The sequence below is a fragment of the Shewanella waksmanii ATCC BAA-643 genome, assembly GCF_000518805.1.
Lineage (GTDB): Bacteria > Pseudomonadota > Gammaproteobacteria > Enterobacterales > Shewanellaceae > Shewanella > Shewanella waksmanii.
In genome coordinates this window covers 57,304-111,709 of record NZ_JAEH01000014.1, presented here as the reverse complement: position 1 = coordinate 111,709, position 54,406 = coordinate 57,304, and the positions used below count along the sequence as shown (strand labels likewise).

General features: G+C 46.3%; 54 protein-coding genes, 1 rRNA gene and 1 riboswitch (1 of these 56 cut by a window edge). Of the genes, 20 read left to right on the top strand and 35 right to left on the bottom strand.

The features are described from left to right. Positions 1-75: ribosomal RNA gene (locus L865_RS0108880) — 16S ribosomal RNA — on the bottom strand; the annotation flags it as partial. A gap of 746 nt (positions 76-821) precedes the next feature. Between L865_RS0108880 and L865_RS0108875 the strand changes: the two genes are divergently transcribed. Then, positions 822-1,280, top strand: coding sequence for an RNA recognition motif domain-containing protein (locus L865_RS0108875; protein ID WP_028772903.1), 459 nt, complete (start codon positions 822-824; stop codon positions 1,278-1,280). A 28-nt stretch (positions 1,281-1,308) separates the two neighbouring features. On the opposite strand, the gene murI is transcribed toward L865_RS0108875, so the two are convergent. Continuing rightward, positions 1,309-2,085, bottom strand: a complete 777-nt coding sequence (gene murI, locus L865_RS0108870; protein ID WP_028772902.1) for a glutamate racemase — start codon at positions 2,083-2,085, stop codon at positions 1,309-1,311. Positions 2,086-2,249: 164 nt separating this feature from the next. Between murI and trmA the strand changes: the two genes are divergently transcribed. Continuing rightward, positions 2,250-3,347: a tRNA (uridine(54)-C5)-methyltransferase TrmA gene (gene trmA, locus L865_RS0108865; RefSeq protein WP_028772901.1), complete on the top strand. Its 1,098-nt coding sequence runs from the start codon at positions 2,250-2,252 to the stop codon at positions 3,345-3,347. 42 nt (positions 3,348-3,389) lie between these two features. Here the strand turns inward: trmA and fabR are convergent, their stop codons facing one another. Then, positions 3,390-4,004: an HTH-type transcriptional repressor FabR gene (gene fabR / locus L865_RS0108860; RefSeq protein ID WP_028772900.1), complete on the bottom strand. Its 615-nt coding sequence runs from the start codon at positions 4,002-4,004 to the stop codon at positions 3,390-3,392. Positions 4,005-4,145: 141 nt separating this feature from the next. Here fabR and L865_RS0108855 point away from each other — a divergent pair, with 141 nt between their 5' ends. The 3 genes from L865_RS0108855 (at position 4,146) to mnmH (ending at position 7,504) form a co-directional block, all read left to right on the top strand. Beyond that, complete coding sequence (locus L865_RS0108855; RefSeq protein ID WP_028772899.1) at positions 4,146-5,267, top strand: fatty acid desaturase; 1,122 nt, start codon at positions 4,146-4,148, stop codon at positions 5,265-5,267. 93 nt (positions 5,268-5,360) lie between these two features. Further along, the gene (gene selD / locus L865_RS0108850) at positions 5,361-6,401 is read left to right on the top strand and encodes a selenide, water dikinase SelD (protein ID WP_028772898.1); all 1,041 of its coding nucleotides are present in this window, start codon (positions 5,361-5,363) and stop codon (positions 6,399-6,401) included. Further along, the gene (gene mnmH, locus L865_RS0108845) at positions 6,401-7,504 is read left to right on the top strand and encodes a tRNA 2-selenouridine(34) synthase MnmH (RefSeq protein WP_037470848.1); all 1,104 of its coding nucleotides are present in this window, start codon (positions 6,401-6,403) and stop codon (positions 7,502-7,504) included. The genes selD and mnmH overlap by 1 nt, the downstream gene beginning before the upstream one ends. A gap of 15 nt (positions 7,505-7,519) precedes the next feature. Here mnmH and L865_RS23465 read toward each other — a convergent pair whose 3' ends face one another. The 3 genes from L865_RS23465 to nudE form a co-directional block, all read right to left on the bottom strand. After that, positions 7,520-9,136 carry an MFS transporter gene (locus L865_RS23465; protein WP_051484531.1) on the bottom strand — a complete coding sequence of 539 codons (1,617 nt, stop codon included), beginning with the start codon at positions 9,134-9,136 and terminating at the stop codon, positions 7,520-7,522. 78 nt (positions 9,137-9,214) lie between these two features. After that, positions 9,215-10,024 carry a 3'(2'),5'-bisphosphate nucleotidase CysQ gene (gene cysQ / locus L865_RS0108835; RefSeq protein WP_028772896.1) on the bottom strand — a complete coding sequence of 270 codons (810 nt, stop codon included), beginning with the start codon at positions 10,022-10,024 and terminating at the stop codon, positions 9,215-9,217. A 55-nt stretch (positions 10,025-10,079) separates the two neighbouring features. After that, positions 10,080-10,625, bottom strand: a complete 546-nt coding sequence (gene nudE / locus L865_RS0108830) for an ADP compounds hydrolase NudE (RefSeq protein WP_028772895.1) — start codon at positions 10,623-10,625, stop codon at positions 10,080-10,082. Positions 10,626-10,815: 190 nt separating this feature from the next. Between nudE and yrfG the strand changes: the two genes are divergently transcribed. Continuing rightward, entirely contained in the window at positions 10,816-11,484 is a 669-nt protein-coding gene (gene yrfG, locus L865_RS0108825) for a GMP/IMP nucleotidase (RefSeq protein WP_028772894.1), read from the top strand. 23 nt (positions 11,485-11,507) lie between these two features. On the opposite strand, the gene L865_RS25480 is transcribed toward yrfG, so the two are convergent. The 13 genes from L865_RS25480 to gspC all read right to left on the bottom strand — a co-directional run bounded on the left by L865_RS25480 (position 11,508) and on the right by gspC (position 23,535). Further along, positions 11,508-11,645 (bottom strand): hypothetical protein, encoded by a 138-nt coding sequence (locus L865_RS25480; RefSeq protein WP_157577499.1) that lies wholly within the window; start codon positions 11,643-11,645, stop codon positions 11,508-11,510. Positions 11,646-11,797: 152 nt separating this feature from the next. Beyond that, on the bottom strand, positions 11,798-12,559 hold the full coding sequence (locus L865_RS0108820) for a type II secretion system protein N (protein WP_028772893.1): 762 nt from the start codon (positions 12,557-12,559) through the stop codon (positions 11,798-11,800). 21 nt (positions 12,560-12,580) lie between these two features. Then, positions 12,581-13,057, bottom strand: coding sequence for a type II secretion system protein M (locus tag L865_RS0108815; RefSeq protein WP_028772892.1), 477 nt, complete (start codon positions 13,055-13,057; stop codon positions 12,581-12,583). A 1-nt stretch (position 13,058) separates the two neighbouring features. After that, positions 13,059-14,249 carry a type II secretion system protein GspL gene (gene gspL / locus L865_RS0108810; protein WP_028772891.1) on the bottom strand — a complete coding sequence of 397 codons (1,191 nt, stop codon included), beginning with the start codon at positions 14,247-14,249 and terminating at the stop codon, positions 13,059-13,061. 105 nt (positions 14,250-14,354) lie between these two features. Next, a complete protein-coding gene (gene gspK, locus L865_RS0108805) occupies positions 14,355-15,359 on the bottom strand; it encodes a type II secretion system minor pseudopilin GspK (protein ID WP_028772890.1) in 1,005 nt (334 codons plus the stop codon). A 2-nt stretch (positions 15,360-15,361) separates the two neighbouring features. Beyond that, positions 15,362-16,108, bottom strand: coding sequence for a type II secretion system minor pseudopilin GspJ (gene gspJ / locus L865_RS0108800; RefSeq protein ID WP_028772889.1), 747 nt, complete (start codon positions 16,106-16,108; stop codon positions 15,362-15,364). Then, positions 16,098-16,475: a type II secretion system minor pseudopilin GspI gene (gspI, locus tag L865_RS0108795; protein ID WP_028772888.1), complete on the bottom strand. Its 378-nt coding sequence runs from the start codon at positions 16,473-16,475 to the stop codon at positions 16,098-16,100. Before gspI ends, gspJ begins: the two co-directional genes overlap by 11 nt. A gap of 53 nt (positions 16,476-16,528) precedes the next feature. After that, complete coding sequence (gene gspH / locus L865_RS0108790; RefSeq protein ID WP_028772887.1) at positions 16,529-17,107, bottom strand: type II secretion system minor pseudopilin GspH; 579 nt, start codon at positions 17,105-17,107, stop codon at positions 16,529-16,531. Between the two features lie 14 nt (positions 17,108-17,121). Further along, a complete protein-coding gene (gene gspG / locus L865_RS0108785) occupies positions 17,122-17,556 on the bottom strand; it encodes a type II secretion system major pseudopilin GspG (RefSeq protein ID WP_028772886.1) in 435 nt (144 codons plus the stop codon). Positions 17,557-17,635: 79 nt separating this feature from the next. Further along, on the bottom strand, positions 17,636-18,856 hold the full coding sequence (gene gspF, locus L865_RS0108780; RefSeq protein WP_028772885.1) for a type II secretion system inner membrane protein GspF: 1,221 nt from the start codon (positions 18,854-18,856) through the stop codon (positions 17,636-17,638). Positions 18,857-18,858: 2 nt separating this feature from the next. Further along, positions 18,859-20,430: a type II secretion system ATPase GspE gene (gene gspE / locus L865_RS0108775; protein ID WP_028772884.1), complete on the bottom strand. Its 1,572-nt coding sequence runs from the start codon at positions 20,428-20,430 to the stop codon at positions 18,859-18,861. Continuing rightward, positions 20,423-22,591 carry a type II secretion system secretin GspD gene (gene gspD, locus L865_RS0108770; protein WP_028772883.1) on the bottom strand — a complete coding sequence of 723 codons (2,169 nt, stop codon included), beginning with the start codon at positions 22,589-22,591 and terminating at the stop codon, positions 20,423-20,425. Before gspD ends, gspE begins: the two co-directional genes overlap by 8 nt. A gap of 26 nt (positions 22,592-22,617) precedes the next feature. After that, positions 22,618-23,535: a type II secretion system protein GspC gene (gene gspC / locus L865_RS0108765; protein WP_028772882.1), complete on the bottom strand. Its 918-nt coding sequence runs from the start codon at positions 23,533-23,535 to the stop codon at positions 22,618-22,620. A gap of 255 nt (positions 23,536-23,790) precedes the next feature. Between gspC and hslR the strand changes: the two genes are divergently transcribed. The 7 genes from hslR to L865_RS0108730 all read left to right on the top strand — a co-directional run bounded on the left by hslR (position 23,791) and on the right by L865_RS0108730 (position 30,566). After that, on the top strand, positions 23,791-24,189 hold the full coding sequence (gene hslR / locus L865_RS0108760) for a ribosome-associated heat shock protein Hsp15 (RefSeq protein ID WP_028772881.1): 399 nt from the start codon (positions 23,791-23,793) through the stop codon (positions 24,187-24,189). Positions 24,190-24,201: 12 nt separating this feature from the next. Further along, entirely contained in the window at positions 24,202-25,065 is an 864-nt protein-coding gene (hslO, locus tag L865_RS0108755) for an Hsp33 family molecular chaperone HslO (RefSeq protein ID WP_028772880.1), read from the top strand. A gap of 208 nt (positions 25,066-25,273) precedes the next feature. Continuing rightward, on the top strand, positions 25,274-26,830 hold the full coding sequence (locus tag L865_RS0108750) for a phosphoenolpyruvate carboxykinase (protein WP_084632503.1): 1,557 nt from the start codon (positions 25,274-25,276) through the stop codon (positions 26,828-26,830). A gap of 193 nt (positions 26,831-27,023) precedes the next feature. After that, positions 27,024-27,449: a hypothetical protein gene (locus L865_RS0108745; protein ID WP_028772878.1), complete on the top strand. Its 426-nt coding sequence runs from the start codon at positions 27,024-27,026 to the stop codon at positions 27,447-27,449. Further along, a complete protein-coding gene (locus L865_RS0108740) occupies positions 27,446-27,655 on the top strand; it encodes a helix-turn-helix transcriptional regulator (protein ID WP_028772877.1) in 210 nt (69 codons plus the stop codon). Before L865_RS0108745 ends, L865_RS0108740 begins: the two co-directional genes overlap by 4 nt. Before the next feature lie 215 nt (positions 27,656-27,870). After that, positions 27,871-28,611 carry a helix-turn-helix domain-containing protein gene (locus L865_RS0108735; RefSeq protein ID WP_028772876.1) on the top strand — a complete coding sequence of 247 codons (741 nt, stop codon included), beginning with the start codon at positions 27,871-27,873 and terminating at the stop codon, positions 28,609-28,611. Between the two features lie 113 nt (positions 28,612-28,724). Then, on the top strand, positions 28,725-30,566 hold the full coding sequence (locus tag L865_RS0108730; RefSeq protein WP_028772875.1) for a M14 family metallopeptidase: 1,842 nt from the start codon (positions 28,725-28,727) through the stop codon (positions 30,564-30,566). A gap of 45 nt (positions 30,567-30,611) precedes the next feature. Here L865_RS0108730 and L865_RS0108725 read toward each other — a convergent pair whose 3' ends face one another. Then, positions 30,612-31,397, bottom strand: a complete 786-nt coding sequence (locus L865_RS0108725) for a class I SAM-dependent methyltransferase (RefSeq protein WP_028772874.1) — start codon at positions 31,395-31,397, stop codon at positions 30,612-30,614. A gap of 217 nt (positions 31,398-31,614) precedes the next feature. Here L865_RS0108725 and L865_RS0108720 point away from each other — a divergent pair, with 217 nt between their 5' ends. Then, positions 31,615-32,367: a DUF4097 family beta strand repeat-containing protein gene (locus tag L865_RS0108720; protein ID WP_037470845.1), complete on the top strand. Its 753-nt coding sequence runs from the start codon at positions 31,615-31,617 to the stop codon at positions 32,365-32,367. 133 nt (positions 32,368-32,500) lie between these two features. Here L865_RS0108720 and L865_RS23460 read toward each other — a convergent pair whose 3' ends face one another. From L865_RS23460 to L865_RS0108695, 5 genes are all read right to left on the bottom strand, one after another. Further along, complete coding sequence (locus L865_RS23460; RefSeq protein WP_051484530.1) at positions 32,501-33,304, bottom strand: phosphatase PAP2 family protein; 804 nt, start codon at positions 33,302-33,304, stop codon at positions 32,501-32,503. A gap of 210 nt (positions 33,305-33,514) precedes the next feature. Further along, complete coding sequence (locus tag L865_RS23455) at positions 33,515-33,808, bottom strand: GIY-YIG nuclease family protein (protein ID WP_037470843.1); 294 nt, start codon at positions 33,806-33,808, stop codon at positions 33,515-33,517. Continuing rightward, the gene (locus L865_RS0108705; protein ID WP_281171113.1) at positions 33,801-34,184 is read right to left on the bottom strand and encodes a phosphatase PAP2 family protein; all 384 of its coding nucleotides are present in this window, start codon (positions 34,182-34,184) and stop codon (positions 33,801-33,803) included. Before L865_RS0108705 ends, L865_RS23455 begins: the two co-directional genes overlap by 8 nt. Positions 34,185-34,410: 226 nt before the next feature. Further along, positions 34,411-34,920, bottom strand: coding sequence for a phosphatase PAP2 family protein (locus L865_RS0108700; protein ID WP_028772871.1), 510 nt, complete (start codon positions 34,918-34,920; stop codon positions 34,411-34,413). 108 nt (positions 34,921-35,028) lie between these two features. After that, a complete protein-coding gene (locus tag L865_RS0108695; RefSeq protein ID WP_028772870.1) occupies positions 35,029-37,137 on the bottom strand; it encodes a S9 family peptidase in 2,109 nt (702 codons plus the stop codon). A 146-nt stretch (positions 37,138-37,283) separates the two neighbouring features. Beyond that, positions 37,284-37,467: riboswitch (FMN riboswitch) on the top strand. A gap of 142 nt (positions 37,468-37,609) precedes the next feature. Here L865_RS0108695 and ribB point away from each other — a divergent pair. Together ribB and L865_RS23450 are read left to right on the top strand one after the other, a co-directional pair. Beyond that, positions 37,610-38,263, top strand: a complete 654-nt coding sequence (gene ribB / locus L865_RS0108690) for a 3,4-dihydroxy-2-butanone-4-phosphate synthase (protein WP_028772869.1) — start codon at positions 37,610-37,612, stop codon at positions 38,261-38,263. Between the two features lie 289 nt (positions 38,264-38,552). After that, positions 38,553-41,777: an EAL domain-containing protein gene (locus tag L865_RS23450; protein ID WP_051484529.1), complete on the top strand. Its 3,225-nt coding sequence runs from the start codon at positions 38,553-38,555 to the stop codon at positions 41,775-41,777. 38 nt (positions 41,778-41,815) lie between these two features. Here the strand turns inward: L865_RS23450 and ftnA are convergent, their stop codons facing one another. Continuing rightward, on the bottom strand, positions 41,816-42,343 hold the full coding sequence (gene ftnA, locus L865_RS0108680; RefSeq protein WP_028772868.1) for a non-heme ferritin: 528 nt from the start codon (positions 42,341-42,343) through the stop codon (positions 41,816-41,818). A 268-nt stretch (positions 42,344-42,611) separates the two neighbouring features. Here ftnA and L865_RS23445 point away from each other — a divergent pair, with 268 nt between their 5' ends. From L865_RS23445 to moeB, 4 genes are all read left to right on the top strand, one after another. Beyond that, positions 42,612-45,719, top strand: a complete 3,108-nt coding sequence (locus L865_RS23445) for an efflux RND transporter permease subunit (protein WP_051484528.1) — start codon at positions 42,612-42,614, stop codon at positions 45,717-45,719. Continuing rightward, positions 45,716-46,798, top strand: a complete 1,083-nt coding sequence (locus L865_RS0108670; protein WP_028772867.1) for an efflux RND transporter periplasmic adaptor subunit — start codon at positions 45,716-45,718, stop codon at positions 46,796-46,798. Before L865_RS23445 ends, L865_RS0108670 begins: the two co-directional genes overlap by 4 nt. 176 nt (positions 46,799-46,974) lie before the next feature. Then, positions 46,975-48,219 carry a molybdopterin molybdotransferase MoeA gene (gene moeA, locus L865_RS0108665; protein ID WP_028772866.1) on the top strand — a complete coding sequence of 415 codons (1,245 nt, stop codon included), beginning with the start codon at positions 46,975-46,977 and terminating at the stop codon, positions 48,217-48,219. A gap of 14 nt (positions 48,220-48,233) precedes the next feature. Continuing rightward, positions 48,234-48,995 (top strand): molybdopterin-synthase adenylyltransferase MoeB, encoded by a 762-nt coding sequence (gene moeB / locus L865_RS0108660; RefSeq protein ID WP_028772865.1) that lies wholly within the window; start codon positions 48,234-48,236, stop codon positions 48,993-48,995. 57 nt (positions 48,996-49,052) lie between these two features. On the opposite strand, the gene L865_RS0108655 is transcribed toward moeB, so the two are convergent. The 9 genes from L865_RS0108655 to L865_RS0108615 form a co-directional block, all read right to left on the bottom strand. Beyond that, positions 49,053-49,724: a hypothetical protein gene (locus L865_RS0108655; protein ID WP_037470841.1), complete on the bottom strand. Its 672-nt coding sequence runs from the start codon at positions 49,722-49,724 to the stop codon at positions 49,053-49,055. After that, positions 49,724-50,206, bottom strand: a complete 483-nt coding sequence (locus tag L865_RS0108650) for an RNA polymerase sigma factor (RefSeq protein WP_028772863.1) — start codon at positions 50,204-50,206, stop codon at positions 49,724-49,726. Before L865_RS0108650 ends, L865_RS0108655 begins: the two co-directional genes overlap by 1 nt. Beyond that, entirely contained in the window at positions 50,199-50,972 is a 774-nt protein-coding gene (locus tag L865_RS24525) for an HvfC/BufC family peptide modification chaperone (protein ID WP_051484527.1), read from the bottom strand. Before L865_RS24525 ends, L865_RS0108650 begins: the two co-directional genes overlap by 8 nt. Continuing rightward, a complete protein-coding gene (bufB, locus tag L865_RS0108640) occupies positions 50,972-51,811 on the bottom strand; it encodes an MNIO family bufferin maturase (RefSeq protein ID WP_028772862.1) in 840 nt (279 codons plus the stop codon). The genes L865_RS24525 and bufB overlap by 1 nt, the downstream gene beginning before the upstream one ends. Then, positions 51,811-52,095: a BufA1 family periplasmic bufferin-type metallophore gene (locus L865_RS0108635; RefSeq protein WP_028772861.1), complete on the bottom strand. Its 285-nt coding sequence runs from the start codon at positions 52,093-52,095 to the stop codon at positions 51,811-51,813. Before L865_RS0108635 ends, bufB begins: the two co-directional genes overlap by 1 nt. Positions 52,096-52,263: 168 nt before the next feature. Beyond that, the gene (gltS, locus tag L865_RS0108630; RefSeq protein ID WP_028772860.1) at positions 52,264-53,487 is read right to left on the bottom strand and encodes a sodium/glutamate symporter; all 1,224 of its coding nucleotides are present in this window, start codon (positions 53,485-53,487) and stop codon (positions 52,264-52,266) included. Between the two features lie 283 nt (positions 53,488-53,770). Continuing rightward, entirely contained in the window at positions 53,771-53,935 is a 165-nt protein-coding gene (locus L865_RS24980; protein WP_084632502.1) for a DUF2986 domain-containing protein, read from the bottom strand. 91 nt (positions 53,936-54,026) lie between these two features. Continuing rightward, positions 54,027-54,194, bottom strand: a complete 168-nt coding sequence (locus L865_RS24975; RefSeq protein WP_028772859.1) for a YqaE/Pmp3 family membrane protein — start codon at positions 54,192-54,194, stop codon at positions 54,027-54,029. 25 nt (positions 54,195-54,219) lie between these two features. Then, a protein-coding gene (locus tag L865_RS0108615) for a TIGR01621 family pseudouridine synthase (RefSeq protein ID WP_028772858.1) crosses the window boundary here: on the bottom strand, positions 54,220-54,406 show its 3' end. It continues 488 nt past the right edge of the window; only the last 187 of its 675 coding nucleotides appear in the window; its start codon lies off the right edge, out of view; it ends in the stop codon at positions 54,220-54,222.

Below are 54,406 nucleotides of genomic sequence, written 5' to 3'. Positions count from 1 at the left end.
CTGTTACCGCTCGACTTGCATGTGTTAGGCCTGCCGCCAGCGTTCAATCTGAGCCATGATCAAACTCTTCAATTAAAGTTTTGTTTGTTCGACTACGTCGAACTGCTCAATGGAATTCTACTGTTTTGAATTCACTTCGTTCATAAAGAAGTTGGTGAATTCAATAACTACATTTCTGTAATTACATATTGCTATGAACACTCACTATTTCTAGTAAAGAATCATTGAGTAAAATTTTTGATTACCCGCTTTACGAATAAAGAATGGTAATTTCGAATAACTCAACACCTGTGAGTGTCCACACAGATTACTTGATAAATTGTTAAAGAGCGTTAGCACATCTCGGTAAGCCCGAGTGGCTAGGGCTGCGTATTCTACGCTTTCCCTTGTTGGCGTCAAGTAGTTTTTTAAATAAAGTTTCAATTAATCAGTTTGCATTGCAAAAGAAACTTGAAGACTCTATTTCCTACATTACGCTACACTTTGCTTGCTACGTTTAGGGTAACGAGTTTAGTGCAACTGATTCGGTAACATTCGCTATACCGCGCCGTTTGCCGTGTCAGTGGGAGCGCATTATAGGGAGCGCAATTCATTACGCAAGTGCTTTTTTTGTTTTTAAGTTTCGCATGTCGATCTTTTGCTCACATTGCTGTTTTTTGTGTCTAAAAGGCTAATTTTGAGGCTATGAGAGCAACTAGACCTTGGTTATAGGTGTTACCCCAAGGTCACTTTTTCGTCAATGGACTAGTGTAATGGTAAATAATTCATTACCATATACGAGCTATTAACAGTTATTTATCAATTCTTCAGAGAATCTATTTATGCAAAAGCCATTTCTTATTGTTTTGATCATCGCCGTTGTAGGGGCGTTGGCACTTTTTCAAATCGTAGACGTTAATGCTGCTATCGCTTTTTTCACCGGTGCTATTATTGCTAGTGCAGTTTTTACAATGCAGCCATCAAGCGCAGCCACGACTTCAAGCAGTCAATATAAAGGCCCTACAATGACACTTTATGTTGGTAATCTGCCTTACCGCGTTCATGAGGGGGAAGTTAAAGAGTTATTTGGCAAGTACGGCCCTGTCAATTCAGTGCGATTAGTACGTGACCGTAAAACAGGACGCCGCAAAGGTTTCGGTTTTATTGAGATGTCAGAAGCTGGCGCTAAAAAAGCGATGTCAAAGTTAAACGAATTTGATTTCCAAGAGCGCACGCTAAAAGTAAGAGAAGCTAAGTCACAAGATGCCGATAAGTCAGAGAAAGCTGACACTAACGCATAATGATCTAGCTTACATTAACCAAGTGAATTTAAGACTGATGTGGCAACACCTGGCTAAATCCCCACTTGGTTAATGTCTTCATTAATTCTGGCTCAATTCCCTCTGTTGTAAAATACGCTTGTTTGCTACCTTGCAATTGCGTGTCCATCGCCTCATCACACAAATCGACCACTCTCGCGGCTATCGCATCGGATGAATCAAGCAGCGTCACTTTTGAATCCAATAATGTATTGAGCTCTGTCGCCAACAAAGGAAAGTGGGTGCAGCCTAATACCAAGGTGTCGATATCATCAGCAACAATAGGCTTAATAACAGCGTCCAATTGCTCTATATCGATTACTCGTCCTGCCATTTTTGCTTCAGCCATTTCCACTAATTCGGAGCTGCCATATAGGCCAACATAGCAATGGCCGGCAAAACGCTTAATTAGATCGTGGGTATAACTTCTTGATACAGTCGCAGGGGTAGCCAGTAATCCAATTCGTTTTGAGCTTGATGTCTGAGCAGCGGGTTTAATCGCTGGTACAACCCCTACTATAGGTATTGACGTTCGTGACCTTAATTGCGGCAGCAATATTGTACTGGCAGTATTACAGGCAATCACAATAATATCGGGTTGATGTTTAGCAATCATCGCCAGTATCAGCTTTAGTGCACCGCTAACTAATGCTTGTTCAGCAAGCTCGCCATAGGGCAACCTCGCATTATCAAATAGATAATAGTAATTGGCTTGTGGTAACCGTTGCTGAATTTTCTCTAATACGGTCAAACCACCAATACCTGAATCAAACACCAGTATATTCAAGCAAGCAACTCCCTATTCTCTATGACCCGCCATGCGGCTTAAAGGTGAAACGCTACCTTGCCCTTGTTAATCTTGCAGGTAGTTAATTTTGTCATCCTGATACTGGACTTAAATACTAGGTAGTATACTATTTGCGCCCCAAATAAGACGAACGGTGATCAGAAATGAATTTAGCAGCGATGGATCCTAGCAAGTATGAAGCACAACTAGAAGCAAAAAGTGCCAAGCTTCAGCAGGCTTTTAGTACTTTTGAAACCCCAGCGCTAGAAGTCTACAGTTCTGATAAAGCCCATTACCGTATGCGCGCAGAGTTTCGCGTTTGGCATGATGGCGAAGACCTGTACTACTACATGTTTGACAAAGCGCTCAATCAAAAAGTGCGTTGTGAACAGTTTTTGCCTGCTAGTGAGCTGATCAATCAAATGATGCCTAAGCTCATGCAAGCATTAAAGCCCAATCAAGTGCTGCGCCATAAACTATTTCAGGTCGATTTCCTATCAACACTTAGCGGCGAGATATTGGTGTCTCTGCTTTATCATAAGCAGCTAGATGAGCAATGGCAGCAACAAGCGCTTGCGTTAAAAGCAACGCTCGGTGAAGAGTTTAACGTTAACTTTATTGGCCGCGCACGTAAGCAAAAGATTGTGTTAGACCAAGACTTCGTAATTGAGAGTTTGCAAGTCAACCAGCAAACCTTGACCTACAAACAAGTCGAAAACAGTTTTACTCAGCCCAATGGTAATGTATCGATTAAGATGCTTGAATGGGCTATCGATTGCACCAAGAACAGCCAAGGTGATCTGCTTGAGTTGTACTGTGGTAATGGCAACTTCTCCATCGCGCTGGCACAAAACTTTGAGCGAGTATTGGCGACCGAACTGGCTAAACCCTCAGTGGATTCAGCGCAATATAATATTGCGGCCAACCATATCGACAACTTGCAGATCATTCGCATGTCAGCAGAAGACTTCACCGATGCTTTGGCAAAGAAACGCAGTTATCGCCGTTTAGAGGGAATTGATTTAGACAGCTATAACTGTGAAACCATTTTTGTCGATCCACCGCGAGCCGGTTTAGACGACAATACGTTAAAGATGGTTCAGGGTTATCAGCGTATTATGTACATCTCTTGTAATCCAGATACGTTAAAAGCCAACCTAGAAGTGCTAAACGAAACACACAAGATCACCCGTTTCGCATTATTTGACCAGTTTCCCTATACCGACCATATGGAGTCGGGTGTGTTACTCGAGCGTCGATAGTTCACTTGGTCACAAAAAAGGGTCCATCGCGGACCCTTTTTGTTAACGATTTTCCATTTTATGCTGCAAGGCTTCGGCGCCCTTAGCGACCATGCGCAGCTGAATAACTAATCTGTCGGCCAAAACCTTACGGTCGACTCGCTTCATATCTAAAGCTGCTGCACCGGCATTAAAAACTAAAGTGACTAAGGCTTCTGCTTGAGCACGAGCAAAATCAGGTGCTCTGCCAGCGGTTGCTTCGGTGTAATGCGCCAGTTCAGAGATAAAATGCTCAATTTCTCGCGCGACTGCCGCCCTAAAAGGTGCAGAGGTGCCAGAACGTTCATGGAGTAGAATGCGAAAAACGTTAGGGTTAGACTCTAATACTTCCATAAAGGTATCGACTGAGATACGAATCACACTACCGCCAGCTTCGGCACGCTGACGTCCTTTACGCATCATCTGGCGTAAGGTCAATCCACCTTCATCGACCATGGTCAGTCCCAGTTCATTCATATCTTTAAAATGACGATAAAAAGATGTCGGTGCAATATTGGCCTCGCGGGCCACTTCTCGCAAACTCAAACTAGAAAAACTTCGCTCAGCACTCAACTGATTAAAGGCCGCATCGACAAGTGCCCGCCGCGTCTTCTCTTTTTGTTGTGCTCTCACGCCCATCATGATCAACCTACTAAAATCCGCAATGTGCAAATCATACCTTCTTTAGCACAAAAACGCAGCCCAACTTGACCCATACTCACAAGCAAGTTAAATTAGCGTACAGATGTACGCTCAAAAAATTGATGTTGGAAAACTATAATGAAAAAACCACCGCTCATCTGGACCAATGTCCTGCTATTTGCCATCACTTTTGCTGGCGCCCTCATTGCCGTACCTTGGTATGCAATAACCATAGGAATAAGCGCAACCGAGTGGATAGCCTTTATCCTACTCGCCTTTGCCAGTGGCCTTTCTATTACAGCCGGTTACCACCGTTTGTGGTCTCATAAAACTTATAAAGCCCATGCTTCTATGCGCTTTTTGTTTGCCCTAGGCGGCGCTTTGGCGCTACAAAATAGCGCATTACATTGGTCATCTGATCATCGCGTGCACCATAAGCACGTTGATAACAATGACAAAGATCCCTATTCAGCTAACATGGGTTTTTGGTATAGCCACATAGGTTGGATGCTTAGGGAGTACCAAGCACAGCGCTACCACGATTATAAAAATGTTCGCGACCTGCAAAATGATGCCATCGTCATGTGGCAGCATAAATACTACTTACCTTTAATGCTGCTGATGAACATAGGTCTGCCGATATTGCTTGGCTGGCTCAATGGCAACATACTTGGCATGGTGTTGATTGCAGGATTACTGCGCTTAGTGGTGGTCCATCATTGCACATTCTTCATTAACTCTTTGGCCCATGTTTGGGGCTCACAACCATACACTGATAAAAATACCGCTCGTGATAATGGCATTATTGCCCTGTTCACTTATGGAGAGGGTTACCATAACTTCCATCACATTTTTGAGAACGATTATCGTAACGGCATTAAGTGGTGGCACTATGATCCAACCAAATGGCTAATTAATGCTATGGCCTTTGTCGGCTTGGCCAGTCACCGACGTGTGACCCCGCAAGAGCGGATAGAAAAAGCCCAACTGCAGATGCAGCTTCAACGCACTGAAAGCTCTATTAAACAGTTAGCGAACTATGATGAAGTGATGGAACGGCTTCACCAAGAATATGAGTTAATGAAAACCCAGCTTAGCGAATACTACAATGCTAAAAAGGCATTGCTTGAAGCCCGAAAAAGCAAACTGGCCAATCATCAGCTTGCTGCGCAAGTCATACAACTCAAAAAACAGGTGCGGGCACAGCGCAAAGCCTGGCGTGCATTCACCGCAAGTTACGCTAAATACCAAGTAGCGTAATCCCCCTAAAAAGCACAAATACTTAATTGACCGTATTGCACCGCGGTCAATTAAGTCTATGATGTTGAACAACAGCTATTTAGGATCAACATCATGGCAACTGCTCACATCAAACTCACCGAATACAGCCATGGTGCTGGTTGCGGTTGTAAAATATCGCCCAAAGTACTCGGCACTATTTTAGCTTCTCAGCTGCCAGTATTTGATGATAAAAACTTGCTAGTGGGCCACCAAAGCCGTGATGATGCCGCAGTGTATAAGCTCAATGATGACACGGGTATTATCAGCACCACTGACTTTTTCATGCCGATAGTCGATGACCCCTTTACCTTTGGCAGAATTGCCGCTACCAACGCCATTAGTGATATTTACGCCATGGGTGGGACACCTATGATGGCCATTGCGATTCTTGGCTGGCCGGTAAATAAACTGCCAGCTGAAATAGCCCAGCAAGTTGTTGATGGTGGCAGGCAAGCCTGTGCAGACGCAGGCATCATGCTTGCCGGCGGCCATAGTATCGACTCACCAGAACCCATTTTTGGCTTGGCCGTTACCGGACAAATTCCACTTGCAGAGCTCAAACAAAACAACACAGCTAAAGTCGGTGACAAACTCTATCTCACTAAGCCGATAGGCATCGGTATTTTAACCACGGCCCAGAAACAAAAAAAACTAGCCGAGGCTGACCAACATATTGCCCCTGATGCTATGTGCCAACTCAATAAACTTGGGCCACAAATCGCTAAACTTACCGGCGTCAATGCGATGACTGATGTCACTGGCTTTGGCTTAGCTGGACACCTACTGGAAGTCTGTCACGGTGCTGGCGTACATGCACAAGTCAATATTAAGCAAGTACCAGTGCTACCACGTGCAATAGAATATCTGCATATGGGATGCATCCCAGGTGGTACCGAACGAAATTTTGATAGCTACGCAGCTTATTTACCGCCACTCAGTGATATTGATAAAGCCTTATTATGTGACCCACAAACTAGCGGCGGACTGCTGATCGCCGTTAACGCTGATGATGAAGACAAATTGGTACAGCTGCTTAATACCCACCAACTACCGAGTCAATGCATCGGTCAATTGTGCGCACCAGATACCAGCAGTGTTATCGAGTTAATTTAATGAGCAATATTATCCCCAAGCAAGCATTTGCTCAGCTGCTTGCTAACGATCATCCACTGATCGATGTTCGCGCGCCCATCGAATTTAATAAAGGCGCATTTCCTAGCAGTCACAACTGCCCTCTTATGGTCGACAGCGAACGCCAAAAAGTCGGAACATGTTACAAAAAGCAAGGACAACAAGCGGCAATTGAGCTTGGGCATCGCTTAGTGTCTGGCAAGATAAAACAGCAACGAATAGACGCTTGGCTGAGCCACATCAGCGCGCAACCCAATAGTTACCTGTACTGTTTTCGCGGTGGATTACGCTCTCAGTTGTCGCAGCAATGGATCAAAGATAGCCAGATTGATATTGCCTTCATTGAAGGTGGCTACAAGGCAATGCGCCAGCTCTTAATTGAAGTCATCGCTAAGCCAACCAAACAGCCGTTCTACGTGCTAAGTGGCGCAACTGGTTGCGGTAAAACCGATTTGATTCAACAGCGTGCAGACGCCATCGATTTAGAAGCTATCGCTCATCATCGTGGATCGAGTTTTGGCCGTCGCCATGAGGCGCAACCTTCACAAATCAACTTCGAAAATCAGCTAGCAGTTGACCTGCTTAAACATGCACGACGGCAAGAGGCTTGTTTAGTAGTAGAAGATGAGAGCTTTTTGATTGGGCGCTCAGCCATTCCGCAGCCCTTTTATCAAAGAATGTTACAAGCCGAACTGTTAATACTTGAAGAAAATGAAGCTGCCAGATTATCACGGCTGCTTGATGAGTATGTGCACAAAATGCATCAAGGCTTTGTCAGTCGACAAGGTGAAGAGGCAGGGTTTGAGGCCTTTAGTCAGTACTTACAGCAAAGTATTCATAGTATTAAAAAACGGCTAGGTGGGCTGCAGCACGACCAATTAATGACCTTAATCAATCAAGCACTACAAACCCAACAGCAAAATGGCGATACCCAAGCACACCTCGCTTGGATTCAAATTCTGCTCACGCAATACTACGATCCTATGTATCAGTACCAGTTAGAAAAGAAGCAACGCCCCATCAAGTTCCAAGGCGATCAACACGCCATTGGCCAATGGCTAGATGAGCAACAAAGCCAGCAATAATTGCCCATACAATCATTAACGCAACCGACTTAAGGTCATCGTGACTTTTTGGCGCCAACTCGATTGAGCTTCAGTGCTATATTGCAATCTAAAACAGGGATTCTGCATTAAAAAACTCGGATCACGGATCAACAACTCAGACAGCTGCTTATCATCAATTAATATCATCTTGTGTTGCCGCAGCGCCTCTTTAACCTGCAAGGTTTGCTGGCCAACAATAATTGGCCGCAGTGAAATGGTCGACAGCAGCGCCCTTGGTATACGTTGCGCTTTCTCACTGACTAACAAGCACGCCCCTTCATAAGGCAAAATTACGCTATCAATACTGACCCGGTAGCGAAGCACACTGAGCAAATAGTGTTTAACCCGTACCCGAAACTCTAAATTGGCTGTAAAGATAGCCAGTCCAGCCAGCACGTTAGCGCAAGCTAAGGCTAAGAAAAGTTCACTAATTTGCCATTGAATCGCACCTAGCAGCACCATAGCAAGTATTGCTGAAATCACCATAAACAACGCGTTAAGTATATTGTTGGCAGCGATCATTTGAGCCCGCTGACTCGGTACAGCTCGCGCTTGCACAAAGGCGTATAAAGGTACGATATAAACCCCACCACTTATCCCAATACACAGTAGGTCGAGTAAAAGTCGGTAGTGATTGGGTTGAGAAAGAAAATCGCTCACCGACATTAATGGCTGCGCCGTCATAGGTGGTATCGCGTAATAGAGATCGACACCAAAAATCCATAAACCCAACAAGCCTAGCGGCACCACGCCAATTTCAACCCGCTGCCTTGATAACCGGGTACATAACATCGACCCTAGCGCAATACCCACCGAAAACAACACCAATAACAGCGACACAACTGTCGCATCACCGTTTAAATGTACCCGCGAGAAATTAGCAAACTGAGTTAAGTAAGTCGCCCCCACAAACCAGAACCAACTGATAGCGATAATGGCTATCCAAATTGCTGGCTGTTGTCGGCAAAGTGTCAAAGTCCGCAGCATGCCAGAAAAAGGCGCAAAAGGGACATCATCGACTTGTTGTACTGGCGGCAATGGCGGAATTTGGCGGCTATAAAATACCCCTAGCAAAGCAAACGCCACCACACTAGCTGCGGCAATAACTTCCGCATAGGATTGGGTCAATATTAGCCCCGCGCCAATGGTGCCAAGCAAAATCGACACAAAGGTGCCAACTTCAACCCAAGCATTACCTCGCACTAAATCTTCAGCGGTTAAGATTTGCGGCAACAATGAGTACTTTACTGGCCCAAAAAAAGCAGACTGCGTGCCCATAAGAAATAACAAAACCAGCATCAGCAAGTAGCTGTGGGTCACTATCGCCGCGGCAGCGCAAGCCATAATCACAAATTCTAGCAGCTTGAGTCGCCTTATCAGCAGCGCTTTGTCCATATTATCGGCCACTAAGCCGGCATAGGCTGAAAACAGAAAGAAAGGCAGAATGAATAGGCCCGCGGCCAAATTGACAAACAGATTGACATCAAACGGCAAACTACTGACTTGTGAATAGGTCACCATCAGTAGCAGCACATTCTTATAGACATTATCGTTTAATGCACCTAGGCATTGAGTAACAAAATAGGGAAAAAAGCGTCGCGATAATAACATGTTACTCTCACTGTCTATCTAACAAATAATAAAAAGCCATCCAACGGGATGGCCTTTAAAGAGTTAACCCGATTATCATCAGGAGATCAACAGTTCATCCCACGCTAAATGGGGCGAGCCAACCACGATAAAGTTGGGATTTTCTAACGATTCACGCTCATTGTAGCTCAGCGGTTGCAGGGTCAAATCCATAATTTGCCCGCCAGCTTCTTCGACAATAATTTGCGCCGCTCCGGTATCCCACTCACCTGTTGGGCCAATGCGAACATAACAATCTGCACGTCCTTCAGCCACCAAGCAGCTTTTCAATGCTGCGCCACCAAGCACCACCAAATCACAATGCTTACCATGATTAAACAACTTAAGGACTGACTTAGGATCTTGCCGACGACTAACAGCCAAACGTAATGACTGACTTTGCTCAGCGGTCAATTGTTTACTACTGATGCGCATGTCCGCACCATTGTCTCGTCGATAAGCGCCTAAGCCCGCAATGGCGTAGTAGCAAACATCTGTCATCGGTACATATACGATGCCCATAATAGGACGATTATGCTCAACTAACGCGATAATGACCGAAAAGTCGCCGCTACCCGCAATAAACTCGCCAGTACCATCTAAAGGATCAACTAACCAATAACGCTGCCACTCACAACGTTGGCTAAAGGGAATATCGGCATCTTCTTCCGACAGCACTGGAATATCTGGGGTCAATTTAGCTAATGAAGCCGTGATTATTTTATGGGCCGCGATGTCGGCTGAGGTCACCGGAGTATTATCTTGCTTGATCTCGCGATCGAAACTTCCTTCAAGGTAGATATCTTTTATCTCCTTGCCCGCTTTTACCGCGATAGCGATCGCTGCTTCAACAATCTCTTCTGGCTTCATAACAACTCCAACAGCCTATGACTACGACATAATATCAATTCGACAAAAATGCCAACTACTTTAGTTTTAGATGTTCTTGCGCTAAAAACAAGGCGCTAACACTACGAGATTCAGAAAAATCGTCTTGCTGCAGCAACTCTCGCCACTTTTCTAATGGCCAAGGCACCATCTCGATTGGCTCGGGCTCATCACCTTCTAAACGACTTTGATACAGATCTTCGGCAATGAAGATCTGCATTTTGCTAGCAAAATACCCCGGCGCTAAACTCAGCTCCATCAGATGGGTTAAGCGGTGGCTGCCAAAACCAATCTCTTCTTGTAACTCTCGGTTGGCAGCTTGTGCGGCAGTTTCACCGGGATCGACCAAACCTTTAGGAAAGCCAAGTTCATAACTGTGGGTACCTGCGGCGTATTCGCGGCCTAACAGTAGCTGCCCTTGATGCACAGGTACAACCATCACCGCACCACGGTTGTTGCCTTTCATACGCTCGTACTGGCGTTCAACCTGGTTAGAAAACCGCAAATGCACCTGCTCTATCTGAAATAAGCGACTCTTAGCGACCACTTCTGCGTGCAGTATTTCTGGCTTATTATCCGACATGACAGTCCTTGGTAAAATGGCTTTTGCTTAACAATATAATCTTACTACTATGTTGCTAATCCACAACTGAAAAATCAATACTCAATAGCTCTGGATAGCATAATATAGAAATCTATGCGGCAGTTAGTGATTTATCGAAACGCTTTTTTGGCTATACTGCCATCAAACTCCGCAGTCAGATTTCACACCTATGTTTCCATGGCAACAGATAGATACCGTACTACTCGATATGGATGGCACCTTACTCGACCTACATTTCGATAATCATTTCTGGTTGCGATTGGTACCGCAAACCCTTAGCCAACAGAGAGGGATCAGCCTCAATGAGGCACAGACATTGGTTGAAACCGCCTACGAAAAAGTCAGCGGTACTTTAGATTGGTATTGCTTAGATTATTGGCAAACTGAGCTGCAACTCGACATTATTGCACTGCACCATACCTTGGTAGACCGTATCGCACTACGCCAAGACAGCTTGCCCTTTTTGCAGGCCTTACAACAGCAAGGCAAACAACGGATTTTAGTCACCAACGCTCACTCCAAAAGTCTGGCGCTCAAACTACAACACACCGAACTACAAAGCGGGTTAGATGCCATGATTTCGAGCCATGAGACAGGTCACCCTAAAGAGCATCCGCACTTTTGGCAGCAACTCATTCAGCGCTTTGATTTAGATCCACAGCGTTGTTTATTTATTGATGACAGCGAAGTGATTCTCGCGGCGGCGAAAAAAGCCGGCATAGGCTATCAATTGGGGATCAGCAATCCCGATAGCCAAAAGCCCAATAAAGTATTTAGTGATTTTCCGGCAATCCACGACTACCAAATGCTGTTTAAAGAGTTATACCAATCAGTATAAACATTTAGTCACTCAGCGAGAGTTTAGCGGTACTGAGGCAAGGCAACGAGTGAAGAGCATAGTTGTTCTACGGTTAAACTCGTTAACACAGCATCAGAACCGCTAAAACTCGCCATTCTGGCGCGTTTTTGGCTACCTATTTCTGCGTTGATTAACCTCACAAGGGAGCAACCATTGTTTCAGTTATTCGCCTTGAATTAGTTTGCCAAAAGCGCGCTGAGTTGATCAAATTCTTATACTGATTGGTATTAATGGCTTAACCGATTGCAGCCAATAAAAAGGCTCCTTAAGGAGCCTTTTTCAATACTGATAATTACAAACCAGGCACTCGCCCTTGATAAGAGATGGGGTAATAGCCCTGGCTATCTTTTTTGCCAAGAAACGCCAACGCTTGCTTTAAGTCTTTAGGCTGCTGGTCCGTCTCTTTGACTTTGGCACTCACTTGCAATTGGCTATCTGCTTTTAACAACACATTACCTACAAAACCAAGCTGATTCATCGACTCATCAGATTGAAGTTTAACGTTGCCATCGACGCAACTTAAGCCAATTTCCATATCACCTAGCGGATATTGACCAAATTGGTTATTCACTTGAGCACGGTTAACAAATAATTTTCCGCTTAGCTGTTCACACCATGGTGTCCCTTGCGCGAGCTCATCAATAAATAGACTGATACTGCCATCGACTTCCGTTCTAAAAGGCAGACGGGTATTGCCAAGTAAAAATTCACTGGGCGCTTCAAAACGCAAACCTTGCGCATTGATGCCCCCCATCGATAACGACACATTGCCCCGACCATTTACCGCGGTGGCGCGGTTGCCAACAACTACGTCTAAATTAGCGGTCGCCATTAGCAGTCCCCATGGGGACAATTGCCACTGCACAGACTCAAGCTGGCGCTGCTGTACCGTTAAATTAGCAATACTGCCGTTCCAAATAGTCCCACTCACGCCTGACACTGCCACCGAGTTAGGTAGCGGAGCCAAAGATAACGCCAGTTGCGCCGGAAACAATACCAGCAAAAATATCAGGTAAATGAATACACCGATTACAATCTTTTTAACTAAACTCACAGTTTATTCCTACTACTGGCTTTATTTCGACAATTGAATACGACGAACCCGCACTAAGCCCGGGGTGTCAGCTTCGGCTAAATCGATACTGTCTAGCGATAAGCCTTTGTCTTGCACTAGGTTATTTAAGTAATTCAACAGGGCTTCAAATGGCACATCATCCATCCAGATCTGTACCCTATCGCCCTGCGGCTGCATACGCGTGATCTCTAATCCATACGCACCTGCTGCTTGGTTAACCGTGGCGCTGATGCTACCTGAGGCTTTCGGACGATTACCTGCTTCACGTAAACCCGCTATTTTGTTCGCCGTCTGCTTAACATAATTGAGGGTACTTTGTTGGGCCTGCAACGAGCGTTCGGCATTTTCTTCCGCATTCGCGATAGGGGTCCATACACCCCAATACAAAATACCTATCACCAAGACAACGGCACAGGCTGCAACCATCTGTTGCTCTCGTTGTACTAACCCGCTCCACCACACTTTAAGGTTTTCCATACTATTTTCTCCTCAAAGTAATGGTACTGGTGACTTGATCTTCACCACTATTCATAGAACCGGTATCGACACGGAAATCCGCCGATGCTAGCTGCTGGAACTGTTCAATTTGTGCATAACTCTTGGCCGAGACCTGCATGCGTAGCTCGCCTCGTCCGGCATCAAACCGCAGTGTGCTTGGTTTAAGATCAGGAATTTTAACGAAGGTCGGCTCAAGGCTTTCTAACATAGTGAAAAATTCGCCGCCGGCTCCCTGCCCTTTAAGACTGCGTAATTCTCTATCCATTTGCGAGCGCAGATTAACAATACGCGAACTACCTGGAATCACTTGCTTGTAAATGGCTTCACTTTGCACCCGTAAGCGCTCTTGCTCAGCATTTAACTGATGAATATTCAATCCTTTATTGACCATCGCCAGTACCAGGCCGACCACAATCACAATGGCAGCATTACGCCACAGTGTCAGATGCTTGCCGTATTCACGTTTGGGCGTATAAGCGCCGCTAAGTAAGTTAAGCGGGGCGTTAACAATCCCTTGAGCGAGGACTAGCATAGGCAAATCAAGCGGTTGCGGCTCAATATTAATGCCCTCAACGTTAAGCTCGGTATACCCAGCCACGGTAGGCGTATCGCTTTGTTTAGCCAGCATTTGCGGTAACGCCGCATTAAGCCAAGTCCCATTGAGGCTCATGCCTTCACCGGCACTGGTGCGAACTAAATAGTCTTGATTAAAGGCCATCATAGCCCAATCACATTCGGCTAACGGTAGCGCCAGACAATCCGGTACGATTTGCTTTGGCTTAAGTCCCGCCTCTGTTAGCCAAGATAACCACTCTTGCATCTGCTCGTGAGCAACCACAGCCACACTGAGTGACTCACCTTCTCTCGGGCCAGTGACGAAATGCAGTTCATCTACATCTTCTGCCAATGTCTCTTCCAGCATAAACGGTAAGGCTTTAACCGCTTGGCGCTGACCTTTCTCTGGTAATTCAACCGCGGTTAAAGTGATAGCAGAAGACGGCACTAAAACATCAACGGGTCGCTGACCAGCGCGTTCAGAAAGCGTAGATAATGCCGCAGCATCAGGTAGCTCTCCCGAAGCAATAATTTCTCGCTCCTGTTCAGACCAAACCAGCCAAGAGCAAGGTTGCTCTGCGGTTCTGCCTAAACGGATAAATAATCGTTCACTCACTGTCGTTCTCCGTGGTGTTATCGTTGCTGTTGGCCTTAACACTGGCTAAGTACCGCAAACACCCTATTTGTTCTATTTGTTAGTCGTTACACAGTAGGAAAAATACTACTTTTGCCCGCCAAATTGCCGGGTAACAATTTCTAAGTTATTGCCGCCACCCAACTTCATCACACTTTCTAAGCGGAAGGTGGCATTATCAACAATCGCGCCAGCATCCAGTAAAAAGTAGCTACTCTTTAGTGCGAACGCAGACTTGTTAAAGTCAGACTGTGACTGCACATTACCTAGCGATGAATTAGACCAAAAGTCATCTATCGAATCGTAGCCGTCACCAGGACGCTGGTTAATAATACTTTCAGCTTCGCCAATACCAATATTGTTATCCATCATGCCCGCGAGCAATGCCGCTTGCTCAACCTCAATGGTATTCACATTCAATACCATGGTTTCTACCCCAGGGATCACACAAATATAAGGTAGCAGCTTAAGATAAATATCTTGGGTATACCCCATTACTGCGCGCAGTTCACTGCGATGATTCATCAAGGTATTTGCCGCTCGATAAGGCACAGCACGCGACTCATACTCGGCATCTTCAGCACCAAACGGACTCGCTGTCGTATCTTCGTCAATATAATCTTGCAAGGTGTGAGTCAATCGCTCAGCGGCAAAATCATCCATACCTAGCGCGACTAATAAGCCTTTATACTGCACAGCTGGCGGTGAAAGTTTAGGCTGACCACCCTGCACTTCTGTGCTCTTTGTCGCTAATGAGTTTAAATTAAAACAAGACTGTAAATCGCTTATCTTACCGCCTATTTGGCCCTGCTCGGCAGGAAATACCACATCAGCCTGTGCCCAGTACTGTTGTAGATGCACTTCACCATCATCGGCATCTTCCATGTCTTGCTTGATCACTTTTTTGGCCAGCTCTTCAGCAGAAATCGCATACCAAAATGCTTGTTCATACTGCGCTAAATTCAATGTGCGCCTGACCGACAGCTGGTTGCGGCCATTAATGTTGGTAGCAATAATCGCTACCATCGCCACAATTAACATCACAACAATTAACGCAACCCCACGCTGCTTAGACGGCAATCGACGTTTCATGGCTAATTACCTTGCCTATTGTTACCGGTATTATTGTTGCCACCGTTATTGTTGCCGCCATTTTCAGTGTCGTCGCTTTCGTTATCATTGCTGCCATTATTATTGCCACCGTTATTATTGCCGCCATTGTCATCACCACTGCTCTGTGATGTACCCGCTGGCAATAAGAACTTACGCTGAATAAGACCTAAACCTTCGACTTCAATTTCCATGGCAATCGCTTTGGGCAGCTTGGTCGCGTCAACTTTTCGCTCCCACTTATCTTCCATAAAGAAAGAGTATTCCACTGAGACCACATTTTCGATCACCACAGTTTTAATTGGCTCGGCACCAAACTCGGGTTCTGGGTAAGGAAAGTGCCAACGCTCTAAATTACCTTCAACCACGACATAGGCCACCGATTGCAGACTGCCGCGGGGTAAGATCCCTTCAGGGTTTAACCAGCCAATTCTAAAAAACACTAACGATTCAGATTCTGAATCAAACATATCTGAGCCGGTTTGAAATACCGTGGTACCGCGACCACCTTCGAGTAAACGCGGTGTGCGAGCGACCATTTGCCCTAAGTCGCGCTGCAGCGCCCCAAACCCTTGTTGCATCGCTTTTAGGCGCACGGCAAAATCTTTGGTGGCTTCATCATTTTTCATTACCGTTTGCAGCACCGAATTTGCAGCTAGACCAATCATGGCAAAAATCGCGATTGCCACTAACATCTCAAGTAAGGTAAAACCACCACGTCTATTTGGCATCGGGGTTCAGCACATAGCTGCTCACTTGCGCAACAATTCGGTCGTAGCGTGAATCGTCACTAACATTGATACGGATCATCCGAAAATTATCATCGGTGGTTTTAATCACTTCTTTACGCCAAAACCACTCTTGATCAGCCAACTCTGTTGAGCCCTCTTTCTTGCCCAACTCGGGAAACTTGCTTTCCAAGCGCGCTTCAACCATTTCGTTGCCAGCCACCCACTGAGCTAGAGTGCGCTGCTCCAAAATAGGCATATTGGCCATTTGGTCACCCAAGCTTTTTGTGATTGATACCGCGGCGATAGAAAATACCGCTAGCGCGACAATCACTTCTAGCAACGTCATCCCCTGCTGGCTAGCGCGCATGAGTAGACCCCACCATTAATGCGGTGATGTTACATCGGGCCCTATGGCATTGACTAATCGTCAAAACCATCGTCTCTCCCCAGAGTCATCCGACCCAATGCATCACCAACAACCAAAGCTTCAATCTCTTCACCGAGTTCATTTTCAGCCAAAAAACTCAGCTCAAAGCTACTCATTTCACCGCTCGGAAACAGCATGATTTGCGGTTCTGGAAACTTCTTCTTGTCATCTTCTGACTTTTCAATCAAAGGTTCATCGAACCAAGACTCATCTTCTTCGTCTTCCTGAGTCAGCGGTAAACCTTCAAGTATCAAGCTTAACGTCACGCCATATTCCATCTCTCTGGCGGTTAACATGCGATCGGCTTGCAGCGGCTTCCATTGACCATCATCATAAAACACATACTCATAGCGATTATCGTCAACAACAATGCCAAGAAAGTGGCCACTTAATACCGTTTCATCCAACACCATCTCTGTGGTGGCCATAAACTGATTGGCGATCCGATTAAGCTCTTGCTGACGATCTGCACCACTAATTGATAGGGTCACAGCCGCTGCTGCAAGCCCCATCAATAAAGCCACTAACATTACCTCCAGTAAGGTAAAGCCACGTTGGTGTGATGCGCGCATGATGTAGTTTTCGATTACTGGAAGTTTTGTAGGTCCCAGTTACCGATATCATCTTCGGTACCTGGTTGACGATCTGCCCCAGCACTAAAAATGTCTAAAGTGCCATTTTCACCTGGGCTCAGTAGTAAATACTCATTGCCCCATGGATCTTGCGGCAAACGTCTAATGTAGCCGCCTTCACGATAGTTACGTGGCTCTGGAGAAAGCGTAGGTTTTTGAACAAGTGCTTCTAAGCCTTGTTCGGTTGTTGGGTATACGCTGTTATCGAGCTTATACATATCCAATGCATTTTCTAATGCCACAATATCTGAAACCGCTTTTTGCTGATCAGCTTTGTCTTTGTTACCCATTAGATTGGGGACGACCATAGAGGCCAAAATACCAAGAATCACGATTACAACCATGACTTCTAGCAAGGTAAAACCTCGATGTTTTTTGCTCATTTGCATTGATTACTTCCTCTGACGGTATTGCCCTTCAGCTGCCACTATTCGTTATTTAGCTAAAGGAAATGAAATTAATATCTGCTTAACCACTGATCATGTTGTTAAGCTCTAATATCGGCTGCAAAATAGCCAATACAATAAACAGCACCACGGCAGCCATACTGACAACCAGTAACGGCTCAAACACACCCAAGGCGATGTTAACATTTGACTCAAACTCACGATCTTGGTTGTCGGCAGCGCGCTCTAACATATGTTCTAGCTGGCCACTTTTCTCACCCGATGTGATCATATAGAGCATCATAGGCGGGAAAAGTTTCGTGTTACCTAAGGCCGCGCCCAAACTGGTACCTTCACGAACACGCGCAGTCGCTTCTTCAACGGCGGCGCGTACTTTAACGTTCATCAATACTTCGCTTGCAATGCGCATGGCATCAAGCAGCGGCACAGAACTAGCAGTCAAGATACTCAAGGTGCGAGCAAACCGAGCGGTGTTCAAGCCTTTACTGACACGACCAATCACCGGCAAGTGCAGCAGTAACGTATCGAACTTCATTCGATATTCACTCTTACGCAATAGCTGCTTGATGACAAAAAATATCGCCACCAACACACCAAGAATAACTAAACCATAATCGCGGATGAAATCAGACGACACAATCAGCAACTGGGTTGTCCACGGTAACTCTTGGCCCATGTGTTCAAACTGACCCACAACCTGCGGTACAACCGCGGCGAGCAAAATAGCAATAACCGTAATGGCGACCACAGTGAGTACCACTGGGTATATCATGGCTTGGGTCATCTTGCTTTTGAGCTGTTGACGGCGTTCGGTGTAATCAGCCAAACGATTTAGGACGACTTCTAAGTGGCCTGATTTCTCGCCAGATGCCACCATGGCGCGATAGAGATCATCAAAGATATGCGGAAACTCAGCCATAGAATCGGCCAAGCTGTAACCTTCAACAACCCGTGAGCGTACTGCCATCACCATACTGGCTAGGCGGTCTTTCTCACATTGTTGACCAACGGCCTTTAACGCTTCTTCAACGGGTAGACCCGCTGCTACCAAAGTCGCGATTTGGCGAGTAATAAGGGCCAACTCGGCCACTGAGATGCCGCGCTTAAAATTGAAGCCGCCAGATTTAGCCTTACGCTCTTTTTCGACAACTGGGGTGATATCCAGCGGCATAAGGCGTTGTTCACGTAGCTGACTACGGGCATGGCGAGCCGTATCAGCTTCAACCACTCCCTTTTGCTGCTTACCCGCCGTATCTAACGCTTTATACTCAAATGCTGGCATGATTATTCCTCGCGGGTGACGCGCAGTACTTCTTCAAGCGTGGTCACACCGGCTAGCACTTTACTCATACCATCATGACGAATACTGGGCACTTCTGTGCGAATATACTTTTCAATGGCCAACTCACCACGGCCAGTGTGAATAAGCTCACGGACATGGTCATCAACCAGCAATAACTCATGAATACCGGTTCGGCCACGGTAGCCATTGAAACCACATGACTTACAACCCACCGCACGATAGATGGTGCGAGTATCACTGGCGTCGATGCCTAGTAATTCACGCTCACGCTCATCTGGCTGATGCTCAGACTTACACTCCTTACACAGCGTCCGAATAAGACGCTGTGCTAGTACGCCCAGCAAACTCGACGATACCAAGAAGGGCTCTACGCCCATATCTTGTAGACGGGTTATCGCACCAGAAGCGGTATTGGTGTGCAAAGTTGAAATCACCAAGTGACCGGTTAACGAGGCTTGTACCGCAATTTGCGCGGTTTCTAAATCACGAATCTCACCAATCATCACCACATCGGGATCTTGACGCAAAATAGCGCGTAAGCCCCGCGCAAAGGTCATATCAACCTTAGTATTAACTTGCGTTTGGCCAATACCTTCAAGTTCGTACTCAATAGGATCTTCAACCGTGAGAATATTGGTATCTTTCGAGTTAATCTCGGTCAAACCAGCGTACAAGGTGGTACTTTTACCTGAACCAGTAGGACCGGTCACCAAAATAATACCGTGGGGCTTGCGGATTAAGTCATCAAATTGCACCCGAATATTTTCGGTCATGCCCAGCTGCAGTAAATCTAAGTTACCGGCATTTTTATCCAACAAACGTAATACTACCCGCTCACCATGGCTTGATGGCATGGTTGATACACGCACATCAACTGCACGTCCCGCAATACGCAAAGAGATACGACCATCTTGTGGTACGCGCTTCTCCGCGATATCTAAGCGAGCCATGACCTTGATACGTGAAACTAATAACGATGAAAGCTTGCGGTTTGGCTTAAGCACTTCTTTAAGCACACCATCAACCCGGAAACGCACGACGAGCTGTTTCTCGTAGGTTTCAATATGGATATCTGAGGCTTCTTCTTTAATTGCTTCAGACAATAATGCGTTAATCAGCTTGATGATCGGTGCATTATCATCGCCTTCAAGCAGATCTTCAGTCTGTGGCAACTCTTCGGCTAGGGTGAACAAATCCATTTCATTGCCAATATCTTCCATCAGCTGCTGCGCTTCTGAAGAGTTGGCTTGATAGACTTGCGTCAGTTTAGCTTCGAAGATAATGGGATCTAACTGGGCAATATTGAGCTCTTGCCCAGTATAGCGACGCACCTCAAGCATTGCTGCCAAAGGTGTCGTGAGGGTGTGATACAAGGTTAGCGCATCCTGCTCATCTTTATCTAACACTAACGAGTAGCGATGGGCAAACGCGAACGGTAAACGCTCGCGGCTACTAGAGTGAAACACCTCATCCGACTCGGTTTCACTGGCCAACCCAAGCTCCGAGGAAACTTGGGTTAACTCTTCATTCGGAGTCGCTTGATTATCACTCATCTTCAGACTTTTCTGCCGCTTTTGCTTCTGTTTCAGCTTGCTCTTTAGCGGCTGAATCGGCCGCTTTTGACTCGCTAATATGTCGCAATGCTGGGTCTGTTTCACGCATCTTGGTTTCTAAGTCTTTACCGTCTTTATAACGCTGCAGGACTTCATTAACCTCTGGAGGCAGATACGCTTCTTGATCCCATTCTTCTAAAATCGGTACGTCAGCATTAGGCATTAAGTTCACACCACGTTCTTGCTGCTCAAGCTGCAATGCGCGGAAATAGTTGTACTTACGGCCGGCAATGCCTTCCATAGTGATACCGTCACGAATAATCGTTGGCTTAATAAACACCATTAGGTTCTTTTTCTTCTTACCGCTAGAAGAAGACTTAAATAGGTGACCGATAATAGGAATATCGCCTAAGAATGGCACTTTCTGCACGCTTTCTTGAGTTTCTTCATTAATCAAACCGCCTAATACAACAATTTGACCCGAGTCAGCCATGACCGTGGTAGTGAGTCGGCGCGTCGCAAAGGTCACATCGACCCCGGTTTTACCGTTAATGCCTGATACTTCTTGCTCAATGGTTAGCTTAACCGAAGTACCTTCGTTAATCTGTGGCACAACTTTTAATTTAACCCCAACTTCCTTGCGCTCAACCGTTTGGAATGGGTTGTTATTGTTCGAGCTCGATGTTGAACCAGTTAGAATCGGTACTTCATCACCCACAATGAACGAGGCTTCTTGGTTATCAAGAGTGGTAATTGATGGTGTTGCTAATACGTTAGACTTAGTATCGCTCGACACCGCTTGAATCAAGGCACCAAAGTCGCCCATGGCTACGCCCCAAGCCATACCGTTTACCTTGCCCAGCGCTTGCGCTAGTAAAGTAATGTCACCTTGTACTTCTGGGTTGTCGGTACAAGTCTTGTTATCACCTGAACCGGTACAGGTTTGCGAGGCTTCTTGTGGCTGCGCTTGCCAAACACCCGCACCAATTTCACCAATGGTTGGACCTAAGTTGTTAAACTGTGTTCCACCGCCTGCGGCACTGGCCCATTGCACACCAAAACCAACGTCATCACCTTCGGCAACTTCTACGATAATGGCTTCAACCAATACTTGCGCACGGCGAATATCCAGTTGATTGACCACGCTCTCGATGGTACGCATCTGATCAGGCTCAGCACTGATCACCAAGGCATTGGTATCTGCGTGGGCCATAATGTTAATTTCGTTGCGGCGCTTGCTACGACCCGCTTGTGGTTGACCGCCATCTTGATCATTGACCAGTTTTTCTGCAAAACCGGTTAACACTTCAACCAGATCTTCCGCTTTGGCATAACGCAGGTAACGAACTTTAGTATTGCCCGTATTGGCTTGCTCTGCATCTAATTTACGAATTAGGCTAACAACACGCTGACGGCTTTTTTCATCACCACTAACAATCACCGCGTTGGTGCGTTCATCGGCAACGACTTTAGGTGCTTGCCCAGGTAGCTGAGATTGGTTAGCAGTAGAACGGTATAGGGTATCGACAATACGCACTATTTCACCGGCAGAGGCATGTTCAAGCGGGACAACTTGAACCTCTGTATCACCTTGCTTATCAACGCGACGAACAATCTCAACGAGCTTGTTCACTACCGCTGCTCGGCCAGAAATCATTAATACATTGGAAGGGTCATAGTTAACAACGTTACCGCCACCGGCGTTGTCATTAAGCTGCCTAAGCAATGGCGCCAGCTGTTTAGCTTCGGTGTTATAAAGTGCCACGATACGTGTCACCATCTCATCACCTAGACCGGGTGCATCATCATCTGCAACACGAATAGCAGATGTTTTCGCGTCTTTGTCTTTAATGACTTTAATGATGTTGTTGTCCATTTCGACAACCGCATAGCCGTAGACTTGCAATACATTGAGGAAGAATTGGTAATATTGTTCGTCATTAAGCAGATCATAGCTACGAACATTAATCTTACCGCGCACCGTCGGGTCAACGATGATAGTACGATTTAAGTTTTTACCAACAATGTTGATAAACTCTTGAATATCGGTGCCTTTAAAATTGGCCGCGTATTGCTCTGACCAAGCGAGTGTGGGCGCAAACAGCGAAGCACCCGCTATCACGCCAGCAATTAGCTTACGGCGAATCTTGTTATTATTCATTGTCGTTACGTCCCCTAAACCCTTCTTTATTGCGGCAAACTAAACATGATCTCAACCAACTGATTATCTCGCTCGACCATAAGTGAGATTTCCGTCAATTCGGGCAGCTGTGCCATGACTTCTAATGCTTGGCTCATATCGGTGAGATCATAGCCGTTCATTGATTTTGCTAAATCGTTGGCTTTAAAGCCAGCTTGTTTAAATAAGTCTCTATCTTTACCCGGGTTTAATCGATACCCGCTAAGCTCACCACCACTGCGCACGGGTGAAATGGCTAAATAATCGGTAATTTTGCTGGGATCAGCCAATAACTCATCCCGTGACTGTTGCAACTCAGCCGCCACTTTGCGGTTGGTACGTTGGTCAACTTGGGTCACTTTACGGTCGACTTTAGCTTGCTGAAGCTGCTGATTGGCTTGACTTTGTGTTTCATACTCTAAGCCATCAAGCATTAACGTCTCATAGCGACCGCTGTTGGTAATAATGATGCGATCAGCGTACACCTCTTTCAGTGACGCTGATGTGCCTTTAATTTTGTCACCTAAGCCATAGGTGTTTTGACTGCCGCTTGAGGCTATAACCGCTAAGCCTTTTTGCTCAGACGTGGACGCAACCACTCCGGTCAATTGAATCGACAGTGAAGTTTTGGGTGCATCGGTTATCATTTCGACAACATGCTCAACTTTGGCGTTACTTGAATCTTCATCATGTTGACCAAACAAGCCCAATTTTTGCAGTCCAGCAATATTGGCAGGTCCAGAACCCGAAGATGAAACCGGAGTTGGACGCCAATTTTGAGGCGAATCAGCGCCTGGAATGAGCTTCCATGTGATTTGCGCTAACAGGTAAAGAGCAATGACCAAACCAAGCCAAAATGTGGCTATACTCAAAGGCTTATGTGGTATCCCTGCCGCCTTGTTTAATACTTTATCTAATAAATCCATATATGCGGACCCTCTACACAGGCCTCTGTTCTGATTAAGATAATTTAGGAATCTCTGACTCATGCTAACCTACACAGCTAATAGCAACAAGCCCATAACAGTAGCTAAATTGGCGCACGCCTAGTAAATATGCTAACTTTACGCGCCTAAAAAGGGTGTGAAGTCAGTCGCTATAATAGGTGAAATCCCACTAAAAATACCGACTTCTTCCTCAGCTTGTGAGCTTGCCCACGCTACAGTGTAAATGGAGACGTCATGAGTCATTCCCATGAACCACAGCACACCGTCCGTCTCGATAAATGGCTATGGGCTGCACGATTTTATAAAACGCGTGCCATAGCCAAAGAGATGATAAATGGCGGTAAGGTTCACTACAATGGTCAGCGAACCAAATCCAGTAAACTAGCAGAGCTAGATGCTGTAATAAAATTAAGACAGGGATATGACGAAAAAGAGATTGTCATAAAAAAACTGTCCGATCAGCGTCAAAAAGCGCAGATCGCGCAAACCTTATACGAAGAAACGCCTCAAAGCATAGCGAAAAGAGAAACCTATGCCGAAGCTAGACGTTTAAACGCGCTTAATAATCCTGCGCCGGATACTAAGCCCGACAAGAAACAACGTCGTCAATTAATACGCTTTAAAGAAAGCTAACGTGAGATTGAAATGAGTAAAGATACATTACACCGTTACCTGTTCGACAACGCCGATGTGCGCGGTGAAATCGTGCAGCTGGAAAGCAGCTACCAAGAGATCTTGGCTGCCCACCAATACCCAGTAGCGATTCAAATACTGCTTGGTCAGCTAATGGCCGCAACCTCGCTGCTGACCGCCACACTGAAGTTCTCAGGTGATATCAGCGTCCAAGTTCAAGGTAATGGACCCGTTTCTCTTGCGGTTATTAATGGCAATAACCTACAACAACTGCGTGGCGTCTCACGTTGGCAAGGTGAGGTGGCTGATGATGCAAGCCTAACCGAACTGATGGGCACTCAAGCTCATATGGTAATCACCTTAACACCAACTAAAGGAGAACGCTACCAAGGTGTTGTCGCCTTAGATAAAGAGACGCTAGCCCAGTGCTTAGAGCAGTATTTTGCTCAATCAGAGCAGTTGCCTACCAGTATCCACCTGTTTGCCAATGGCCAACAGGCAGCGGGCATGTTGCTTCAGGTTCTGCCGACCGACAATGACCACAATGCTGAATTTGAGCACTTAGAACAGCTAACGGCGACAATTAAAGCCGAAGAGTTGTTCGAACTGCCAGCTACCGATGTATTGCATCGACTTTATCATCAAGAACAAGTGCGCTTGTTTGACCCGATCACAGTGAGCTTTAGCTGTACCTGTTCACGTGAGCGCAGCGCTCAAGCGATAAAGACAGTAGCAAAGGCGGAAATTGACAGCATCATCGCTGAAATGGGTAAAGTGGATATGGGTTGTGAGTATTGCAATAGCAACTACAGCTTCGACTCTATCGATATTGAAGCCATTTTTGCTAATACGGAAGCGCCAGCGGCTAAACAATAATTATCCGCAAGATTGCCAAAATAAGAGGTAGCCGTGTGCTACCTCTTTTTTTTGGTCAATTTAGCGATCTTCCTCACACATTGCGCAACGCATAAGTTACAATCACGCCAAAGGCTAAATTACCAAAGAGTGATCAGCCTAAAAATAATTATAAAGTAGCAAAAAATAACTGGCGTAAGACCAGAAACATAATCATCCCGACCTCAAAATGGAGACCTTACAAATGGCGGATGGATCTAACCAAACTCACAGAAATCCCTCAACAGCACAGCTTGTCGAATTTGCCCTTGCACGCCAAGAAGGTCAATTGACTGCCAATGGTGCACTTGTCGCAAAAACAGGCGAACGTACCGGACGCTCTCCTAACGATCGCTTTATCGTCAAAGAACCTAGCAGTGAAAATGATATTGATTGGGGCGCAGTTAATAAGCCGTTCGAAATGACAGCTTTTAACGCCCTATGGGACCGCGTTCAGGACTACTTAGCAGATAAAGAAACCTTTCAATCTGACTTAGAAGTAGGCGCCGATCCTGCACATTATCAACCGATACAAGTCACCACCGAAACCGCTTGGCATCAACTGTTTGCTCGCAACTTATTTATCGTTCCTGAGCAGTTTAATCCAGCTGACAAGCCTGTATGGCAAATCGTTAATGCACCTGGTTTTGAATGTGTGCCCGAGCGAGACGGCACCCACTCTGATGCCACTGTGATTATCAATTTTGCCGATCGTAAAGTGCTGCTTGCAGGCTTGAAATACGCTGGCGAAATGAAGAAGTCGATGTTCTCTGTACAGAACTTCTTATTGCCAGCCAAAGGCGTATTGCCTATGCACTGTTCTGCCAACGTGGGCAGCGATGGCGATACCACACTATTCTTTGGCCTATCAGGCACAGGGAAAACCACCTTGTCAGCCGATCCTAAGCGCTTCTTGATTGGTGATGATGAACACGGTTGGGCTCCCGGTGGCGTATTTAACATTGAAGGCGGCTGCTACGCCAAGTGCATCGATTTGAGTCAAAAGAATGAACCGGTTATTTGGGATGCGATTCGTTTTGGCACAGTACTGGAAAATGTCACTATGGATGAGCAACGCATCCCTGACTACAGTAATTCAACGCTAACTGAAAACAGTCGTGCGGCTTATCCTTTAGAGCATATTGCACAGCGTAAAGAGGAAAACCGCGGCAATGAGCCCCACGCAGTGGTCTTTTTGACCTGCGATGTTTCAGGGGTACTGCCACCGGTTTCAGTATTAACCAAAGAGCAAGCGGCCTATCACTTCCTGTCGGGCTATACCGCTAAAGTTGGCTCAACTGAAATGGGATCAACCTCGGCCATTCAGTCTACGTTCTCAACCTGTTTTGGTGCGCCATTCTTCCCGCGTCCAGCTGGCGTTTATGCTGAACTATTGATGAAGCGTATCGAAGCATTTGACAGCCAAGTCTATCTCGTGAATACCGGGTGGACAGGTGGTCCTTATGGCGTAGGTAAACGTTTTGATATCCCGACAACTCGAGCCATTGTTGACGCGATTGTAAGCGGTGAACTCAAAGGGGTTGCAACTGAGCATCTTGAAAAGCTTAACTTGCATGTTCCTACCGCGGTAAGCGGCGTTGATAGCCAACTACTTAACCCTATCAACACATGGGAAGACCAAGCGCTATACAACGAGTATGCACAAAAGTTGGCCCAAAGCTTTAGCGATAACTTTGCTAAGTACCAAGTGCCTGACTCGATTAAAGATGCTGGCCCAAAAGCCTGATCGCTAGCACTTAAAGCACGGCTTTAGTGCCGATAAACATCCCGGTTTCAGCTTCGCTGCGCCGGGATTTTTTATGCTCGCAACACAAAAAGTAAAGCAAGCTTGACTTATTGTTCAGCTCAGCCTAAATTAAAGTCAAGCAAGCTTTACATTTGAGTTTGACTATTTGATACACGAATGAGTAAGGAGACTTATGAGAGCCACAATAGAAGCAATCTGCGCCAAGGGGTTACCCAAGCGCGACATTCACAACGCAAATCGAGTCAATCTGTTGGCCTTGTTATGGGCCAGTACCATGTTACTCGGTACCGTGATTATTGGATTAGAGTTTCCATTACGTGATGTTGTTTTTACTGCAGTGTTGCTGCTACACATTACCATCAGTATTATGATGTTGTTGGCCTTTAAACGCTTTATCACTGAGCTTGATGAGCTAGAGAAAAAAGTCCAGTTAGATGCGCTAGCAATCGCGGTGGGAGTCGCTATTATCGTATTCTCTAGCGGCTCAATACTGGCAAATGCCGCCTTAGTGCCTGAACTTAAGCCGTGGCTACTCATTATCATTATCGCTGTGACCTACATGGTTGGCATCATTAAAGGAAGATTGGCTTACCGATGAATAATCGCCTCAAAGAATTACGGGCGCAGCGCCGCTGGACTCAAGCTGACTTAGCCGACAAATTGGAAGTATCACGCCAGACCGTTAACGCTATTGAAAAGGGTAAGTATGACCCGAGTTTGCCGTTGGCATTTAAACTGGCGCGGCTATTTGACAGCCCAATAGAATCAATCTTTCAAGAAGAGACTTTAGAACCCAGCCGTTAATATCAATATCGCTTGCACTCCACGGTACAAGCGATACCTAGTCTGCTAGAACAAAGCTTGAGTTAACTGAAAACTCAAGCCAACTTGATTAGCGCTGATTTCGTTAATATTCCTTGTTATGCTGCAATATTCATCTTCATGTTAATTGATGAATAACCAAGAGTAGTCACTGTTTAATCACTCAATTTAATTCACAGTTAAACAAGGACAGCAGCATGACATTAGGAAAACGACTTAAACAGTGCAGAACAGAGCGTAACCTCAGTCAGCCTGAGTTAGCTGAGCTCGCTGGTATTGAACAATCTTATCTCTCTAAACTGGAAAATGATAAGTCGCTGCCATCCAACGACGTATTTCGCCAACTATTAACAGCATTGGCAATGACAACTTCAGAGTTTATCGAATCTATTGATACACAAAAGTATCGCCAGCAACTGATGCAAATTTCAGACATTGAAACCGTCATTAATCATCGCAAAGTAAATCAATTCATTTACCAGCGTCGGGTCCTTTACCTCTGTGCACTATTAATCGTTGCCGGAGTCACGGTGTTCTATACCGGTGTCAGTAAACAGCTATTTCCTCAGCAGCAGTTTCAGTATCAATCCTTAGGGATTGTGTTACCTGGAGAGCCACTCGATATTTTCTCATCCTGGTCACACCGAATGGCGACGACAACTGAGAATGACCGCCAACTACGCAGTCAAAAGCGGCTAGAAATGGAACAACGCCGAGACGTCCACTTTATACTCACAGCAGTGAACCAAAGCCAACAATTCGTCGCCGATGATCCACAAGGAAAAAGACTCTACACCTTAGATAAACAGGTGGAAGTACCGCAACCCATTAACGCATGGCTACAAATTATTGGCGTCATGCTGTTTATTAGCGGTGTGGTCGGTTTTGGGTTAGAAAGGCGGCTGTATCAACTCGTCACCTGTAATCAATCACTTTAAACCAATGTAACCATGAGCAATGTGGCGGTTGCTCAGTGGTTGCACTTGTCAGCAAATTAATGAAATATAACGGAGTCTTAATACTAAATCTGCATCAAGATGGATGACCAATCATGCGCCTACGATCACTTACCGCATTTGTCAGCATACTCGCCGGTAGCACTGCTTTTTGTGCCCTCGCCGCTGACCACACTCATACGCCAACACGCGCCAACACCTACGTAAACGATGCTATTTTACCGCCCATTATGCAATGGCAAGGTAACAGCGAATCCCTTATTGTCGCCGCCGATAATGAATGGGCAACCCCTTTTGAACAACACGGACTAAAAACCAGCCCGAGTTACGACGAAACCTTTAGCTGGCTGGATAAGCTTATTGAACAGACCGACATGTTCAAAAAAGTCAGTTTAGGTAAAAGCCCTCAAGGCCGGGACATCTGGATGATTGTCGCCTCCAAAGAGGGCATCGATGATCCGCAAAAGTTGCAAGAGCTTGGCAAACCCACTTTGCTCGTGCAAGCCGGTATTCACTCGGGTGAAATTGACGGTAAAGATGCCGGTATGATGTTGCTGCGCGATATGGTTTTTGGCAACAAAGCCGAATTGCTCGACAATGCTAATTTATTATTTGTACCAATTTTCAGTGTTGATGGACATGAGCGTAGCACCGATGTAAACCGCGTCAATCAACGTGGTCCGGTAGAGATGGGCTGGCGAACGACTGCTAACAATCTCAATCTCAATCGCGATTACGCCAAAGCTGATGCGCTGGAAATGCAGCACATGCTAGCCGCTATCAACCTTTGGCAACCTGACCTATATATCGATGTGCATGTGACTGACGGCATTGATTATCAGTATGACGTCACTTTTGGCTACAACCTGTCCCAAGGCATGAGCCCCAGCGGCTACCAATGGTTAGAAAAGCAATATCGCCCTGCCGTAGAGCAAGCGTTAACCGCGCAAGGTCACGTGCCAGGGCCACTCGTATTTGCGATGGATAACCGCGATATGAGTAAAGGCCTGTCATTATGGAACCCCAGTCCACGTTACTCAAACGGTTACGGTGATGCCAGACATTTGCCAACAATTCTCATTGAAAATCATAGTCTCAAGCCGTTTAAACAACGAGTGTTAGGCACCTATGTGATGTTAGAAGCCAGTCTTAAAGTCGTTAGCCAGCAAAAGAGTAAGCTTCGAGCGGCAATTCAGCAAGACAATTTCCGCTACCCGCAAATGGTAACGCTCACCTGGAAGCAAGAACAACAGGCACAAGGTTGGGATTTTAAAGGCATCGACTATAGCGTAGAAAAGAGTGAGATTAGCGGTGCGGATGTCGTGCGCTGGAATGGCCAACCTAAGTTATACCCTAACTTACCTGTGATTGGTTCCACTAAAGCTGATATTCGCATTAAACGCCCTAGCGCCTATTATATTCCGCCGCAATGGCAACAAGTGATAGAACGTTTAGCGATCCACGGCGTACGTATGACAACGCTCAGTCAACCAACCACATTGGCATTGCAGCAAACAACTTTTACTGACTATGACTTTTCTGAGTCAAGTTATGAAAGCCGCCAGCGCGTTGAGGTGACGACAGACCAAGCTAAGATCACCACCACCTTAATGCCAGGTACAGTGAAAATAGACACCAAGCAACCGCTGGGTGATCTAGCAATATTGCTGCTCGAACCTCAGTCTCCAGATTCCTTCCTGCAGTGGGGGTTCTTCAACCCCATCTTTACCCGAACTGAGTATATTGAAGAATATGCTGTGGAGCCATTAGCTGCGCAGATGCTGGCCGACAACCCAGCCTTACAAGCAGAGTTTGATACTGCGCTGCTTGACCCCATGTTTGCCACTAACCCTAAGGCCCGTCTACGTTGGTTTTATGAGCGCAGCCCCTACTATGATCAGCAATATCGTGTTTATCCGGTATTAAGCGCACAGTAGCCAGCAGCGGCACCAGTAATCATTAACGAATAGCTGGTGCCAATACTAAGCTGGTTTGGTCGCTGCAATGGAAAAGCATAATGGAATACGCTGTTGCTGATGCAAAATATAATAGCGCTCATCGCTTTCACCCAGCTGGCCACCGGCAATCATATCGGCAAAGCAATTGTAGGGTGAGTAGTCAAACTCACTAAATTGTTGCAAACAGAGCCCAGCCTTGAGCAATGCACTAATCACATCCGCCAAAGAATGTGGCCAAGTGACCATGGTGTGCTTCTCATCGCTGGCGTTCTCAGTGTAGGTCCCCTCCTGCTCAACATCAGCTTGCTCCTGAGCAAAATAACTGTAGCCCTCTAGCATCGCTTCAACAGGGTGAAACTCCACCATATAAAACTGACCACCCGCTTTAAGACTACTGGCGATAACCTCTGCCCATTTGTCTAAGTCGGGCAGCCAACAGATGGCACCGTATGAGGTAAACACTACATCAAACTGGCGTTGTAACGTCGCTGCTGCCGAATAGAGATCGCAACATACAAACTCAGCGTCAATATCGGTTTTTGTGGCTAACTGCTGCGCCTGTTCAATGGCCACCGATGATAAATCAACACCTGTGACCTTGGCGCCTTCCCTTGCCCACGATAAAGTGTCTAAGCCGAAATGACATTGCAGATGCAACAAGGACTTGCCCTTAACATCTAAGGCACTGAGCTCAATTTCATTCAGCGAACTTTTACCTTCAAGAAAGCCCGCAACATCATAAAATTTTGAGCCCACATGAGTTTTAGTCCGCGCATCCCACGCGGCTTTATTTAATGCTAAATAGTCCATATCTACCTATTGGCTTCCTATCTCTGTGCACTTGGTCAATTGTGCTAATAATTGCGGTAAAAGCTAACACCTTTCGATAAATCACGCCAATTTAAGCAGACGCCCACGCAAGTGGCAGGAGTTAAAAACCAATAAATACAGCAAGATACAAATATGGCATAAAGTCTGCTTTATAAACAGCATATGAGGAAATAAATAGATTAAAAAGGGAATACACATGCTAAAACGCTCGATACTATTGTCTACTGTTTGCGCTATCAGCTTATCTGGCTGCATCATCAATGTCAGCAAAGCCAACATGGCGCCGCTTGAACATAAACACCAATCCTTGCAGCTCGATGCCACTGAGCTAGAGGGCTTGATTGCGACCACTGGTGCCGGAGCGCTCAATATTCAAGGTGTAGCTGGTTTGAATCATGTCAAACTAGAAGCCGATATCTACACCCGCGACGGCATCAGCCCAAATTTATCTTTAAAACGCCAAGGTAATCAGGCCATTGTTGTCGCCGATTTCAACGACCAATCATACTCAGGGCGCTCACCTTATATCGACGTAACGCTCAGAGTTCCGGCACGCTTTAACATGGAAATCGAAGATGGCTCAGGCTCCATTGACATCGATGGCGTCAACGCCAACATTGCCATCAGCGATGGTTCAGGCAGCCTGTCAGTCACCAATGGTAACAACCTCACCATCAATGATGGTTCCGGTTCTATTGCGGTGCGCGATATTCAAGGTGAAGTGTCGGTTGACGATGGTTCAGGCTCTATGGAGCTAGTAAACATTGGCGGTGATGTAATGATTAACGACGGTTCGGGCGATCTCAGTGTTAGAGATGTCGCCGGTAAAGTCACCATCGATGACGGCTCAGGAGATATCGATATCAACAATGCACAAGCCTTGAACATCATCGATGCTGGCTCTGGTGATGTTACCGTCGATAATGTTGAACGGAGTATGGCGATGTAAACTGGCTCGCCCAGTCCCATACGCAGTTCCAAACACAAGCGCAGTCACAATCTTCCCGGCGCAGCGACATCAATCTAGTTAGAACATGTCGCTGCCCACCCTAGTTAAATCCCCCCCCAAAGCTAGTATTTACTTACGTAACAGAAAACTTGGCGGGATATCGCCAGCGATAAACTAATAGCGCTGCAGTTAACACAATCAATCCGACCCGCAACCCAACGACCTGCCACAGCAAAGCTTGATCAATCAGCTTTTCGCCAATACAGACCACCAGCACTAAATACAGGAAACTAAATACTTGCAGTACTCGAGTTTGGCTCAATGTCACCAAAGGGATGAAGCGACAAGCCACAAAAGCACAAAATAGCCCCACAAATGCGCCCATCACCACATCAACAGGCCAATGCGCTCCCACCATTACACGTGACATTGCGACCATCAATGCGACGCCAATAACAGTCAATTGCACCGAGAGTTGACGCGTTGCCAACACAATAAGACCCGCTAACAAGAAAGCAGTCGCAGCATGTCCAGAGGGAAAACTATGACTTAAACGAGTCTCACCAATAATATGTAGAAAATCCAACACTGCAGCAGGCCGAGGCGCATCGTAATAGCCCTTCAAAGCAGGCACCAACAATAGAGACATGATACTGGCGACAACCACTCTCGCCACCATATCGGGGCGATAAACTAAATAGGCAAGTGCCAGAAAACCAAGTGTTGCACCGTCACCAATATCGGTCAACATGGCGAGTAAGCCTGGCGGAAATAACTGGCCAAATTGATTAAGTTGGCTAAATACCGCCAAATTAGTCGCATCGTTGAGTAGTAATAGATGCAGCGCAAACAAGAACAATACTAAGAGTTTAAAACTCACATCGGTGAGTACGCTTGGCGATACTATCGCTTTTGGGTAGATGACCTGCTCTGTCACAGGGTGTTCCTCGCAATAAGTCTATCTTGCCAGCTTAAACACAGCACTGTGAAATTTTAGTGAATGCCGACCTCAATCTGCAGCAAAATAGCTGCAGAAAAAGAATCGTGTGTGGATATATTCATCTATTTAACTAAACAATAAATAGTAAAAATAGTTTATTAGCAGTAAATATTAACCAATAATGTGAGCATGCAAGCAATGACAGCATCATTTTATCTGTGATGCGATCAGAGCTAACTTTTGTGTTTTATTCAGCTTTTTAATCGCCGCCTCGCGTTTAGAGGCACTGGAGCGGTCTGCCTGCGGCTCTTGATAAACCAAAACTAATGGACCCTTGCCTCGCAAAAACTTAGCCCCTTTAGGGGCCCCGTCACTGTGCTCAGCAAATCGCCGCGCCACATCGGTGGTAATACCGGTATAAAGCTGACCTTTTGCACAGCGAATGATGTACACCCACCATTGCGTTGGCTTAGCAACACCTGTATCAGCAGCTTCAGTCATTCCCCAACCTTAGCGGCTTAAATTTAGCTAATTTATGCGCCAACTTTGGCGTTAATTCAAACATATTCCACATTGCGTAAGACACCATCAGGCCACTATATACGATTAAGGCGTGGCGCATCCATTGCACTTGAGGGAAATTAGCAAAGCCATCTCCACTTTGGCTGTCGACGACAATCAAGACCAACAAAATCCCTAAATAGCATAACGCCTGCCTGCTACGATTAAGTTGCCAGTCAGTGCAGCAGCGGCTGGCCACAAAAGCACACAACAGCCCAACTATGGCCCCAAGCGCCACATCTTGGGGCCAATGCGCACCGGCTGCCACCCGTGACCCACCGACAACCAAAGCGAGCATCAATGCGGCGACGCGCAGTACCGTGTTTGGCTTATGTAAGTAATACCAATCAGTATAAACATTTAGTCACTCAGCGAGAGTTTAGCGGTTCTGAGGCAAGGCAACGAGTGAAGAGCATAGTTATTCTACGGTTAAGCTCGTTAACACAGCATCAGAATCGCTAAAACTCGCCATTCTGGCGCGTTTTTGGCTACCTACTTCTGCGTTGAATAACCTCACAAGGGAGCAACCATTGTTTCAGTACTCACTTTGAATGAGCCGGCCTTGAATTAGTTTGCCAAAAGCGCGCTGAGTAGATCAAATTCTTATACTGATTGGTATAATACAGCCCAGCAAACAAGAATATGGTCGCAGTATGCCCAGAAGGGAAACTGTTGCTGTAGTGGGCTTGCCCTATGATGTGTAGGTCACTCAGCATCGCTGCTGGACGCGGCGCATCGAAATAGTGTTTCAGCAAAGGTACCATGACCAAACTCAGCAAGGCGGCCAGCAACACTTTGCCGGTGCGCTGTGGATATCGCACCAAATAACACAGGGCAACCGCCCCCATAGTAATGCCATTGCCGAGGTCATTGATCATGGCGATCACACCCTCTGGAATCCATAAGTGGCTTTGATTGAGCAGGTAAAACAAGCTCTGATTGACCTGTGAGTTGAGCATTAATATATGTATAAACAACAAACCTACCAAGGCGACTAGAAATGCTTGTTGGGTGTCATTGCTATTTTCAGTTTGAAGCTGTGTTACTGCCATGTAAGTATCGCCATCTAGCTAAAAGTATGGCGATACTACTGTCGTGCATGTCGATGAAATGTCTTTGACAAAAACTTCACACCCGCTGTAGATATAGGTTGCTGACGCTTAGCCTGCTATCCTGAGAACGGTAAACATAAAAGCGTATTCGGTCGCCACATCTTCATAGTGTTTATAGCGACCACTTTTCCCCCCATGTCCGGCACTAAGGTCAATATCAAACAGCACAGGTTGATCACCACTGCTGTATTCTCGCAATTTTGCTACCCACTTAGCGGGTTCAAAATACTGTACTTGTGAATCATGGAGGCCACTGGTCACCAATATTGGTGGATAAGGCTGTTCACTCACTTGATCGTAGGGCGAATAACTTAGCATATAATCAAAACTTGCCCGCTCATTCGGGTTGCCCCATTCATCATATTCATTGGTTGTCAGCGGTAACGTTTCATCGAGCATCGTTGAAACCACATCCACAAAAGGCACGTGGGCGGCAACAGCACAATATAAATCAGGCGCTTGATTCATGACACTGCCCATCAATAAACCACCAGCACTGCCACCCGAGGCCAGCAATTTTTGCGGATGGCAATAGCCCAGCTTAATCAGCCCGCGACTGACATCGATAAAGTCATTAAAGCTGTTCTGTTTATTGAACATGCGGCCACTATCATACCAATGACGCCCAAGCATCTCGCCGCCACGTACATGAGCGATAGCGTAGACCACGCCTCTATCAAGTAGCGACAATATCGCACTATCAAACCAAGGCTCTATGGTATGGCCATAAGCACCATAACCATATTGATAGAGTGAGTTGTTACCATCACCCTGAAAGGCATCACGGCGATATACGAGTGTCACGGGTATTTGGCAAGCATCACGGCTATCGATAAATAGTCGCTCACTGCAATAATCATCAGGGTTAAACCCACCCGCGACCTGCTGCTGTTTTAACAAGCGGGCTTTGCCGCCATGGCTAAGATCGTATTCATACACCGACTCTGGCGTAGTCAGGCTGGAATAATAGACTCGTAATTTGTCACTGTCTTGGCGTGGGTTAACATCTAGACCTGCAACGTAGGCACTGTCGTTGAAAGGCAGTTCAAACAGCAGTTTCATATCTAAGTCATAGACGTAGATATGGGTTAAACCTTGCTCACGTGTCTGCACGACCAAATGATTTTGTAGCGCCAGCACATCTTCAATACGCACATCGTCTCGCCCGGGTATTAACACCTGCCACTCAGCACGGTCGGCAATATTGGCCGCATCAGCACGTAACAATTGAAAGTTGCTCGCCTGCCAGTTAGTTAAAATGAAGTAGCTTTGGTGGTGCTTTGCGAGCGCATATTCCACGCCGGTTTGCCGAGGTATTAGTGGCTTGAAATCCGCCGTTGGTGCATCTGCAGCCAGCACTGACACTTCAGAGGTAACGGTACTCTCGTGACACAGCGTAATTAAGGATTCATCTAAGGTTTTGCCAAGACTTAAGTAAAAGCTGTCGTCTTGTTCTTGGTAAACCAGCCTGTCTGCAGACTGCGGCGTACCTAAACGATGGCAGTAAACTTTATTACCCAACAAGGTTTGCGGATCTTTAGCAATATAGAACAAGTGATAGTTATCTTGCGACCACACTATTTGACCATCAATGCCATCCAGCTGGTCTTCGAATAGTTCGCCACTGTGCAGATCTTTAATATACACCCGATAAATACGTCGACTTAAAGTATCTTCTGCAAACGCAAGCAACTGCTCATTGGGGCTTACTGCGAGGCCACCCAAATCATAAAACTCATGCCCCTTGGCACGCTCATTGAGGTCGAGCATTAATTGATACTCACCTTGGTATTGACGGCTACGCTCAAACAATGGGTATTCATTGTCGGCGCAATATCGCTGCTGATACCAGTGCTGATGCCAATAATAAGGCACACTCGACTCATCTTTATCTAATCGGCTGGTCAATTCAGTGAACAACTGCTGCTTTAACGGCTCAATCGGTGCCATGACCGCATCACAATAGTCTTTTTCTGCCTGCAGGTGGGCTAACACTTGCGGGTCTTGGCGTTGATCATCTCTAAGCCAGTGATAATGATCGGTACGATTGACGCCATGCTGTTTGTGGACATGCAATCTTTTCTCCGCAACGGGCGGGCAAATTTGAGTATTAAACTGGGTCACGGTGAGCGTATCCTCGCCAGCACCTAAGCTCACTTAGATGCATCTATGAGTTAATCATCTTAGTGTACGCCTTTATTGACTCCAATCACTACAGTAATTAATGGCCAACTTGTGATCAATCGTGGTTGTTATTTGGCTTAAATCAGTTCAACATACGCCCGTCTGCAAATCACTAGCAGATACATTCTCAGGGCGGGGTGTGACTCCCCACCGGCGGTGATAGTGTTTTCACTTAAGCCCGCGAGCGCCTGTACTGAGCATACTCAATACAGGGTCAGCAGATCTGGTGCGCATAACTGCAACTCCAGAGCCGACGGTAATGAACGCATGGTGCGTCCTAAGTCCGGATGAAAGAGAATATAAGATAACTGCATGCAGTCCACACTGTAAGCAGACCTATGCTTATACATCTATCGCAATTAGGCTTATTGTCTAGCGTTAGATGACTTTTCCAATGCCCTGATTCTGGCTAAACCCATGTTTAAGTATTACTAAGGAATAAACCATGAATCAGTCACTATTAGCCCCTTATGGCAATGCCATTGAACGTGTTGAAACTGCACTAGAAGCCCTCAAACAAGGACACGGTGTACTTGTTGTTGATGACGAAGATCGAGAAAATGAGGGCGACCTAATTTTTTCAGCTGAGCATCTCACTAATGCGCAAATGGCCATGTTGATTCGCGAATGCAGCGGCATCGTCTGTCTTTGTCTAACTGATGAGCAATGTCAGCATTTAGCACTGCCACCTATGGTAAGTGACAACTCGAGCCAATATGGCACAGCCTTTACAGTGAGTATTGAAGCCAAAGAGGGAGTCACCACCGGCGTCAGTGCCGCAGACAGAGTCACCACCATCAAAACCGCCATTGCCGACAATGCCGTCGCTAGCGATCTAGCACGACCAGGACATGTCTACCCTTTGCGCGCCCAACCCGGTGGGGTATTTACTCGACGTGGCCACACTGAGGGCACAATTGATTTAATGATACTCGCAGGTTTAAAGCCAGCGGGCGTATTATGTGAAGTCACCAACCCAGATGGCACGATGGCACGCTTGCCGCAAATCATTGAGTTTGCAAAGCAACACGCAATGCCGGTATTAAGCATTGAAGATATTGTCGCTTATCGTAAAGCCAGTTTAGCGCAAGCAAGCTAAGCGTTTATCTACTACGGCTAAACAATAAATACTATATCTAGTTTATTGTTTAGCCTTTTAACCATTAAGGCTTAACTTCTAGCCGTATCTGCCTTAAAAATCAACAACAGCAATAAGTTGCAAACTATTACAATACGTTACTGATTCACCCTGCTGACACTAATTTCGTGACCTAGATTAGACTTTGGTGAAATAACCATGACATCGGATAACGGCTATGATAATTATCCTACTCTTCTTTTTCAGCGGTGCGATACCTCTGGCGCAATTTATCAACAGGGAGTGATCCATGGCGTCAATGTTGAATCGAATGAGCCTTAAACAAAAGCTTATTCTGTTTGCAGCCATTCCAACTGTGGTAGTGCTTATTTTTGGCACTTTGCGCATGTTAACCTTGTTTGAACGTTTCCATGTTGCTCATACCAATTCGACCGCAATCACTATCACTCAGCAAATTGAGTCGTTAATTTTTGAAGTGCAAAAAGAGCGCGGCTTATCGGCCGGCTATCTCAGCAGTCAAGACAACCAATATCAACGCAAGTTGATTTCACAGCGCGAAATGACCGACAGCCACATTGCGGCGTTACTCGATAACGCCAACCTAACCAGTTTGTTGCAGTGGTTCGACAATGCTGACCACAACAAGAGCTTAGCCGTCAAAATTCAACGCATCATGCTATTGACGCAGCAACTGACAACTGTACGACAACAAGTTGATAGCAAGCAAGGCAATCAGAGTTTTGACTATTATTCAGAGTTAAACCTCAACTTACTGCGCTTTATCGACCAGTTACAAATCAGATCCAATAGTATTGCCCAAAGCCAAGCATACAACGACCTGTTGCACGTACTGCACATTCAAGAGCTCGCTGGTAAGCAACGCGGGCTGGTTAATCGTTTACTGTCATCAAAACAACTTGAGTCAGAGACTTTTCTGGCAATTAATCACGTTGAAAGCGAGCTACAAGAACAGACTGTAGAGGCGTTATCGACAATGCGGCCTCAACACCGACAGGTACTAGACCAAATACTCAATAGCAACAGTAATAGCACTCTGCTGAGCATGCGCGACAATATTGCCGTACAAATGCGCATTGTCGACCAAGCCCATGAGATTAATAAATTAATGGGCTATGGCGGCCTGATCCACGCCTTTAAAAACTACCTGTTGCGCGGTGAAGACCACTACTATCAGCTGTTTCATACCCACCTAGAAACCTTGCAGCAATATCTCAACCAGCTCAGCAATACTCCCGGGTTAACCGAAGCGCAGCAGGCTGCCGTGGCAGCAATCAAATCTACAGTCAGCTTGTACAAGCACAATCTAGATGAGCTCAGCGTGTTAAAGCAGACCGGCAGCGACATTAGTGCCCAAGACAAACACGTGCGAATTAATGATCAACCTATGCTAAAAGCATTAGAAGTGCTGCAAGCGCAGCAGCCTTTGGTATCGAATGTGCAATGGTGGAATACGGCAAGTCATCGTATTGAAGCGCTTTACCAATTAAGTACATCGATTACCCAAGAGTTAGCGACATTGAGCGCCACTGAAAGACAACAGGCAGTCAGCTACCTGATTATTGGTTTTAGCATTGCCATACTGAACTTGGTTTTATTACTGTTTTTTGGCCGCAACCTCATTAGAAGCCTAGTGGGTAGTATCACTCAAATTGTTAACGCCATGGGGAAGATGGCTAAAGATCCGCAGCTTGAACATCGCTTTACCGTCCGTGGCAATGATGAAATTGCGCAGCTATCGCAGTCACTCAATACCATGCTGGACGAACGGAAAAAATCGCATTCACAACTGGAACTCGCCGCGGCAGTATTTGAGTATTCCGCCGAAGGCATTGTGGTCACCAACAAAGATAACTTGATTGAACTGATCAACCCCGCTTTTACCCAAATAACCGGCTATAGCCTAGATGAAGTAAAAGGCCGCAGCCCAGCAATACTTAACTCTAACCAACAGCCACGCCATTTTTATGATTCAATGTGGCAATCCTTACAAGAGAAAGATCGTTGGGAAGGTGAGATTTGGAATCGACGCAAAGATGGACAGATTTATCCGGAATATCTGGCAATCACTGTGGTTCGTGATGACGATGGCAATATTGTGCATCACATCGGGCTGTTTTTGGATATCAGTAAACGCAAGAAATATGAACACGACATTTGGTACAAAACCAATTTTGACGCATTAACCAATCTGCCTAATCGACACTTATATAACACCCGCTTTCAAGAAGCACTGGACGCGGCCACTCAAGACAGGCAACCAATTGCCATTTTGTTTATTGATCTTGATAGATTTAAATACACCAATGATATTTATGGCCACAACACGGGTAATGAGTTACTCAAACTGGTGGCCGCGCGCTTAGAAACCTTACTCGGTAAAGAAGATTTTCTGGCTCGATTAAGCGGCGATGAATTTGTCATCATCATGCAGAAAATTGCCAACCCCCAAGCAATTCAGCGTATGGCCGATCAAATTGTGCAGCACCTGTCTTCACCATTCGGTGTACTGAATAATGAAGTGATGATCTCAGCGAGTGTGGGCATCAGTCAGTTCCCTGATAATGGCGACGATATTGAAACCCTCACCCGCAATGCAGAAACCGCAATGTACCAAGCTAAAGGGGAAGGACGTAACACTTACCGTTATTTCTCTTCAACAATGAACCAGCAAATGATTGCGCGAATTGAGCTGGAACAGCATTTGCGCCATGCGGTGATTCATCATCACTTCTGCCTGCATTATCAGCCGATTATCGATATGCACAGCGGTGATATCGTGGCGGTAGAGGCGCTGATCCGATGGAACGATCCCAAACAGGGACTCATTTCACCCGATGCGTTTATCCCGATTGCTGAAGAGACTGGCTTGATAGAACCCATAGGTGAATGGGTGGTCCAGCAAGCACTAACTGATTTGCGTCAATGGCATGACCAAGGTCATATGATCAACATGGCAATCAATGTTTCTGGCCGCCAGTTGATTAACGCCCAACAAAAATCGTTTCATTGCCTACTACAAGGTTGGCTACAAAAACTGGATATTGAGCCTAGCTATGTCCACGTTGAAATCACTGAATCAATGTTGATGGCAGACAAAGAGCTTAGCCTGCAAGCGCTGGCATCGATTCGTGCTTTGGGAATCGATATCTATATTGATGACTTTGGCACCGGCTTCTCTTCGCTGAGCTACTTAACCCGCTTCCCTATTTCGGTGATTAAAATCGATAAGAGCTTTATCGACAATATGATTGAGAAAAACTCAGACGCAAACCTGATTAAAGCCATAATCCAAATGGGTAAAAGCTTAGAATTAAACTTAGTGGCGGAAGGGATTGAAACGTTAGAGCAGCACGCCTATCTACAACAATTAGGCTGCGATTATGGCCAAGGTTACTATATTTCTAAGCCATTGCCTGCTGTGCAGTTACTCAATTTACTAAAAACAAAAACCGATGATAAACATCGGTTTGAAGGGCAATCTTTTAATATTTAGGCAAGCAATCGTGCTTGCCTAAACCAGCTTACTCGCAGTTAAGCTTCAGTTGATGTCATAACGCTGGCCGATTCTTCTACCGCCATTTGCGCCAAATCTTTATCAACAAAGAACAACGCCTTGCCGTCTTCGCCCACTAGGCGAATCTTATCAACAATAGATTTAAACAGTTTTTCTTCTTCGTGTTGCTCAGACACATACCACTGCAAGAAATTAAACGTTGAATAGTCTTGGTTGGTAAATGCCACATGAGCCAACGCGTTGATTTTAGCAGTGATCATCTGCTCATGTTCGTAGGTGTATTCAAATAGCGCTAGTAGCGAATTGAACTCTGCCTGTGGTGCTTCAATCGCACCGAGTAACGGCATACCGCCAGTTTCGCTGACATAAGTAAACAAGCGATGCATATGTTGCATCTCTTCATCAGCATGGGCACGCATAAATTTTGCTGCGCCTTCAAAGCCCTTATCTTCACACCATGCACTCATCTGTAAATACAAGTTAGAAGAGAAAAACTCGACATTAATCTGTTCATTTAACTGATCAATCATTGTTTGCGTCAGCATATTCCGTCCTCATCAATCACGATTTATATTTTTGTTGACGCATATTGTGTTTTAGCCCTTGATGAATTGCAAACTTATTTACTCTATTGCCGCAATCTAAATCCTTGTTTATAAAATACAAATTATTATCATTCCCAATGGGTTACTCACTAACACGTACCACCGCAACATTTACTAACTTTTTCGTACAGACCTATTAACATTTACCTTCTAGTCTATATAGGACATCAATCGGTCATAGCAAACATCCCCGTGGTAAAGGATACCCATGAACCTCACTAAGATAAGCACCAGTAATCCAGCAGGCACTTTAGTCACTTTACTGCTGATCGCCATTTTTGGTGTGCTTGCTATTACCCAATTGCCTATCCAATTACTGCCCGATATTGAACGACCGCAAGTCTCAGTATTTAATAACTGGCGCTCCGCAGCGCCACAGGAGATGGAATCTAATATCATTGAGCCGCAAGAAAACGTGCTACGCCAAGTGCCAGGCGTAGTGGAGATGACATCCAACATCTCCCAAGGTTTTGGTGGTGTGACCCTCACCTTTGAGGTGGGCAGTAATATGCAAGAGGCAATGATTAATGTGATCAATGCCTTAAATCAAACTCCGCCACGCCCGCTCGATGCCAACGAGCCGTTTATCAACGTCGGGGGCGGCAGCGGCTCTCCCAATTTAGCCTCACTTTTAATCCGGATGGCACCGGGTAATCCCAATACCGATTTTGGCCAGTATCAAAAACTAATTGATGATCAGGTAGAGCCTAGACTGCGCAGAATTACCGGCGTCGGCGCGGTGCAGCTACAAAGCCGCCTGCCAAAAGAGTTACACATCGAATTTGACCCCTACCGAGCCGCCGCCTTAGGCATCACCTTAGACCAACTGCGCAGCACCTTGTCTCGCGCAGCAGATATCTCTGGCGGCACAGCCAATGTGGGTCGCCGCCAATACACAGTGCGTTTTATTGGCCAGTATACGCCTGACAATTTAGGCAACCTGATTGTCGCCTATAACGAAGGCCGCCCCATTTATCTCAATGAGCTGGCCGAGGTATCAATCTCAACAGCCGAAGTACAAGGCTTTACCAAACGCAATGGTTATCCTGCCTACTACATGACATTAGAGGGCACCTTCGATGCCAACACCGTAGAAGTACTCGATGGCGTCAATCAAGCAATTAAAGAGCTCAATGCTGGGGTGTTACAAGAAGCAGGCTTAGTCATTGATTTATCCTTTGATGCGTCGGTGCACATTAAGCGCGCCATCTTGTTGGTTAAAGGCAACTTGGCCATCGGCGTCTTGTTGGCACTCGTGATTCTGTTTAGCTTTTTACGTAGTTTTCGCGCCACTTTAATGATTGCCTCAACCATTCCCGTTGCTCTACTCATTGCCTTTTTCGCACTTGAAGCCATGGGCCGAACACTGAATGTGATCTCTTTAGCTGGCTTAGCCTTTGCCGTAGGCCTAGTCCTAGATGCGGCCATTATCGTGCAAGAGAACATTGTCCGATTGTTACAGCAAGGCCAAGATCTCAAGCGCGCTATCGCCGAGGGCACAGCTCAGGTCAAAGGTGCGTTAATGGCTTCTACCGCCACCACGGTGGCCATTTTCTTGCCCATTTTATTTATGCCAGGTGTAGAAGGTCAGCTGTTTTCTGATCTTGCCCTTACTTTGTCAGTTGCCGTGGTGTCATCACTACTCAGTGCCATTACATTGATTCCAGTATTTAGCCTGCTGTGGCTAAAACTCACGCCAGCCAATCAGCAGTCTCAACAAGATAGTCTATGGCAAAGACTCACTCAGGTGATTCGGCTACTTACCGGGGATAAGAAGCGTGCGAGCTTATGGTGCGCTGTTTTAATACTGGGAAGCTTAGTACTAACAGCTGCATTAATGCCGCGGCCAGATTTTTTACCGCAAGCCCGTTCTGATGGCATATTTGCTTTTTTCTCCTTGCCGCCAGGGGCTAACGTTAAAACCTTAGAAAAAGAGGTAGGCGACACCATCATTGCACGGCTTAGACCCTACTATGACAAAGAGAAACAGCCCTATATCCGCGGCTACAACTTCTCGATGTACTCGGCTTTTAACGTGCTATTTATCTACCCAGAAGACCCACAGCAAGCCGATGAAATGATTGACTTGTTAAACCAAGAGATCCTAATTGGCCTGCCCGACACTCAAGCTTTTACCAACCGCGGTTCGCTGCTGCAATTTGGTTTTAATGGTGGCCGAGCAATCAATATCGATCTACAGGGCGCCGACATGGAAGCGCTAATGGCCTCGGCATCTGCAGGTATGGGGCTGATTCAAGAAGCATTGCCCGGTGCTGTGGTGCGCCCTATTCCAGGGTTATCTATGGCACAACCTGAATTACAACTGCTACCTATCGAGCGTCGCTTAGCCCAAGCTGGCGTTGATCGCACCCAAATCGCCAATGCAGTGCGCGCCTACACTTCCGGCTTATTTGTTGGCGAGTATTTTGATGGCAATGAGCGTATGGATGTATTGCTCAAGGGGCCTAAATGGCAGGTGCCAGAGCAACTCGCCGCCACGCCGGTTTATACTCAGGCTGCTGGCATTCAAACCATTGGCGAGCTCGCCACATTAAAGCGCACCGTCGGCCCCACGCAACTGCAACGTGTTAATGGCAAACGTAGCGTGAGTTTACTTATTTTCCCTCCAGCTGATATGTCTTTAGACGAGGCGCTGGAGATCCTAAATGCCGATGCTATACCCGCGTTGAAAAAGACCCTACCTAGCGACAGCTCACTGATGTTTAGAGGTAGCGCCGATAAGCTCGATCAAACCATCAAAGATATGGGCGCCAACTTTGCTTTAGCAGTGGTCATTTTATTCCTGTTAATGTCTGCCATGTTTAAATCTGCCAAAGACAGTTTGTTAGTCTTGCTGTCAATGCCGATGGCAATTTGTGGTGGGGTGGTCAGCCTGCACATCCTCAATCTATTTAGCTTTCAGAGTCTGGATCTGTTGACCATGATTGGCTTTATTATTTTGCTAGGTCTAGTGGTCAATAATGCCATTTTGCTGGTTGACCAAACCCGTCAAGGTCATCAAAGCGGCTTACCCATCGACGCCGCGATTTATCAAGCAGTAGCAACACGAGCGCGGCCGGTATACATGAGTACATTGACATCGATTTTCGGCATGCTGCCGCTCATGCTGGTGCCAGGGGTTGGTAGTGAAATCTACCGAGGCTTAGCCGCAGTGATTGTTGGCGGTATGACCTTCAGTGCACTGTTTACATTAATATTGATGCCCAGCTTATTGCGCTTAACCCATCGAGAAAAGCGCCCTTTACCGACATCAGCCACCGATATTGCTTTACCTCAATCAGGAGCCAAATCATGAATCCGCTAACATTAGTCTTAGCCTTGTTGCTATTGCTAAGCCCTTACAGTGTAGCTGCCGATGCCCCTGAAACACCGCCAAGACTGGTGTCAGTGGTGCAGGTAGAGAATCGGCCTTTGTCACCTAAAATCATGGTGATTGGTTCGGTTCACTCGCGCAATAATGCCGAGTTAACCGCTGGTATTGACGGCAAGCTTGAGTGGATTCAAGAAGCAGGTACCCGAGTGGCCGCGGGTGACACCATTGCCAAGCTAGAACAAACCCGATTGTTACTGCAGCGCGATCAACAACAGGCACAAATTGAGTACGAACAAGTCGGCCTAGCCCGTTTAGATCGTGATTTAGCGCGCTTAAAAAAGCTCATCATCAATAAAAATGCCTCTGAGACAGAGCTAGATAAGGCGCAATCAGATCGAGACTTAGCCGCAGCTAACTTAAAACTGGCGCAAATCAAATTACGCATGATTGCAGATGACCTGCGCAGAACCGAAGTCAAAGCACCGTTTGCCGGTATCATCACCGAGCGTATTCACCAAGCTGGGGAAGATGTCAGCCGGGCAATGTCAATTATCAGCATGACAGACCCTGATAACCTAGAAATTCGCTTGCATGCCCCACTGAAACATAGCCGCCGAGTCAAAGTGGGGGATAATCTGCATATTTATCACACCCAAGGCGATTTCGATGCCAGTATTCGCGCCTTAATTCCGGTGTCAGATATCCGCTCACAGACTTTTGAAGCGCGCATTGACCTACCCTACGATATGCAGGAGTCATTTAATGTTGGCGAGCTAGTGTCATTGGCGCTGCCCATTGCTCCGAAAAAGATGACCACCTTAGTACCACGTGATGCCATCATTTTACGTTCAACGGGAGCCTATGTATTTAAAATTGATGCCGAGGAAAAAGCGGTTAAAATCGCCGTTGAACTGGGTGATGGTGACGGTGACTGGATAGCGGTGAATGGTCAGCTACAACCACAAGATTTTGTGGTGATCCGCGGCGCAGAAACACTGCAAGATGGCCAACAAGTACAGCGCCAATCTTTGCCACAAACTGAGCAATTAGGCGCAGGGTAACGGGCAGTAAAAAGTTCTCTCCGGCGTCCAACTTGGGCGCTTTTTTTTGCCACAAAAATACCAAGGCAAAAACTGTAGCAAAGATCATAGTCTTCTGCCGTCACCGTGGCATAATGAGCGACTATATTCGATATGACTAATCTCGTCATTAACTCACAGTCGCTTAAGGTAAATCGATGTCAAAACATGCTGATCCTTGTTCAACACCCAGTCTTATGCATCCCGACGAGGCTATCGTTAAATTGTTGGCCCAAGTTGATACCCTAACGGATTCAGAAATGGTGCAATTACCCCAGGCATTAGGCCGGGTTCTTGCAGAAGATCTCGCTTCAAGCATCGACTTGCCACCGTTTAACAACTCAGCGATGGATGGCTACGCCTTTCGCTTTAAAGATCTGGCCACCAGCAGCACCTTAAGCTTAATTGGCGAATCATTTGCCGGTCATCCGTTTACCGGTAAACCTCAGCCCAATACCTGTATCCGAATTATGACGGGCGCACCGGTACCAGACGGCTATGACACAGTGCAAATGCAAGAGAAAGTCACCGCTGAAGGCACTACTATTCGTATTGAAGCCCCCAAAGCCCTCGGTGCTAACGTGCGTTGCCGCGGCGAAGAGGTCAAAACCGGTGGTAAAGTGCTAAAAGCAGGCACTCAAGTTGGCGCCGCCGAAATGGGCGTATTAGCCACCATTGGTGCAAGCCAAGTACGGGTAACCCGTCAGGTGAAAGTGGCATTTTTCTCAACCGGTGACGAACTGCGCCCTGTAGGAACTGAGCTGGCACCGGGACAAATTTACGACTCAAACCGCTACAGCATTCAAGGGCTACTTAGCCGTGCTAATGTTGAGTGGATTGACCTCGGCGTGATTGAAGATGACCGCGAAGCGATTCGCCAAGCATTTCGCAGCGCCGCGGCGCAGGCCGATATGGTGATCACATCAGGTGGCGTCTCGGTTGGCGATGCTGACTACACTAAGCAAATTCTCGATGAAGAGGGTGAAATCACTTTCTGGAAACTGGCCATTAAACCCGGTAAGCCGTTTGCCTTTGGCAAGTTAGGCAAAGCGGTATTTTGTGGTTTACCGGGCAATCCGGTGTCGTCTATGGTGACCTTTTATAAGCTGGTTTGGCCGCTGCTCAATAAGATGCAAGGTCTCACGCCCTCAAAGCCTGTGCAGCTCAAAGCTAAGCTGAGCGGCGACCTGCGCAAATTCCCGGGTCGAGTTGAGTATCAGCGCGGTATTCTAGGCCAGAACGAGCAAGGCGAAGCGGAAGTGACGATCACTGGTGGCCAAGGCTCTGGCATGCTGACATCAATGAGTTTAGCCAACTGCTTTGTTATTCTCGCCCAAGAGCAAGGTGACACCCCAGCAGGCACCTTGGTCACTGTTGAGCCTTTCAACACCGTATTGAGTTAAGGCAAAGGATCACTATGAACGTCGACAACGAAGAGATCTTATCCGATGAAGAGACGCTGCGTTATAGCCGCCATATCTCTATTAAAGCGATGGATTTCGATGGTCAAGAACGATTAAAGCTGGCAAAAGTTTTAGTCATTGGTGCAGGCGGGCTCGGTTGTGCCGCAACCCAATATTTAGCGGTTGCCGGTATAGGGCAAATGACGCTGGTCGATTTTGATACTGTTGAGTTATCTAACTTGCAGCGCCAAGTGCTGCATCAAGACAACAATATTGGCCAAGCTAAAGTGGACTCAGCCAAACAAACCCTGTGCCAGCTCAATCCGCATATTCAAGTTGATACCATTAATAAGGTACTCGACGATGATGAAATTGATGCGCTAGTGGCACAGCACAGTTTAGTACTGGATTGTACCGACAATGTCATGGTGAGAGAGCAGCTTAACCGTAGCTGCTTTAGGCATAAAATCCCGTTAGTTTCCGCAGCGGCAATCCGTATGGAAGGAACCGTCACTGTGTTTGATTATCACAGTGACACCCCTTGCTATCAATGTTTTAGCCAGTTATTTGGTGAGCAGCAATTAACCTGTGTAGAATCGGGCATTTTGGCACCTGTGGTGGGAATGATCGGTTGCTTGCAAGCCACAGAAGCTATCAAAGTAATTGCCAAAATAGGCAAACCATTGGCAGGGCGAATCTTAATGATTGATGCCATGACCATGGAGTTTCGAGAAATGAAACTGCCGAAACAGCCTAGCTGCCCAGTATGTAGCTAAAGCCAACCATGCACCGCTGACCCAGCGGTGCATATTATTAAGGGTATTGGCGTGCCACTAAGACTTGCCAGTAGCCGTTATCTCACTGACTTGCGCCATCAATAGCCCGTGTTCAACCCATAACGACACCGCAATTCCTCTTACGGTGATATCCAGTGGTTCTTGCCCTTGAGCCAGTTGCGGTATTCCTTTATGCAGTATGGGATCAAACGGCACTTCATATAACGTCACTAACGGCCCATCGGCTTGTTGGTAACGTAACCGCGCTGCGCTGACACCTTGAATCGAGCAGTAACGGCCACCCAGCAGTGCCACTGGCATAGACGCTAGCCGCTGACTGGCTATCACGGAAAAATCTAACTGAGTAAAGTAGTCACGTAGAGGCACCAAAGTGCGACTCTTTACCTCCAGTGGTTTCATTTTAATATGATTAACCGCCACCTCATTGGCAATATCCCAAACATGAGTTGGCGAATCACTGTTATTGACATTAAACAACACCAACAATAACAGACTGGCGGCAACCGCAAATAGCGCTTGGCGTGTCTGTGCTCGCACACGCGCCATTATTGATGGCGATCGCGCAGCACCCGCTGGCGCCACTTGAGCGTGCTCGCCTAACAGCTGTTGCAGATTATCGAACTGCGCTGAATTCAATGATTGCTCAGCAAAGTAGTGTTTTGTCGCCTGCTTTAACGGCACCGATTTTGACTCTGGTGGGTGATTCATTAGCTTACTCCCCGCCCAATATGGTCAGGTTCATCCGACCATTGTGCAACTTTCGATTTGATTCGATGCAAACGTGACAATATGGTGCCGCGTGGTTGCGCAAGCTCTGTGGCTATTTCATTAGCCGTAAACCCCACAACAGCCCAAAGATAGAGGACTTCCCGTTCAGATATCGACAACTGCACGATGACTTTCTCAATTAAGTCCTGCGCTATGGTCAATTGCTCCAAATTATGTTCATCGAGTAATACCGGCGCGTGTTGCTCAATGCTGTCAAATGCCACACATTGTTGGTGACGGCAGTCATCGATATATTGATTACGGATCATCTTGCGCACGTAACTCGGCTGATAATTGCCACTATCAGCTAGCCTTAGCCACTTTTCCAACACTGTTTGCAGCAGATCTTCGGCGCGGCTTTTATCTAACGTGAGACAGAAGCAATATCGATAAAGGCTATTGAGCAAACTGGCATCAAACATGGCTGTCCTTAGGTAGGTGAAACCCTACCAGCCAGCCTTGCTCAATGGCGCTAAAGAGCTGAGCTGCCCACTCAGCATTAGCACTAATTTGTGCCAAAGATTGTTTTGCCCTAACCGCTAACAAGAGTTGATAGGCAGGCGGTGCTATTGCAGTCACCTTTACCCTGTCACTGACTCGATGCACCATAAGATAGTACTCACTAGACGGATTCGCTATCACGCTACCTGTCGGTACGGTACTTTGATGCCGAGACCATAATGTATGTAATGGAAAGCGACTGCTCAGCAGTGATATATCAGCCCGCAGCACTAAGTTCACACTCTGTTGAGTATCAACGGGCAACGGCGCCAATGCAGGCCATAACTGGCACGGGATACTGTCTTTGGCATAGTAGCTTTGCTGTACCAGCCACTCTAGCTTAGCCAGCTCACTCAAATAGGCCAGTTGACTCAAGCTATGATGTTGGCGCATCAGCGGCCGCAAGAATTCGCTAAACTGAGCACCATATTGATTCAGATTGCTGCCCAACGGCGGATGGTGCTCAACGTAATCGCGCGCCAGTTGCGCAAAGCAGTGCTCACCCACAATGGTACGACAACATAGGTAGCAGTTCGCTAATACACTAACTAGCGCTTGTTGGTAGTTGTTACGGTACACCGCAAAGCGCGACGGTGGTGTGGAGGCTAAGTGGTTGCAAAAATCAGCCGCACTGTCAGCCGAGATGATCCCGGCCACAAACCGCTGGCGCCATTGTGCCAAATTCATTAGCTGGCAACTCTGTGCTGGATGGTCTGCATCAAATCTTCTGCCTGTTGCCGCTCCTGCAATAAGCGCGACAAACTCGGTAAATCACTGTCCCACTCAATCATACTGGGTACCACTCCATGTTGATGAATGTAGGCTGAGAATGCTTGCCATACTGGCTCAGCAACCGGGTGATTGTGGGCATCAAGCAAGTAATCACCTTTATCTTCAAAGCCCGCAAGGTGGATCTGTTTTACCCTATCGGGATCAATATCGCTTAATAGCTGTGGCAAGGATTGATCTAAATTTTGGCAAGTAACGTAAGCATTGTTGATATCTAACAGCAGCTCACAATCGGCTTCACCTGCCAGGGCGGATAAGAATTGGCCCTCACTCATCTCATTATCAGGATAAGCTAAATAAGTAGACACGTTTTCGAGCAAAATTCTTTCACCAAGCACATCTTGCACTTGCTTGATCCGCGCCGCCATATAGCTCACCGCTTCTTGGGTGTATGGCATAGGTAACAGATCGGGTACCTGCACGCTGCCATCACTGCAAAAGCAAGCATGCTCTGAATACCACACAGCGCCACTACGCTGCTTCAGGCTTTTTATGGCTCGTAGATAATCGAAATCGATGGGTTTAGCGCCACCTAGCGATAACCCGACTCCATGCAGTACCAGCGGATAACGCTCGGCAATAGCATCAAGCATACGGAGATTGAGTCCGCCCTCAACCAACCAGTTATCGACCAATAACTCAAACCAAGGCGCAACACAGTCTGGCTGAGCTAACACCTCATGGGCATGGGGCAGGCGCAAGCCAATGCCGGCGCCACTAATTTTGGCTGCGGCCATTAGCTTTTTGCAGGTTTAACCGCTTTCACTTCACCACCAGCGATTTTGTCACAGGTACCAGCAGGCACATACACCCACTCCGTCGGCAGGTTGTCACTTTTGGCTTGGCCGGCGCAGCCATGGCTGCCATCGAGTGCACCGCAGTCATTGCCTCCTGCTTTGGCTATACCGGCACATTTTTCCCACTGCTTAGGTTGCTCTGGCACCGCATTGGCATTGGCAACGAGACCTGCGGCCAACATGCCGGCTACGGTGATGCTTAGGGCTTTGTTTGATGAGTTCATAGCTATATTCCTTATCGCGTTTAACTAGGGTTCAGTTGCTATAACGAATAAGTGGCCAACTTGATTGCATCACGCTGCAAATAAAAAGCTGCGCTGGATGAGGAAATGAACACTCGCATACAAAAAAACGCACCCTAAGGTGCGTTTTTTTGTATGCATGATAGTGGCTTAACCAATAAAGCTTAAGTAACCTTGCAAGATAATGGCATTGACAATATCGATGAAGAAGGCCCCGACAATCGGCACCACCATAAACGCCTGTGGCGAAGGACCAGTACGCGAAACTAACGCCCCCATGTTCATTACAGCTGTAGGCGTTGCTCCCATACCAAAACCACAGTGACCGCCAGCAATAACCGCAGCATCATAGTTGCTGCCCATCACCTTGAAAGTCACGAAATAGGCAAAGGTGGCCAAAATAATGGTCTGCAATAATAAAATGATGAGCAGCGGGATCGCCAGATCAAAAATTTCCCACAGTTTTAGGTTCATCAAGGCCATGGCTAAAAACAGTGACAGAGATACCGTACCCAAGACATCGACACTCTCCGCTTTAATTTTGTAGCCACGAGACAGCTCAGTGATATTGGTGATCACCACGCCAAGAAACAGGGCATAAACGAAGTCAGGCATTTTCAGCCAACCAATGTCCAATGTTTGTACTAAACTGCCAATCCATTTCGCACTGGCCACACATAACAGCAAAATAAACAACACTTCGAGAATGCTCTTCGCCGTGACCCGATCTTCCTCTAACTGATCATACGTGACCAAATCAGGATGATCAGTATGGTGATTACCACCTACTCCATAGGATGACTCTAAGCCATTTTTGTTGATCAAACGCTGTGCAACTGGGCCGCCAATAATACCGCCCATCACCAGACCAAAAGTCGCGGCTGCCATAGCAAACTCTAAGGTATTGATACCATAGTTATCGCTAAAAGTTTGTGCCCATGCCGCGCCAGTACCATGGCCACCTGACAAGGTAATCGAACCGGCAATTAAGCCCATTAATGGCTCTAAACCCAGCATGGTAGCCACCGATACACCAACAGCATTTTGAATGACGATATACAATGATGCGACACCGAGAAAAACAAATACCTTACTGCCGCCTTTAAGCAGCTGTTTATAGCTCGCGGCCAAACCAACGGTACTGAAAAACATCAGCATCAAGGTATTTTGCATCGACAGGGTAAATTGCAAAGATATCTGGTTGAAATGCAATATGGTGATCACCGCAGCCACAATTAGGCCACCGACAATCGGCTCAGGGATATTGTACTTTCTAAAAAGTGCCACATGGCGGTTAACGCTATGGCCAATAAACAACACAAGAATGGCGATGAGAAATGACTCTAACTCACCGATAGCATAAACAGTATTCATGAATCTCCCACTAAGATGACGTCGGTCTGTGGATTTATCGACAACCTCAGATAAATGCTATTCCTTGACCCTAGGTTCAATATGATTTGTCTGTATCAAAATGTAATACAGCCCGCTATTTTGCCATAAAAAAATAGCTGAACGTTATCATCAATTTAGCAAAACACGATATAGGTTGGCTTCTAAGAAAGTGTAATACAGTTTTTGCACATTAACTGAGCAATCAGCGGCTTTTTATTGATTGGATTTTAACCAGCAAAGAAAATGGGCAACAAGTAAGTACTTACTTTGACGCTATAGTAGATTCAACTTGATCAGCTTCTAACGCCTCTAGTCGAGCGCGCTCAGCTTTTGATACATAGGCAGGTTTGCCATTGCTATGTAACTTAGCATTGGCTTTTTTGGCTTTATTTTTTAGCGTTTGGTTAATCTTTTTACGTCGGTTCATATCACGGCCTTGGTTAGTCGCCGCTATTATACGATGTGAAAAAACAAAACGCAGCCTACAGGCTGCGTTTATTCACTTGCTAAGCTCACACTTAAGATTTGGTCACAACCCAAAGTGCGTGTAATAGCCCTGGTATAAAGAACAACAAACATAAAATGATGTTGATAAGCAGGTCTTTGCCAACACCACTTTTTAGAAATACGGCAACAGGTGGTAGCAAAATAGCGATGATAATCAATAACAGCTTATTTGTATCCATTGGACCAACTCCCTTTTATGAGCAATTATTTTTGTTTAGGCCATGCTAACTTCTCAGGGTTAGCCCAAGTTTGCAACTGCTTTACGGTATTATCTGTAGTAAAACTCTCGCCCTGAGTCGGCTGACAGAAATATTCGAACTGTTGATTATTATAAACAAAATTCACGCTATACGCGTGTAAATAGCCGCGCTGTGCTGGCTCACCACCATAA

Bases quoted from the DNA above. Each gene is read 5' to 3' on its own strand.
- L865_RS0108875 (WP_028772903.1), top strand. From the start codon at position 822: ATGCAAAAGCCATTTCTTATTGTTTTGATCATCGCCGTTGTAGGGGCG.
- trmA (WP_028772901.1), top strand. From the start codon at position 2,250: ATGAATTTAGCAGCGATGGATCCTAGCAAGTATGAAGCACAACTAGAA.
- fabR (WP_028772900.1), bottom strand. From the start codon at position 4,004: ATGGGCGTGAGAGCACAACAAAAAGAGAAGACGCGGCGGGCACTTGTC.
- L865_RS0108855 (WP_028772899.1), top strand. From the start codon at position 4,146: ATGAAAAAACCACCGCTCATCTGGACCAATGTCCTGCTATTTGCCATC.
- selD (WP_028772898.1), top strand. From the start codon at position 5,361: ATGGCAACTGCTCACATCAAACTCACCGAATACAGCCATGGTGCTGGT.
- mnmH (WP_037470848.1), top strand. From the start codon at position 6,401: ATGAGCAATATTATCCCCAAGCAAGCATTTGCTCAGCTGCTTGCTAAC.
- L865_RS23465 (WP_051484531.1), bottom strand. From the start codon at position 9,136: ATGTTATTATCGCGACGCTTTTTTCCCTATTTTGTTACTCAATGCCTA.
- cysQ (WP_028772896.1), bottom strand. From the start codon at position 10,024: ATGAAGCCAGAAGAGATTGTTGAAGCAGCGATCGCTATCGCGGTAAAA.
- nudE (WP_028772895.1), bottom strand. From the start codon at position 10,625: ATGTCGGATAATAAGCCAGAAATACTGCACGCAGAAGTGGTCGCTAAG.
- yrfG (WP_028772894.1), top strand. From the start codon at position 10,816: ATGTTTCCATGGCAACAGATAGATACCGTACTACTCGATATGGATGGC.
- L865_RS0108815 (WP_028772892.1), bottom strand. From the start codon at position 13,057: ATGGAAAACCTTAAAGTGTGGTGGAGCGGGTTAGTACAACGAGAGCAA.
- gspK (WP_028772890.1), bottom strand. From the start codon at position 15,359: ATGAAACGTCGATTGCCGTCTAAGCAGCGTGGGGTTGCGTTAATTGTT.
- gspJ (WP_028772889.1), bottom strand. From the start codon at position 16,108: ATGCCAAATAGACGTGGTGGTTTTACCTTACTTGAGATGTTAGTGGCA.
- gspI (WP_028772888.1), bottom strand. From the start codon at position 16,475: ATGCGCGCTAGCCAGCAGGGGATGACGTTGCTAGAAGTGATTGTCGCG.
- gspH (WP_028772887.1), bottom strand. From the start codon at position 17,107: ATGCGCGCATCACACCAACGTGGCTTTACCTTACTGGAGGTAATGTTA.
- gspG (WP_028772886.1), bottom strand. From the start codon at position 17,556: ATGCAAATGAGCAAAAAACATCGAGGTTTTACCTTGCTAGAAGTCATG.
- gspF (WP_028772885.1), bottom strand. From the start codon at position 18,856: ATGCCAGCATTTGAGTATAAAGCGTTAGATACGGCGGGTAAGCAGCAA.
- gspE (WP_028772884.1), bottom strand. From the start codon at position 20,430: ATGAGTGATAATCAAGCGACTCCGAATGAAGAGTTAACCCAAGTTTCC.
- gspD (WP_028772883.1), bottom strand. From the start codon at position 22,591: ATGAATAATAACAAGATTCGCCGTAAGCTAATTGCTGGCGTGATAGCG.
- gspC (WP_028772882.1), bottom strand. From the start codon at position 23,535: ATGGATTTATTAGATAAAGTATTAAACAAGGCGGCAGGGATACCACAT.
- hslR (WP_028772881.1), top strand. From the start codon at position 23,791: ATGAGTCATTCCCATGAACCACAGCACACCGTCCGTCTCGATAAATGG.
- hslO (WP_028772880.1), top strand. From the start codon at position 24,202: ATGAGTAAAGATACATTACACCGTTACCTGTTCGACAACGCCGATGTG.
- L865_RS0108750 (WP_084632503.1), top strand. From the start codon at position 25,274: ATGGAGACCTTACAAATGGCGGATGGATCTAACCAAACTCACAGAAAT.
- L865_RS0108745 (WP_028772878.1), top strand. From the start codon at position 27,024: ATGAGAGCCACAATAGAAGCAATCTGCGCCAAGGGGTTACCCAAGCGC.
- L865_RS0108740 (WP_028772877.1), top strand. From the start codon at position 27,446: ATGAATAATCGCCTCAAAGAATTACGGGCGCAGCGCCGCTGGACTCAA.
- L865_RS0108735 (WP_028772876.1), top strand. From the start codon at position 27,871: ATGACATTAGGAAAACGACTTAAACAGTGCAGAACAGAGCGTAACCTC.
- L865_RS0108730 (WP_028772875.1), top strand. From the start codon at position 28,725: ATGCGCCTACGATCACTTACCGCATTTGTCAGCATACTCGCCGGTAGC.
- L865_RS0108725 (WP_028772874.1), bottom strand. From the start codon at position 31,397: ATGGACTATTTAGCATTAAATAAAGCCGCGTGGGATGCGCGGACTAAA.
- L865_RS0108720 (WP_037470845.1), top strand. From the start codon at position 31,615: ATGCTAAAACGCTCGATACTATTGTCTACTGTTTGCGCTATCAGCTTA.
- L865_RS23455 (WP_037470843.1), bottom strand. From the start codon at position 33,808: ATGACTGAAGCTGCTGATACAGGTGTTGCTAAGCCAACGCAATGGTGG.
- L865_RS0108700 (WP_028772871.1), bottom strand. From the start codon at position 34,920: ATGGCAGTAACACAGCTTCAAACTGAAAATAGCAATGACACCCAACAA.
- ribB (WP_028772869.1), top strand. From the start codon at position 37,610: ATGAATCAGTCACTATTAGCCCCTTATGGCAATGCCATTGAACGTGTT.
- L865_RS23450 (WP_051484529.1), top strand. From the start codon at position 38,553: ATGGCGTCAATGTTGAATCGAATGAGCCTTAAACAAAAGCTTATTCTG.
- ftnA (WP_028772868.1), bottom strand. From the start codon at position 42,343: ATGCTGACGCAAACAATGATTGATCAGTTAAATGAACAGATTAATGTC.
- L865_RS23445 (WP_051484528.1), top strand. From the start codon at position 42,612: ATGAACCTCACTAAGATAAGCACCAGTAATCCAGCAGGCACTTTAGTC.
- L865_RS0108670 (WP_028772867.1), top strand. From the start codon at position 45,716: ATGAATCCGCTAACATTAGTCTTAGCCTTGTTGCTATTGCTAAGCCCT.
- moeA (WP_028772866.1), top strand. From the start codon at position 46,975: ATGTCAAAACATGCTGATCCTTGTTCAACACCCAGTCTTATGCATCCC.
- moeB (WP_028772865.1), top strand. From the start codon at position 48,234: ATGAACGTCGACAACGAAGAGATCTTATCCGATGAAGAGACGCTGCGT.
- L865_RS0108655 (WP_037470841.1), bottom strand. From the start codon at position 49,724: ATGAATCACCCACCAGAGTCAAAATCGGTGCCGTTAAAGCAGGCGACA.
- L865_RS0108650 (WP_028772863.1), bottom strand. From the start codon at position 50,206: ATGTTTGATGCCAGTTTGCTCAATAGCCTTTATCGATATTGCTTCTGT.
- L865_RS24525 (WP_051484527.1), bottom strand. From the start codon at position 50,972: ATGAATTTGGCACAATGGCGCCAGCGGTTTGTGGCCGGGATCATCTCG.
- bufB (WP_028772862.1), bottom strand. From the start codon at position 51,811: ATGGCCGCAGCCAAAATTAGTGGCGCCGGCATTGGCTTGCGCCTGCCC.
- L865_RS0108635 (WP_028772861.1), bottom strand. From the start codon at position 52,095: ATGAACTCATCAAACAAAGCCCTAAGCATCACCGTAGCCGGCATGTTG.
- gltS (WP_028772860.1), bottom strand. From the start codon at position 53,487: ATGAATACTGTTTATGCTATCGGTGAGTTAGAGTCATTTCTCATCGCC.
- L865_RS24980 (WP_084632502.1), bottom strand. From the start codon at position 53,935: ATGAACCGACGTAAAAAGATTAACCAAACGCTAAAAAATAAAGCCAAA.
- L865_RS24975 (WP_028772859.1), bottom strand. From the start codon at position 54,194: ATGGATACAAATAAGCTGTTATTGATTATCATCGCTATTTTGCTACCA.